The sequence below is a fragment of the Massilia sp. X63 genome (genome assembly GCF_041023745.1).
Lineage (GTDB): Bacteria > Pseudomonadota > Gammaproteobacteria > Burkholderiales > Burkholderiaceae_D > Telluria.
In genome coordinates this window covers 114,377-165,586 of record NZ_JBFTEF010000011.1, presented here as the reverse complement: position 1 = coordinate 165,586, position 51,210 = coordinate 114,377, and the positions used below count along the sequence as shown (strand labels likewise).

The window sequence follows — 51,210 nt, the reverse complement described above, 5'->3', positions numbered from 1 at the left end:
CTACAATCGACAGAGGCTGCATCAAACCTTGAGCTATCAAACACCGGTCGCCGTCGAATCAGCATTTCGTGTGCTTAATTAAGATGTCCGGGAAATCCGGACCACCTCAGGTCTGACATTCGGACACGAACTCGAGCGTTACTCATTCGTATTGCTCAGCCCGTGTCCAAATGTCAGACCTGACCCCCGGTTGGTCGGACCCCCGGCTGGTCCCCAAACGAAAAGACGCCCGGTGAGGGCGTCTTTTCCATTCAAGCCGGCAATCAGCCGTGCATCATCATCTTGCCGTGGCCGCCATGATGACGGCCGCCGCGGCGATGCTGCTGCTCATCGAACACCTTGCGCTGTTCCGGCGTGAGGGCCGCGTACAGGCTGTTCAGGGCCGACAGGCGGGCTTCCATGCGGGCGGTGCGTTGCTTCTGCATGGCGATGCGGCGTTCCAGGCGCTGCGGCGCGGTGAGGGCGGCGCGCTGCTCCTTGCTGAGGCGCTGGCCGGCGCGCTCGCCCTGTTGCGGCGGCGTCATGCTGGCCACGAAAGCCTGCCACACCGGCTGCTGGGCCGGGGTCAGCTTCAGCGATTCGGCCAGCTTGGCCTGGCGGGCGGCGCGCATTTCCGCGCGCTTGGCTTTGAACTCGGCCATCTTCGCCTGGCGTTGCTCCGGGCTCATGTTGCGGAATTCGGCGCGCTTGGCTTCGCGCTGTTCCTTGCTCATGGCGTGGGCGTGGCGGCCTTCGGCCGGCGCCTGGGTCTGGGCCTGCACGCCGAGCGAGGCGCCGGCGATGCCGATGGCGGCGAGTGCAGTGACGATGTTTTTCAGGACGGTGTTCATGGCGATTTCCTTTGGTGAGAGTCAGTAAGGTGTGCACTTTGCATCCGGACTGCTCGCTGCACGGTTCCCATCATCGCCAGTAAGTGTAACCGTGGGATTTCCCCTGTGCGGTTCTTTGTATCAATATGTTTCGTGCCTATCGGCATATACAAGCCGATACAAAACCGCTGTCCACGCTTGCTGTAGATGCGGATAATTGAGGTTATGGACAATCCCTCTACGATTTTGATCGTCGACGACGACCGCGACATCCGCAGCCTGCTCGCCGATTACCTGGAATCGAACGGCTACCGCACCCTGTCGGCCGCCGACGGCACCGGCATGTGGAAGGCGCTCGACGACGCCCGTCCCGACCTGATCGTGCTCGACCTGAACATGCCGGGCGACGACGGCCTGACCCTGTGCCGCAAGCTGCGCGCCACCTCGAGCCTGCCGGTGATCATGCTGACCGCCCGCAACGAGCCGCTCGACCGCATCCTCGGCCTCGAGATGGGCGCCGACGACTACCTGCCCAAGCCCTTCGAGCCGCGCGAACTGCTGGCCCGCATCCGCAGCGTGCTGCGCCGCTCGCATGCGATGCCGTCGAATGCCCCGTCCGAGAATGTGCAGCAGATGCGCTTCTCCGGCTGGACCCTGGACCTGACCGCGCGCCACCTGGTCAATCCGCAAGGCGTGGTGATCATGCTGTCGGGCGCCGAGTTCCGCCTGCTGCGCGTGTTCCTGGAACACCCGAACCGCGTGCTCAACCGCGACCAGCTGCTGAACCTGACTCAGGGCCGCGACGCCGACCCCTTCGACCGCTCGATCGACATCCAGATCAGCCGCCTGCGCCAGAAGCTGGGTGAAGACGCGCGCATGCCGCAGATCATCAAGACCGTGCGTAACGGCGGCTACGTGCTGGCCGGCCAGGTGACCGTGGAGCCGCCTGCGTGAAAGCCTTTCTTGGATCGATGACCGGGCGCGTGTTCGTCACGCTGCTGCTCGGTATCCTGATCTCGGCAACACTGACCCAGCTGGCGGCCGACCTCGAACGCCAGCGCGTCATCGAACAACAGCGCGACCAGCACCTGCTCGAGCGCGCCGAACAACTGGTGATGGCCACCGAGATCGTGCCCACCTCGGCACGCTCGGTCTACCTGTCGGTGGCCAACCGCCCGGGCCTGCGCCTGGAGGTCGGTCCGCCCCAGCCGCTGGCCGGCAGCCCGAGCTGGTTCGCCCGCTCGCTGGCGGCGCGCCTGGGCGACGGCTACGGCATCGCCTCGGCTTCGGTCCGGCCCGCGTCCTGCGACATGCCGCACCAGCAGACCGTGCTGTACGGCCTGATCCGCACCCAGTGGCAGGGCGCCTGCGAAACCCTGAACGTGCGCCTGCGCGACGGCGAAGAGTTGCGCCTGTCGGTGCTGCCGCCGCGCTCGGTCTTCACCGGCCCCGAGACCGACTACCGCGTCACCATCGGCCTGTTCCTGCTCAGCATCGCCGCGCTGGCCTATGTGGTGGCGCGCATGACCACCCGCCCGCTGAAGGTGCTGGCGCGCGCCGCCCAGGACCTGGGCCAGGACATCAACCGGGCGCCGCTCGAGCTCAAGGGCGCCAGCGAGATCCGCCAGGCCAGCGCGGCCTTCAACGCGATGCAGGCGCGCATCCGCCAGTACATCTTCCAGCGCACCCAGATGCTGGCGGCGATCACGCATGACCTGCAGACGCCGCTGACCCGCATGCGCCTGCGCCTGGAAAAGGTATCGGACGCCGAACTGCAGGAACGCCTGATCGGCGACCTGTCGGCCATGCAGGCCATGGTGCGCGAAGGCCTGGTGCTGGCGCGCAGCATGGACACCACCGAGAACATGCAGATGCTGGACCTCGACTCGCTGCTGGAGGCCGTGTGCGCCGACGCGGTCGATGCCGGCCAGCAGGTGGAGCTGAAGGGCCATGCCGGCATGGCGCTGCTGGGCCGGCCGCTGGACCTGCGCCGCTGCCTCGGCAACCTGATCGACAACGCCGTGAAGTACGGCCGCGAGGCGCGCGTCTGCGTCGACCGCGTGGGCGGCGCGGCGCGCGTGCGCATCCGCGACGGCGGCCCCGGCATCCCGCCGGGCGAGCTGGCCCGGGTGTTCGATCCGTTCTACCGTGTCGAGACCTCGCGCTCGCGCGAGTCGGGCGGCACCGGCCTGGGCCTGACCATCGCCCGCAACATCGCGGAACAGCATGGCGGCAGCATTGCGCTGGCCAACCATCCGGAAGGCGGCCTGGAAGTGACGCTGGTGCTGCCGGAGTACTACCCGAACAAATAAGGGACGAGCAAGCGCGACGTTGTAAAGGCAACATCGCGGATTCGCAGTCCTGAAATATGGCTGTGCGAGAATGCAGCGCCGCATATTTTTTCCTGGGAATGTGCGGCCCAGCGCGTTCGCGCCGGATAATATGAAAGAAAGAGCCGCCGGCACTGGCGGCAAGGGACGAACATGAAAAAGAAGAACGCGGGACTCATCGTGGGTGTGGTGGCGCTGGCCGTCGCCGGCGCCTGGTACCTGAACAAGGTTGACGGCGCCCACGCCGAAGGCCCGGGCAAGGGCGGCGGCGGGCCGGGCGGCAAGGGCGGGATGCCGCCGACCACCGTCAATGTGGTGAGCCCGCAACGCCAGGACGTCGGCGTCGAACTGTCGGCCAACGGCACCGTGACCCCGGTGCGCACCGTCGACCTGCACCCGCAGACCACCGCCACCATCCGCCAGGTGCACATCCGCGAAGGCCAGTTCGTCAAGGAAGGCCAGGTCATGTTCTCGCTCGACGACCGCGCCGACCGCGCCAACGTCGCCCGGGCCGAAGCGCAGGTGGCGCAGAACCGCGCCACCCTGGCCGACCTCGAACGCCAGTACAAGCGCAGCCAGGACCTGGCCTCCCAGGGCTTCCTGTCCCAGAGCGCCGTCGACTCCCTGAAGAGCCAGGTCGAGGCGGCGCGCGCGCTGGTCCAGAGTAATGCCGCGGCCGCGCGCGCCAGCCAGGTCAGCGCCAGCTACACCACCATCCGCGCCCCGATGTCGGGCCGCGTGGGCGCCATCGACATCCACCCGGGCGCGCTGGTGCAGCCGAGCACCTCGCTCACCACCGTCACCCAGCTCGATCCGATCGACGTCTCGTTCAACCTGCCGGAATCGGCGCTGGGCGCCGTGCTGGCGGCCCAGCGCGCCGGCAAGGTTGCGGTGCAAGCCTCTACCGGAGGCGAAGCCAGGCCGCTGACCGGCGAGCTGAAATTCGTCGACAACGCGGTCGACCCGTCGGCCGGCACCATCCGCGTGAAGGCCCAGTTCACCAATCCGCAGAGCATGCTGTGGCCGGGCCAGTACGTGTCCACCCGCGTCACCGTGCAGACCATCCGCGACGCGGTCGTGATCCCGCAGAACGCCATCATCACCAGCACCCAGGGCACCTTCGTCTATGTGGTGGGCGAGGGCAACGAAGCGCGCCAGGTCAAGGTGGCGCGCCTGCACGGATTCGGCGAGTATGCTGCCGTGACCGGCCTGAGTGGCAACGAGAAAGTCATCACCGAAGGCAAGCAGAACCTGCGTCCGGGCGGCAAGGTGCGCCTCGCGGGCGCCAAACCGCAAGCTCAGCCGGCACCGAACGCGGAAGGGGCGCCGCAGGCGGCGTCTGCGAAGAAGGGTGACAAGGCATGAATGTGTCCGAACTGTGTATCCGCCGTCCCGTGATGGTGGTGCTGCTGTCGCTGGCCCTGGTCCTGGTCGGCGTGCTGGCCTACATGCACATCCCGGTCGCGGCCTTGCCGAGCTATAACACGCCGGTCATCAACGTCAATGCCAACCTCGCCGGCGCCAGCCCGGAGAACATGGCCTCGTCGGTCGCGCTGCCGCTCGAGAAGCAGTTCGCGACCATCGCGGGCATCAAGACCATCAGCTCGACCAACACCCAGGGCAATACCTCGCTGACGCTCGAGTTCGACGAATCGATCGACGTCAACCAGGCTGCCGTCGACGTGCAGGCCGCGCTGCTGCAGGTGCAGCGCCAGCTGCCGCAGGAGATGACCGACCTGCCGTCCTACCGCAAGATCAACCCGGCCGACGCCCCGATCCTGTTCATGCACATGACCTCGCCGTCGATGGACCTGTCGGAGCTGAACGACTACGCGGAAAACCTGGTCTCGCCGGCGATCTCGACCCTGCCGGGCATCGCCCAGGTAACGGTCAACGGCGGGAAGCGCTTCGCGGTGCGGGTGCGTGCGAAACACGACCTCATGAGCGCTCGCAACATCTCGATGTCCGAGCTGGCCACCGCACTGCGTTCGGCCAACTCGATCACCCCGCTCGGCATCCTGGACGGCCCGACCCAGAGCCTGACCATCCAGGGCGGCGGCCAGCTGATGCGCGCCAAGGACTTTGCCGGCCTGATCGTCGCCACCCGCGACGGCCTGCCGGTGCGCCTGCGCGACATCGCGGAAGTCGAGGACAGCTACCAGTCGGTCAAGGCCACCGGCAGCCTGAACGGCGAGCGCTCGATCGTGCTGATGGTGCAGCGCCAGCCGAACGCCAACACCGTGCAGGTGGTCGACGCCGTGCGCGCACTGATGCCGCGCTTCGAGACCCAACTGCCGCAGTCGATCAAGATCCACCTGGTGAACGACCGCTCGGTGTCGATCCGCGAAGCGATCCACGACGTCAACCTGACCCTGGCCGGCACCGTGGTGCTGGTCATCCTGGTGATCTTCCTGTTCCTGCACCGCCTGACCGCGACCCTGATCCCGGCCGTCACCGTGCCGATCTCTCTGCTGGGTGCGCTCTCGCTGCTGTACGCCTTCGGCTACAGCCTCGACAACATCTCGCTGCTCGGCATCACGCTGGCGGTGGGCCTGGTGGTCGACGACGCCATCGTGGTGCTGGAAAACATCGTGCGCCACATGGAAATGGGCAAGAAGCCGATGCAGGCGGCGCTGGTCGGCTCGCGCGAGATGGGCTTCACCATCATCTCGATCTCGATCTCGCTGGTGGCGGTGTTCATCCCGATCTTCTTCATGCCGGGCGTGATCGGCCTGCTGTTCCGCGAGTTCGCCGTGATCGTCGGCCTGGCCGTGCTGGTCTCGGCGGTGGTCTCGCTGACCCTGGTGCCGATGATGTGCTCGCGCCTGATCAAGCATGGCGGCCACGTCGATCCGAAAGAAATGTCCTGGATTGGCCGCCGCTTCGAAGCCATGTTCACCAATGTGCGCGACGGCTATGCCCGTACCCTGGACATGGCGCTGCGCCACCGTTTCATCGTGCTGATGCTGGCGGTGGGCACCGTGGTGCTGACGGCCGTGCTGTACACGACCATGCCGAAGGGTTTCTTCCCCGAAGAAGACATCGGCCAGCTGCGCGTGACGGTCGAGGCCTCCGAGGACACCTCGTCGTTCAAGCTGATGCAGCTGCAGTCGCAGGTGGTGGACATCGTGCGCGCCAATCCCCACGTGCAGAACGTGACCTCGTTCAGCGGCGGCGGCAATACCGGCCGCATGTTCCTGGTGCTCAAGCCGCGCAGCGAACGTCCGGCGATGCCGCTGGTGGTCGACGAGCTGCGCAAGGCCACGCGCCAGGTTGCCGGCGTGCAGGTGTTCCTGTCGCCGGTGCAGAACCTGCAGCTGGGCGGCCGCCAGTCCAAGAGCCGTTACCAGTACACGCTGCAGAGCGTGTCGGGCGGCGAGATCGGCGGCTGGGCCGACCAGTTCCTCGAGCGCATGCGCGCCGACCAGCGCTTCCGCGACGTCACCAGCGATTCGCAGAACAAGGCGCTGCAGGCCACCATCGACATCGACCGCGACAAGGCCGCGCTGCTGGGCGTGGAAATGGCCGACATCCGCACCGTGCTGTACGCCTCGTTCGGCGAGCGCCAGGTCTCGACCATCTATTCGACCGCGGCCAGCTATTACGTGATCCTGGAGGCGGCGCCAAGCGACCGCTACTACGACGAAGCGCTGTCGCGGGTATCGGTGCGCAGCAAGAACGGCGAGCTGGTGAAACTGTCGAGCTTTGCCAGCGTCAGGCGCACGGTGGGTCCGCTGGCGGTCAACCACCAGGGCCAGCTGCAGGCGATCACGCTGTCCTTCAACCTGGCGCCGGGCGTGCCGCTGGGCGACGCCACCGCCGCCATCGAAGAGATGGGCCGCGACATGAAGCTGCCGGCCTCGATCATCACCAACTACGGCGGCGACGCGGCGGTGTTCAAGGACACCCAGTCGAGCCAGCTCATCCTGATCATCGCCGCGATCGGCGTGATCTACGTGCTGCTGGGCGTGCTGTACGAGAGCTACATCCACCCGCTCACCATCCTGGCCGGCCTGCCGTCCGCGGCGGTGGGCGCGCTGCTGACCTTGTGGATCTTCGACATGGACCTGACCCTGATCGCGATGATCGGCATCCTGATGCTGATCGGTATCGTGAAGAAGAACGCGATCATGATGATCGACTTCGCGCTCGACGCCCAGCGCACCCAGGGAATGAAGCCGCACGAAGCGATCCGCGAGGCCTGCATCCTGCGCTTCCGTCCGATCCTGATGACGACCCTGGCGGCCATGATGGGCGCGCTGCCGATCGCGCTGGGCATCGGCGCCGGCGCCGAGCTGCGCCAGCCGCTCGGCCTGGCGGTGGTGGGCGGCCTGATCTTCTCGCAGGTGATCACGCTGTACATCACCCCGGTGATTTACCTGTACCTGGACAAGTACAGCGGCACCGGCCCGATGACGGACAAGCAATTGGCCAAGCTGGAAGCCGCGCACTAAGTGGGCCGATCGACCGGCGGGCGGAAACCTTCCTGCCGGTTGATCGTGTTTTGAAACATCTTGTAACATCCATCCAGGCTGCGCAAGCGTCCCTAAGCTTGCCCTAAGCTGCGCGGCTGGCCCAAAACGGTTAGACTGCGGGCTCTCGTATCGTATTGATAGCCGCCGACCCAGGACCCGTTCGACCTTGCGTGACCATTCCCACATCTACGACGAGCACAGCGACGTGTGCACGCACTGCGGGCAGCCGCTGCCGCAAGGGCAGCGCCCGGTGCCCACGTACGGCCGCCAGGGACCGAACCGCCCGGCGCTGGTCGCGACCATCCTGCTGCACCTGCTGCTGGTCCTGATCTGGCTGTTCCATCCCGACAAGGACGCAAAGCAGGCCAAGCCGGCCTCGGGCGACGAAGGCCAGGTGGTGTACGTGGCGCCCATGAAAGAAAAAGCCACGGACGCGCCGCGCGAGCAGGCGCCGAAGCCCTTGCCGATGCCGTCGATCCCGGTGCCGCGCCAGGAGCGCATCGAGATCGCGCGCCTGCCGGACACGATCACCACGCCGCCCGAAGAGCCGGTAAAGGAAACCAAGCCGCAGCAGAAGTTTGACCAGGAAAAGCCGGTCGACATGCAGGCCTTCATCGAGGCGCGCCGACGCCAGCGCGGCGCCGCCAGCGGCAGCGAGCAGCCGTCCGAGGAAAGCGAAGCGGCCAAGGGCACGCGCAATGCGCTGGCCAACATCGCCGCCATCAACGGCCGCGGCCGCGAAGACCGCAACGAGAGCGGCGGCGTGTTCTCGGTGTCGAACAAGACCTTCCACAGCATGGACCTGAAGTTCCGCGGCTGGAACCCGAACTTCCAGCGCCGCTGGCTGACGCAGGTGACGGTGGAGCAGGGCAGCGAGCCCGACCTCGAGATCGCGGTGGTCAAGAAGATGATCGAGCTGATCCGCCGCGAAAAGACCGGCGATTTCGAGTGGGATTCGCACCGCCTGGGACGCATCGTCAAGCTGAGCGCGCGGCCCCAGGATACCGACCAGCTGATGACCTTCCTGTTCAAGGAAATGTTCCCGGATTACAAGCCGCCGGCGCAGTGGCGCTGATAAGCTTTTCCGGGCGGAACCCAGCGTTCCGCCAACTCCACGCCTTCCGGTTGCGGCGTCCGCCGCAGCCGTCCTTTCTCTTCCTGCACTTGGGCAAATCGCTCGATCCTGCGCAATAGCGCACGGATGCGCACTCTTGTGCCCGCCCATATGGCGGCCTGGGCCGAACGTTTAGGCTGGTCTCACGCCCGCCCAATCCGGATGGGCATCCTGTCTGCCCAGAGCAGCTGCTTCTGGGCATTGTTCTTCACATCGACGGAGAGCACCCATGATCGACAAGCCCCTCGCGCTGACCAACCAGACGCGCCGTACCGTCCTGAAAACGGCCGGCCTCACCCTCTGTGCCGGCGTGCTGCCTTTCGGCAGCGCCCTGGCCAACACCAAGCCGGCGCGCTACCGGCGCTACAACGCCACCGGCAGGCATGGCGCGCGCATGCTCAAGAGCTACGCCAAGGCCGTGCGCGCCATGCTGGCGCTGCCGCCCAGCGACCCGCGCAACTGGTACCGCCAGGCCATCATCCACACGCTCGACTGCCCGCACGGCAACTGGTGGTTCCTGCCCTGGCACCGCGGCTACCTCGGCTGGTTCGAACAGGTCTGCCGCGAGCTGAGCGGCGATCCGCAGTTCGCCCTGCCGTACTGGGACTGGACGGTCGACCAGCAGGTTCCCGACGGCATGTTCGACGATGTGCTCGACCCCAACCATCCGGCCTACATGGCGAGTTCGCAGGACTTCGAACGCATGCTGGGCGGCGTCATCGCCGAGGCCGGTTACTGGTCGCTGCCCGGCACCGGCTTCAATGCCCTCACCCAGCTCGGCCAGCTGCTGTCGCGCCGCATCCGCTTCGAGCAGGACCTGATGTTCGACATCACCCAGGACCCGTCCGGCCGCATGTTCTTCGACCATCCCGGCGCCCGCGGCATCCGGCGCGAGCAGCCCGGTTTCTCGCTGGCCACGGCCGACGCGGTCGCGCCCGCCACCATCCAGGCCGCGCTGGCGGCGCCGGACTTCGTCACCTTCGGCAGCCCGAAGAGCTCGAACCACAGCACCAGCGCCGGCTTCGGCGTGCTCGAAGCCCGGCCGCACAATTCGATCCACCGCTGCGTCGGCTCGCGCGACTGCAACTTCGTCGAGGCGCGCGGCTTCATGGGCGACATGTTGTCCCCGGTCGACCCGATCTTCTTCCTCCACCACGGCAACATGGACCGCCTGTGGGACGTCTGGACGCGCAAGCAGATCCAGCTCGGCCTGCCTTACCTGCCGGCCGGCTACGAGCTGCGCACCGACCTGCCGGACGATCAGAAGTCGCAGGCGGAACGCAGTTCCGACTACTACCGCTGGGCGCGCGAACCGATGCTGTTCTTCGTCGATGCCCAAGGCAAGCCGGTCAGCCAGACCCGGGCCGGCGACTATGCCTGGATGACGTCCTTCGGCTACGACTACGAGCCCGGTTCGGGAGAAGAGCAGATCCCGCGCTACGCCAGCGTCCCGCGCCCGAAGGCCATGCGCGGCCGCACCAACGGCACCGTGTTGCGGCGCGAGATTTCCAGCGCCGAGCCGGCCAGCGCGGTGGTGCGCCTGTCCGGTTCGACCATCGACGGCGCGCGCAGCGCCAGCCAGGTGCTGGTGGCCAACGTCACGCTGAACTTCCCGCTGATGGTGCACGATGCCTATGTCGTGGTGCTCAACGGCCCGGACGACGTCGCGCAGGTCGATGCGGGCAGCCCGTTCTACCTGGCGACCATCATGATGTTCGGCCACCGCGGCGCCTGCGGCGCACTGACCTACACCTTGCCGCTGACCGACAAGCTGCGCCAGGCCAGCGCCGCCCAGCCGCTGCCCTCGGACGGCACCATCCGGCTGCGCGTGCTGCCGCTGGCGGGGATGCCGGGGCACCACCATCGCATGGAGGGCGCGGAGGCGGTGGAGTTGCTGGCGGTGAACGTGGAAACGTATTGAACGGCCCTGCCGCCACAAACGACAACGGCGCCATCGGCGCCGTTGTTCATCGGAAGAGCAGGGGAATCAGCCCTGCGCCTTCAGCTTGCGCGCCACCTCCAGCGCGAAATAGGTCAGCACGCCATCGGCGCCGGCGCGCTTGAAGGCCATCATCGACTCCATTATGACCTTGTCATGGTCCAGCCAGCCATTCTGCGCCGCTGCCTTGAGCATCGCGTACTCGCCGCTGACCTGGTAGGCAAAGGTCGGTACCTTGAACTCGTCCTTCACGCGGCGCACCACGTCCAGGTAGGGCATGCCCGGCTTGACCATCACCATGTCGGCGCCTTCGGCCAGGTCGAGCGCCACTTCGCGCAGGGCCTCGTCGCTGTTGCCCGGGTCCATCTGGTAGGTGTTCTTGTCCGCCTTGCCCAGGTTGGCCGCCGAGCCGACCGCGTCGCGGAACGGGCCATAAAAGGCCGACGCATACTTGGCCGAGTAGGCCATGATGCGGGTGTGGATGTGGCCGTTCTGTTCCAGCGCATTGCGGATCGCGCCAATGCGGCCGTCCATCATGTCCGAGGGCGCCACCACGTCCACGCCGGCTTCGGCCTGGGCCAGCGACTGGCGAATCAGCATCTCGATGGTCTTTTCGTTGACGATGTAGCCGTTCTCGTCCGGCAGGCCGTCCTGGCCGTGGGTCGTATACGGATCGAGCGCCACGTCGGTCATGATGCCCAGTTCCGGGAAGTGCTGTTTCAGCGTGCGCACGGCGCGCGGCACCAGGCCTTCCGGATTGGTCGCCTCGACGCCGTCATAGGTCTTGAGCGCAGCGTCGACCACCGGGAACAGGGCCAGCATCGGGATGCCCAGCGCCACGCATTCCTCGGCCACCTTCAGCAGCAGGTCCACCGACACCCGTTCCACGCCCGGCATCGACGCCACCTGCTGGCGCTGGTTCTCGCCGTCGAGGATGAAGACCGGGTAGATCAGGTCCGCGCTGGTGACGACGTTTTCGCGCATCAGGGCGCGCGAAAACGGATCGCGGCGCATGCGGCGCATGCGGGCGGCTGGGTAGGTGGCTGGCGTGATGATGGTCATTTCAGTTCCAATGAGGTCCTAATGAAGGATTATTCCGAATCCGAATCTTCGTCGCGGTCGTCCGCTGCCGGCGCCGCCTCCTCGCGGTCCAGGCCCAGCAGCTCCTGGATCTTGGCATCCGCCTCTTCGATGCCGATGCGCTTGAGCGCCGAGAACAGCTGCACCGTGAAGGGGAAGCCTTCGCCGTCCTCGTCGACATAGCTGTCGAGGATCTGGCGCGCCTGGCGCAGGACGTTGGCCTTTTCGTTCTGGTTGAGCTTGTCCGCCTTGGTCAGGATGCAGTGGATCGGCTTGCCGGTCGGGGCGAACCATTCCAGCATCTGCACGTCCAGGTCGGTGAACGGGCGGCGCGAATCCATGATGAGGACCAGCGCGGCCAGCTGCTCGCGGCGCTGGACGTAGTCGCCCAGCAGTTTCTGCCAGTGCAGCTTGGCGGTGCCGGACACTTCGGCATAGCCGTAGCCCGGCAGGTCGACCAGCAGCGCACGGATCTCTTCGACGATGGTCGGGTCCTTGCGGTGCTGGGCCACGTGGGCGCCGCCGATCGAGAAGTAATTGATGTGCTGGGTGCGGCCCGGCGTCTTGGACGCGAAGGCCAGGCCCTTCTGGTTGGTGAGAATATTGATCGCCGTGGACTTGCCCGCATTGGAGCGCCCGGCGAAGGCGATTTCGGGAACGGTCGTGCCCGGGAGGTCGCGCAACTGATTAACGGTCGTGAAGAACCGGGCCTGCCAAAGTTTGGACATAAGGGAAGGTATAAAAGACAACGAAATGGCGATGGGGAAACAAAGCTATTGTACAATAAGGGCTTAATCCATGCTCCCCACGGGGCGCGAGTAGGGCAGCTGCACTGTTTCACTGACAATCTTTTGTTTTTGACTTTTTCAGGGTGCTTGAATGAATCGTCTGACGTTTCCGCTTTTGAAGTCCTTGTTGCTCGCAAGCCTGGCTGTGTGCGGTAGTGTTTCTGCGGCCGAAGCAGCACGCGTCGCTGCCAAAGCCGATCCCGCCAAAGGCGGAACCCTCTACGATTCGGGCGACACCGCCCGCGGCCTGCCCGCCTGCATGTCCTGCCACGGCGCCGCCGGCAATTCGACCATCGTCGCCAACCCCAAGCTGGCCGGCCAGATCGAAGCCTACACCCACAAGCAGCTGGTCGATTTCACCACCCCGAACCGCCAGCAGCCGATCATGACGACCTATGCCAAGATGCTGACCGAGGACGAGAAGCGCGACGTCGCCGCCTACCTCGCCACCCAGAAGGCCAAGCCGGGCGCCGCCAAGAACAAGGACACCGTCGAGCTGGGCCGCAAGATCTACCGCGGCGGCATCGCCGAGAAGGGCGTCGCCGCCTGCGCCAGCTGCCACGGCGCCACCGCCAACGGCATCCCGGTCCAGTACCCGCGCCTGTCGGGCCAGCACCAGGACTATACTTACGCCCAGCTGGAAGCATTCAAGAACGGCACCCGCAAGAACAGCATCCAGATGAGCGCGCTGGCTCAGCGCATGTCGCCCGAGGAAATGAAGGCGGTGTCCGACTATATCGCGGGCCTGAAGTAAGCACCGCAGGATCGAAAAAAGAAGGGCAGCGGCGCTGAGCTGGCTGCCCTTTTTGCTGTATGCTCGTCAGGTTTGCCCGGTTTCCCGGGCGCTGTAGAAGATAGAACATGCGTACCACCGGAATTGAACTGAATACCCGCCGGCGCGGGTTCGCCGAAGCGGTCGAGCTGGTGTCCTCGATGCGCTTCGCCATCAGCCTGCTTACCGTCGTCGCGATCGCGTCGATCATCGGCACCGTGCTCAAGCAGAGCGAGCCGATGCCGAACTACGTGAACCAGTTCGGACCCTTCTGGTTCGAGGTGTTCGCCAAGCTCGGGCTGTACAGCGTGTACTCGAGCTGGTGGTTCCTGCTGATCCTGGTCATCCTGATCGTGTCCACCGCCCTGTGCGTGGTGCGCAATGCGCCGAAGATGCTGCGCGACATGCGCAGCTGGCGCGAGCAGGTGCGCGAAGAATCGCTACGCAACTTCCACCATAAAACCGAATGGAGCGCGCCGCTGGCCGGCGCCACCCTGGCGGCCCAGACTGCCGACCGCCTGCGCCATGCCGGCTATGCCGTGAAACTGGTGGACAAGGACGGCGGCACGCTGGTGGCCGCCAAGAAGGGCGCCGGCAACAAGTTCGGCTATATCTTCGCGCACACGGCCATCATCGTGATCCTGCTGGGCGGCATGCTCGATTCGGAACTGCCGGTCAAGTTCCAGCAGTGGTTCCTGGGCAAGACGCCGTTCGGCGGCAGCGGCGTGATCGCCGACATCCCGGCCCAGCACCGCCTCAGCGTCTCGAACCCGACCTTCCGCGGCAATACCTTGATCGCCGAAGGCCAGACCAGCAATACCGCGCTGCTGCCGCAGGCATCGGGCGTGCTGGTGCAGGAGCTGCCGTTCTCGATCAAGCTGGAAAAATTCCACATCGATTTCTACTCGACCGGCATGCCCAAGCTGTTCGCCAGCGACGTGATCGTGCACGACCCCGAGACCGGCAAGACCTTCCCGGCCACGATCAAGGTCAACCATCCGCTGATCTACAAGGGCGTGGCGGTCTACCAGTCGAGCTTCGAGGATGGCGGCAGCAAGCTCAAGCTCACCGGTTTCCCGATGAGCGGCGCCACCGACAAGGCCTTCCAGATCGACGGCACGGTCGGCTCGGCCACCGAGCTGAAGCAGGGCGGCGAGACCTGGTCGGTCGAATGGTCGGGCTTCCGCCCGTTCAACGTCGAGAATGTCGCGGCCAACCAGGATGCGCGCGCGGTGGCGAAGAACACCTCGTTCAACGAACAGTTCGCGGCTACCCTCGGCAAGGCCTCCGGCTCGGCGGCCAGGACGGGCGACGACAAGGACCTGAAGAATGTCGGGCCGAGCGTGCAATACAAACTGCGCGACAAGACCGGCCAGGCGCGCGAATTCCTGAACTACATGCAGCCGGTGACGCTCGAGGGCGCCCAGGTCTACCTGGCCGGCGTGCGCAGCAATCCGCAGGAAAACTTCAGCTTCCTGCGCATCCCGGCCGACGACGACTACAGCGTGCGCACCTGGATGCGCCTGCGCGCGGCGCTGGCCGACCCGGCCCTGCGCGCCGAGGCCGCCAAGCGCTATGCGGAACGCGCGCTGCCGCCGGAACAGCGCAAGCAGGGCGAGCTGATGCGCCAGCTGGAAGAGTCGGCCGGCCGCACCCTGGCGATTTTCGCCGGCGAGGGCGGGCGTGGCGGCTTTGCCGGCGTGTCGCAGTTCCTCGAGAAGATCCCGCCGGCGGAACAGGAAAAGGCCGCCAACATCTTCATGAAGATGCTCAACGGCGCCCTGTGGGAGCTGTGGCAGGCCGCGAATGCGCGCGCCGGCCTGGCGCCGGTCGAGCCGACCGAAAGCCACGGCCGCTACCTGCAACTGGCCACCAACGCCCTGTCGGACAGCGTGTTCTACGGCGCGCCGGTGTACCTGCAGCTGGAAGAGTTCCAGGAAGTGAAAGCTTCCGTGCTGCAACTGACGCGCTCGCCGGGCAAGAGCATCGTCTACCTCGGCTGCCTGCTGCTGGTGGCGGGCGTGTTCGCAATGTTTTATATTCGTGAACGGCGCATGTGGGTGTGGGTGCGCGACGTGGACGGCGGCGCCCATGCGCTGATGGCCATGAGCACCCAGCGCAAGACCCTCGACTTCGAACGCGAATTCGACGATTTGAAAGTAAAACTGCCGCAGCCGGCCTGAGGCCGCGGTACTGGAGAGTACGATGGAACTGTCGCAAGCCCCAACCGGCAAACCCGGAGCCTATGTCCAGCAGCCGGGTTTTTTCCGCAGCCTGAACGCAATCGACTGGCTGTACGGCGCCGGCCTGCTGGCCGCGGCGCTGTTCGCGCTGAACCGCTACGCGCACCACATGGACATCTACGAGCAGGCGATCCTGGTGCTGAGCGCACCGACCTTCGCCCTGCTGGGCTGGCACTGGAAACCGGTGCGCTGGGTGATGCCCCTGGTGGCCGTGCTGTCGCTGTGGGCGATCTCGCTCTACGGCGGCTCGCTCGATGCGGCCAACCAGAAATTCTTCCTCAAGTACATCCTGTCGAGCCAGTCCGCCATCCTGTGGATGAGCGCGCTGTTCGTGTTCTCGACCGTGTTCTACTGGATCGGCCTGGCCGGCCGCTCGGCCTTCGGCGGCTCGGTCGGCAGCAAGCTGTGCTGGGCGGGCGTGGTGCTGGGCTGGACCGGGATGATGGTGCGCTGGTTCGAATCCTACCTGGTGGGCCCGGACGTGGGCCACATCCCGGTGTCGAACCTGTACGAAGTGTTCATCCTGTTCTCGCTGATCACCGCGATGTTCTACCTGTACTACGAACAGCGCTACGCGACCCGCCAGTTGGGCCCCTTCGTGCTCCTGATCATCTCGGCCGCGGTGGCCTTCCTGCTGTGGTACACGGTGACGCGCGACGCCGCCCAGATCCAGCCGCTGGTCCCGGCGCTGCAGAGCTGGTGGATGAAGATCCACGTGCCGGCCAACTTCATCGGCTACGGCACCTTCGCGCTGGCCGCCATGGTCGGCACCGCCTACCTGCTGAAATCGCACGGCATCCTGGCCGACCGCCTGCCTTCGCTGGAGGTGCTGGACGACGTGATGTACAAGTCGATCTCGGTCGGCTTCGCCTTCTTCACCGTCGCCACCATCCTCGGCGCGCTGTGGGCGGCCGAGGCCTGGGGCGGCTACTGGTCCTGGGACCCGAAGGAAACCTGGGCCCTGATCGTCTGGCTGAACTACGCGGCCTGGCTGCACCTGCGCCTGATGAATGGCCTGCGCGGCCGCGTGGCAGCCTGGTGGTCGGTGGTCGGCCTGTTGGTGACCACCTTCGCCTTCCTGGGCGTGAACATGTTCCTGTCGGGCCTGCACTCCTACGGCGAGCTGTAAACCTGGCTTAATTGCCCCGGTAGGTCGAATAGCCGAAGGGGCTCAGCAGCAGCGGGATGTGGTAGTGCTGCGTGGGCGCATCCACGGTGAACTCGACCGGGATGCGCGGGAAGAACGTGGCCTTTCCCTGGCGCCGGTAATGCTCGCCGGTCTTGAACACGATGCGGTAGTCGGCCGCCGCGATCGGTTTGTCTTCCGGATACAGGGCCTTGATGCGGCCCTGGGCATCGGTGACGCCGCTGGCCAGTTCCCGCCATTGCGTGCCGTTGCGCTGTTCGAGCGTCACCTCGATGCCCGCGGTCGGCTGGCCGCTCTGCAGGTCGAGTACGTGGACGCTGAGCGGGTTCGGCGCCGCTGCGGCGAGGGTGGTCGCGCCCAGGAGGGCGGTAAAGGCAAGTGCCTGGATGATTCGCATGCTGGTTCTCCGGTAAGGATTCAAGGGGTGGGTTGATCGAGTTCGGCGACGGCGCCGATGGCGGCCTGCGCGCAGGCGTGGTCGTTCATCGGACCGCCGCCGCCGGCCACGCCGATGGCGCCGACGACCTGCTTCTGCGCCAGCAGCGGCACGCCGCCGCCGAGCAGCAGCAGTTCGGGCAGGGCCGCCAGGTTGCGGGTGTCCGGGACGGCCTGGGCGTCGCGTGCCAGGGTCAGCGTCGGCCGCCGTGTCGACAGCGCGGTATAGGCCTTGCGCCGGCTGGCTTCCGCATTGTGCGGACCGACGCCGTCGTCGCGCTGCAGCACGACCAGGTTGCCGCCGCGGTCGACCACGGCGACCACGATCGCACGGCCTTCGCTGCGGCAGGTCTGGATGGCGCGCGCGGCCAGCCGGTTGGCGGCTTCCAGATCGAGTTCTGCATGCCGGGGCAGCTGGGCGCCGGCCGGCGCGGCGGCCAGCGCCGCCAGGAGAAGAGAAGACTGCCTGAACATGGGATTTCCTCCAAAACAGAATGACCGCCATGTTGTCATGCGCCCGCCAACGCCAGCCTGACCGCCGGATGACAATCCTGTCATGTTGCAGCGGGCCGCGCGGGCATAGAATGAGATTTTCGTTTGTGTGGCAGCCATGACTATCCTGGTGATCGAAGACGAGCCGAAGACCGGCGACTACCTGCAGCGCGGCCTGGCGGAATCGGGCTTTGCGGTGCGGCTCGCGCGCAATGGCCGCGACGGCCTGGCGATCGCGCGCGAGGAAGAAATCGAGCTGGTGGTGCTCGACGTCATGCTGCCGCGGATGGATGGCTGGCAGGTGCTCGAAGCCCTGCGCGCCAGCCCCGATACCGAGCAGATTCCGGTCCTGTTCCTGACCGCGCGCGACGAGGTCGAGGACCGCGTGCGCGGGCTGGAGCTGGGCGCCGACGACTACCTGGTCAAGCCCTTCGCCTTCGTGGAACTGGTGGCGCGCATCCGCACGCTGCTGCGGCGCGGCCCGGTGCGCGAGGAAGAACTGATCCGGATTGCCGACCTCGAGATCGACGTGCTGCGGCGCCGGGTGCGCCGCAGCGGCGCCACCATCGCGCTGACGGCCCAGGAATTCGCCCTGCTGCACCTTCTGGCGCGGCGTCAGGGCCAGGTGCTGTCGCGCGCCCTGATCGCGTCCCAGGTCTGGGACATGAACTTCGACAGCGACACCAACGTCATCGACGCCGCGGTGCGCCGCCTGCGCCGCAAGATCGACGACCCCTACACGCAGAAACTGATCCATACGCGGCGCGGCATGGGCTACGTCTGCGAAGCGCAGGCCCCGGCATGAAGCCCGCCCTGCGCCATTCCCTGACGCTGCGCGTGACGCTCGCCTTCGTGCTGATCGTCGCCTTGAGCGCGGCGGGCCTCGGCATCTACCTGTACCGCGCCTTCGTGGCCGAGATCGCGCGCCGCGACGACCTGCAGCTGCTGGGCAAGCTGCGCCAGGTGCAGATCGTGCTCGGCCGGCCGGGCGCGGCCGAGCTGCTGGCGGCGCAACCCGATTTTTTCCGCGACACCATGAGCGGCCAGGAGAATTCGCTGGTGCGCATCGTCGGTCCGGGCGGCGCGGTGCTGGCCGACATCAACCCGCACAACGAGCGCTATCCGGTGCCGCCCGCGGCCGGGGCGGCGCCCGGCCGCGACGCGATCGTCGGCTGGACCGCGCGCGGCGGCATTCCCGGCCAGGTGGTCGCGGGCAGCGCGCGCCTGGGCGCGACCCCGGTGACGGTGGTGGTGGCGCGCGCCTATGCCGAGCGCACCGCCATGTTCGCGCGCTACCGCGCCCATATCCTGGCGGCGTGCGCGGTCAGCGCGCTGGCTGCCGGGCTGCTGGCGGCCCTGATGCTGCGCCGTGGCCTGCGCCCCTTGCGCAGGGTCGCCGAGCATGCGGCGCTGATCAAGCCGGGGACGCTGGCGCAGCGCCTCGACATCGGCGCCGCGCCGTCCGAGCTGCGCCCCCTGATCGACGCCTTCAACGCCATGCTGCAGCGCCTGCAGGACGGCTATGCGCGCCTGTCCGGCTTCTCGGCCGACCTGGCGCACGAGTTCAGGACGCCGGTGACGAACATGATCGGGCAAAGCCAGGTTGCGCTCGGCCAGGGCCGCAGCCGTGAAGAATACGAAACCTTGCTGGTGTCGAACATCGAGGAACTCGAGCGCCTCGCGCGCATGATCGAGAGCATGCTGTTCCTGGCCCGCGCCGGCCAGGACGAGCTCGTGCTGGCGCGCCAGCCGCTGGTGGCGCTGGACGAGCTGGAACGGGTGGCGGATTTTTTCGAAGGCATGGCGGAAGAGCGCGGCCTGCAGCTGCGCTGCAGCGGGGAAGGGCGCTTTGCCGCCGACCCGGCGCTGCTGCGGCGGGCGCTGGCCAACCTGGTCTCGAACGCGCTGCGCCATGCGCAAGCCGGCAGCACCGTCACCCTGCATGCGCAGCCGCGCGAGCACGTGGTGGAGCTGAGCGTGCGCAACCGCGGCGCGGCGATCGCCCCGGAACACCTGCCCCACCTGTTCGAACGCTTCTACCGTGTCGACACCGCCCGCAGCGATGCGGACGGCTCGACCGGGCTGGGATTGTCGATCGTCAGCGCCATCATGAACTTACATGGTGGCAAAGCGAGCGTGCAGTCCGATGGGCCGGAAACCTGTTTTACGCTCGCTTTTCCCAAGGACTGACGCGCTTTTGTCCTGCGCGCCATGGCCTCTCTTGTCCAGGCTGGAGCAAGTGATAACGTGCACTTAAGCCGCCTGGTGTAATCTGAAGTTTCTCTCTGCAGCGGAGTCAACCATGATTTTCAAACGCAGTCCGAACGGCATCGACCTGCCGTATCCGTCCGAGATCACCCCGCGCGAGGTCTACGAAGGCCGGCGCTCCTTCATCGCCCGCATTGCGGCCACTGCCGCGGTCGGCTCCAGCATCTGGGAAATGGCCAACCGCGAGGCTTTCGCCCAGGGGACGGCGCAGCGCCTGGCCGCGACCCGCAACGCGGCCCTGTCCACGCAGGAGCCGCAGACTTCGTTCAAGGACGCCAGCTCCTACAACAATTTCTACGAATTCGGCCTTGATAAGGGCGACCCGGTCGAGAACGCGCACACCCTGCGCACCCGCCCGTGGACGGTGACCATCGAGGGCGAGGTGAACAAGCCCGTCACGCTCGACATCGACCGCATCCTCAAGCTGGCGCCGCTGGAAGAGCGCATCTACCGCCTGCGCTGCGTCGAAGGCTGGTCGATGGTGATTCCTTGGGTCGGCTATTCGCTGTCGAACCTGCTCAAGCAGGTCGAGCCCACCGGCAATGCCAAGTACGTCGAATTCACCACCCTGGCCGACAACCGGCAGATGCCCGGCTTGCGCAGCCCGGTGCTCGACTGGCCCTACGTGGAAGGCTTGCGCATCGACGAAGCCATGCACCCGCTCACGCTGCTCACGGTCGGCATGTACGGCCAGGTGCTGCCAAACCAGAACGGCGCGCCGGTGCGCCTGATCGTGCCCTGGAAGTACGGCTTCAAGTCGGCCAAGTCGATCGTCCGCATCCGCCTGACCAGCCGCCAGCCGCGCACCGCCTGGAACGATTCGGCGCCCAACGAATACGGCTTTTATTCGAACGTGAACCCGAACGTCGACCATCCGCGCTGGTCGCAGGCCACCGAGCGCCGCATCGGCGAGGACGGCTTCTTCAAGCCCAAGCGCAAGACCCTGATGTTCAACGGCTACGACCAGGTCGCCTCGCTGTACAGCGGCATGAACCTGAAGAAGTTCTTCTGATGGCGTTCACCCCGTCGAACAAGCAGGTCGGCTACCTCAAGGCCGCGGTCTTCGTGCTGGCGCTGCTGCCTTTCCTGCGCATGGCCTGGCTGGTGGCGCAGGGCGTGCCGGTCGAGCCGCTCGAATTCCTCACGCGCGGCACCGGCGACTGGACCCTGTACTTCCTGTGCATCACGCTGGCGGTCACGCCGCTGCGCCGCCTCAGCGGCTGGAACTGGGTGGTGAAGCTGCGCCGCATGCTGGGCCTGTTCGCCTTTTTCTATGCGCTGCTGCACTTCACCTGCTTCTTCTGGTTCGACCATTTCTTCGACGTCGCGGCGATGCTCAAGGATGTGGTGAAACGGCCCTTCATCACGGTCGGCTTCATCGCCTTCGTGCTGCTCGTTCCGCTGGCGGCGACCAGCACCAACGGCATGGTCCGCCGCCTGGGCGGCAAGCGCTGGCAGTGGCTGCACCGGCTGATCTACGTGATCGCGCCGCTGGGGATCCTGCATTATTGGTGGATGAAGGCGGGGAAGAACGATTTCCAGCAGCCGATCGTTTTTGGGCTGATCGTGGCGGCGTTGCTGGGATTGCGGGTGTACTGGAGCGCGGCCAGGAAGACACAGTCCGCGCGCGCATGATTTTGTAGGGTGGGCAGGTTTCCTGCCCACGCGTGCAACTACGGCATGCATTGCCGCAGCGCTTTCGTGATTTGAACGCGTGGGCGGAGAATCCGCCCACCCTACGGTTTATTTCAGCATCGATTCCAGCGCGAACAGGTCGGCCGGATTCTCGCGCTGGCGGATCACGTGCACCTGGTCGCCGTCCACCATCACCTCGGCGGCGCGGCCGCGGGTGTTGTAGTTCGAGGCCATGGTCATGCCGTAGGCGCCGGCCGTCATGATCGCCAGCAGGTCGCCCGGTTCGACGGCCAGGTCGCGTTCGCGCGCCAGCCAGTCGCCCGATTCGCACACCGGTCCCACCACATCGTAGGTCAGCTTGTCGCCTTCGCGCGGGCTGACTTCCTGCACGCCCATCCAGGCCTGGTACAGGGTCGGGCGCATCAGGTCGTTCATGGCCGCGTCGACGATGGCGAAGTTCTTTTCCACGCCCGGCTTCAGGAATTCGACCTTGGTCAGCAGCACGCCGGTGTCGGCCACGATCGAGCGGCCCGGCTCGAAGATCACCTTGACCGGCTTGCCGTCGTGCCGCTGCGCGCGCCAGGCGTCGATGCGGGCGAACAGGCGGCCCAGGTAGGCGCCCACCGGGACCGGCGGCTTGTCGCCCTCGGCGCCGTAGTTCACGCCCAGGCCGCCGCCGATGTCGAGGTGGTGCAGGTGGATGCCATCAAGCGCCAGGGTGTCGATCAGCTCGATCAGCTTGTCGAGCGCTTCCAGCAGCGGCGCATCGTCCAGCAACTGCGAGCCGATGTGGCAGTCGATGCCGACCACGTCCAAGTTCGGCAGCGAGGCCGCGGTGCGGTAGGTGTCCAGGGCGTCGTCGAAGGCCACGCCGAACTTGTTGGCCTTCAGGCCGGTGGCGATGTAGGGGTGGGTCTTGGCGTCCACGTTCGGGTTCACGCGCAGCGACACCGGAGCGCGCTTGCCCATGCTGCCGGCCACGTCGTTGAGGCGGTGCAGCTCGGGAATCGACTCCACGTTGAAGCACAGGATGCCTTTGTCCAGCGCCAGCTTCATCTCCTCGACGGTCTTGCCGACGCCCGAGAAGATGGTCTTGCCCGGGTCGCCGCCGGCCGCGATCACGCGCAGCAGTTCGCCGCCCGAGACGATGTCGAAGCCCGCGCCCTCGCGCGCCAGCAGGTCGAGGATGGCCAGGTTCGAGTTGGCCTTCATCGCGTAGCACACCAGTGCGTCGCGGCCCTGGCAGGCATCGGCATAGGCCCTGAAATTCTCCAGCAGCGCCGACTTGGAATAGACATAGGTCGGCGTGCCGAACTGTTCGGCGATGGCGGGCAGCGCAAGGCCGTCGGCGTGCAGGACGCCGTTCTGGTACTGGAAGTGCGACATAGGATAGAAAATGAGGTGCTTTTACTTGGTGGGGGCAGGGGTGGAGGCGTTATTCGATGGAACAGGCTGGGCAGGCTGCGGGTTGGCCGCCGCGGTGGCGCTTGGCGCCGGCTTGGCCGGCGGGTTCGGCATGTAGAGCGGGCCCGTCTGGCCACAGCCGGCCAGGGCGGCAAGCACTGCCGCGCCGGAAAGAAGTGCGATGGTGGACTTCACGATTAGAATGGTGGTTTGATTAGCAGACTTTGGAGTGTAGCATGACCGAATCCGAATTTTTGGCGCTGGCCGAAAGCACCCTGGACCGCATCGAAGCATGTCTCGACCGGCTGAACGACGAGGACGTGGTCGATGTCGAATGCAAGCGCAGCGGCAACGTGCTGGAAGTCGAGTTCCTGACGAACGCGTCGAAGATCATCATCAACAGCCAGGCCCCGCTGCAGGAAATGTGGGTGGCGGCGCGCTCGGGCGGCTTCCACTACAAGCGCGTCGGCGACGAGTGGCGCAACACGCGCGACGATACCGAGCTGTTCGCGTCGCTGTCGCAGTACGTGACGGAGCAGGGCGGGGCGCCGGTGGCGCTGGGCTGAAAAGCTGAATGCAATGAAAAATGGCAGCCTGAGGGCTGCCATTTTTTTTACCAACCGGTCAAAAATCAGAACAACTCGTTCCTGACCGCGTCGCGCTGCTTTTGCTCGGCCGGGGCCGGCGGCGGGCCGACATCCAGCGACTGCACCCCGGTGCCCGGCGGCGTCTCGGCATAGTAGTACTCGCCGTTGGCCAGGATCAGGCCCGGCGGCACTTCGCGCTCGACGTTGTCCTCGCCCTTGAGCGCCTTGCCCATGTAGCTGATCCAGATCGGCAGGGCCAGGCCGCCGCCGGTCTCGCGGTTGCCCAGGTTCTTCGGCTGGTCGTAGCCGATCCAGGCGATGCCCACCAGCTTCGGGTTGTAGCCGGCGAACCAGGCGTCGATCGAGTCGTTGGTGGTGCCGGTCTTGCCCGCCAGGTCGGTGCGCTTGAGCGCCAGCGCCTTGGTCGCGGTACCGTAGCGCACCACGTCGCGCAGCATGCTGTCGACCAGGAAGGCGTTGCGCGCGTCGATCACGCGGTTGGCCTCGACGCCGGCGCGCTCCGGACGCGCCTCCGACAGCACCTTGCCGTCGGCATCGGTCACCTTCGAGATGATGTAGGGGCTGACGCGGTAGCCGCCGTTGGCGAACACCGCGTAGGCGCCGGCCATCTGCAGCGGCGTGGTCGAGCCGGCGCCCAGCGCCAGCGTCAGGTAGGCGGGGTTGCGCTCGGCGTCGAAGCCGAAGCGGGTGGCGAATTCCTGGCCGTAGCGCGCGCCGATCTTGTTCAGGATGCGGATCGAGACCATGTTCTTCGATTGCGTCAGGCCGCGGCGCATGGTGATCGGGCCTTCGTACCTGTTGTCGTAGTTCTTCGGCTCCCAGGCCTGGCCGCCGGTCTGGCCGGCGTCGAAACTGATCGGGGCGTCGTTGATGACGGTCGCCGGCGACAGGCCGCGTTCGAGCGAAGCCGAATAGATGAAGGGCTTGAACGAGGAGCCCGGCTGGCGCCAGGCCTGGGTCACGTGGTTGAACTTGTTGCGGTTGAAGTCGAAACCGCCCACCAGCGCGCGGATCGCGCCGTCCTCGGTGCTGGCCGCCACGAAGGCCGATTCCACTTCCGGCATCTGGGTGATCACCCACTTCGACTCGTCGTCCTGCATCACGCGGATCACGGCGCCGCGGCGCAGGCGGCGGTTCGGCGCGGCCTTCTCGGACAGCCAGGCCTTGGCGAAGGCCAGGCCCGGACCGCTCATCTTGATGGTGTCGCCCGAGGCGATGGTGGCGGTCACCTCGCTCGGGGAGGCCTTCAGCACGATGGCGGCGACGATGTTGTCGCTGTCCGGGTGCTCGGCCAGCTCGGCCTCGATGGCCTCGTCGGCTTCCGCCTTGGCGCTCGGGATATCGATATAGGATTCCGGACCGCGGTAGGGGTGGCGGCGCTCGTATTCCATCACGCCGCGGCGCACCGCCAGGTAGGCCGCATCCTGGTCGGCCTTGGTGATGGTGGTGAACACGTTCAGGCCGCGGGTGTAGGTGTCTTCCTTGAACTGCTCGTACACCAGCTGGCGCGCCATCTCGGCCACGTACTCGGCGTGCACGCCGAAGGCGGTGCTGTCGGTCTTGATCTTGAGCGGCTCTTCCTTGGCCTGCGCGTACTGGGCGTCGGTGATGTAGCCGAGCGAATGCATGCGCTGCAGGATGTACTGCTGGCGGGTACGGGCGCGGGTCGGATTGACGACCGGGTTATAAGCAGATGGCGCCTTCGGCAGGCCGGCCAGCATCGCGGCTTCGGCCACGCTGATCTCGCGCAGGTCCTTGCCGAAGTAGATCTGGGCCGCCGACTGGAAGCCGAAGGCGCGCTGGCCCAGGTAGATCTGGTTCATGTAGAGCTCGAGGATCTGGTCCTTGCTCAGGTTCTTCTCGATCTTCCAGGCCAGCAGCGCCTCATAGGCCTTGCGCTTGAAGGTCTGCTCCGACGACAGGAAGAAGTTGCGCGCCACCTGCTGGGTGATGGTCGAGGCGCCCTGGCGCGCGCCGCCGGTGGCGTTCTTGAACGCCGCGCGCAGGATGCCCCAGTAGTCGATGCCGCTGTGCTCGTAGAAGCGGTCGTCCTCGATCGACAGCACGGCCTTCTTCATGACGTCCGGAATGTCCTTGAAATGCACGAGGGTGCGGCGCTCCTCGCCGAATTCGCCGATCAGGACGTTATCGGCGGTGAAGATCCGCAACGGCATCTTGGGCCGGTAGTCGGTGATGGTGTCGAGCGCGGGCAGGTTCGGATAGGCCATCGCAAGCGCGAACACGAGCACCAGCACGCCGATCACGGCCAGGCCGGTGAGGGCGGCGAACGCCATCAGGACCAGGCGCTTGGGACTGTACTTCGATGCGCCCGTTTTGGGCGATTGTTTCTCTTTCATGCTGGTTTTCACTCCCTTGAACCGTCCCATTATAAGTCACACGTTTCGAGCGAGACACACGGCTTGCTAATAGGCGACTTTAAGCAAAAGCAAGCAGAACAATAGCAACGTGGAAACGGTCGTAGCAGGGGTGATAACACTCTGCGCCAGAGTGTGGCGTACACGCCCGGATTGCAGTGTTCCTTCGTAGAAATATCTTGTCTGGGTGCATCCTTTTCGCTACGATCTGAAGAGGTGCCTCATAAATATGCACTAACTAAGTGATTTAACAGGACATATCCCCCAGCGGGCGTTCAACACAGCCTGCTTCGGCAGGAAGGGCAGCCAAGGAGTACGCTCGTGATCAATCTAGGTTCCTTGTTCGGAAAGTCCAGCCCGCCATTGGCCGGGCTCGACATCAGCACGTCGGGCGTCCGCCTGGTCGAGCTGGAGGACGCCGGCAAGGGTGAACTGCGCCTGGAGCGCTATGCCGCCGAACCGCTGCCGCGTGGCGCGGTCGTGGACGGCAACATCGAAAACATCGAGCAGGTGGCCGAGGCCGTGCGCCGGGTCTGGAAGAAAAGCGGCACCAAGGCCAGGCACGTGGCGCTGGGCATGCCGCCGGCCGCGGTCATCACCAAGAAGATCATCCTGCCGGCCGGCCTGTCGGAAGACCAGCTCGAAGTGCAGGTCGAATCCGAGGCCAGCCAGTACATCCCCTTCGCGCTCGACGAGGTCAGCCTCGACTTCGACGTGATCGGCCAGGCCCCGAACTCGGCGGAAGACATGGAAGTCATGCTGGCCGCGGCGCGCCGCGAGAAGGTCGAAGACCGCGTGGCGATCGCGGAAGCGGCCGGCCTGACGGCCACCGTGATGGACATCGAATCGTATGCCGCGCGCGCCGCGCTTGGCCGTGCGGCAGGCGCCCGGCCCGAGCAGATCGTCGCGCTGTTCCAGATCGGCGCCCAGGCCACCCACGTGTCGGTGCTGCAGAACGGCGAGACCATCTACGAGCGCGAGCAGCCTTTCGGCGGCAACCAGCTGACCCAGGATATCGTGCGCGCCTACGGCCTCGCGTTCGAGGAAGCGGAAGCGCGCAAGAAGGCCGACGACCTGCCGGAGAACTACCGCGCCGAGCTGCTCGCGCCCTTCATGGAAAGCGCCGCGCTGGAAGTCACGCGCGCGATCCAGTTCTTCTTCACGTCCACGCCCTACACCCGGATCGACCAGCTCTACCTGGCCGGCGGCTGCGCCGCGCTGCCCGGGCTGCTGGAGCTGATCGGCAGCCGCACCCGCATCCCGAGCAGCGTGGTGACGCCGTTCGCGGGCATGTCCTACGGCCCGCTGGTGCGCGAACAGCAACTGCGCCAGGACGGCGCGGCCTACCTGGTCGCCTGCGGCCTGGCCCTGCGGAGGTTCGGCTGATGATCCGCATTAACCTGTTACCCCACCGCGAAGCCAAGCGCAAGCAGAAGCAGGCGGCTTTCGTGGCCATGCTGGCGGCGGGCGGCATCGTCGGCGCCGCCGTGGTGCTGCTGGTCGGCGCCTGGAACGCCAGCCGCATCGCAGTCCAGAACGAACGCAACCTGGTGCTCAAGACCGCCAGCGCGGAGCTGGACAAGAAGATCGGCGAGATCAAGACCCTCAAGGAAGAAATCGAGGCCCTGAAAGCGCGCCAGCAGGCGGTCGAGGACCTGCAGGGCGACCGCAACCAGCCGGTCTACGTGCTCGACGAACTGGTGCGCCAGACCCCGGAGGGCGTGTACCTGAAGTCGTTCAGGCAGGAAGGCCAGAGGGTGACGCTGAACGGCTACGCCCAGTCGCAGGAGCGGGTGGCCGAACTACTGCGCAACGTGTCCGGTGCTTCGCCCTGGCTGGAACGCCCGAACCTGACCGAAGTGAAGGTGGCGCCGCTGGGCCAGAGCAAGACCGGACGCAAGGTCGTCGAGTTCCAGATGGACGTGGCGATCAAGCGCCTGCGCGAGCAGGAAGACACGGAAGGCGCGAAGGCCCCGAAGGCGGGCCTGCAGCAGTCGGGACGCAAGGGAGGCTGAGCACATGAACATCGATCTCAAGGATCTCGGCAGCCAGCTCGCGGCGCAGTTCCAGGACCTGCAGGGCCGCCAGCCCGGCCAATGGCCGCTGGCGCCGCGCCTGCTGTGCGCGTCCGGCGTGATGGCCGCCGTCGTCGGCCTCGGCTACTTCTTCTACTGGGACGGCCAGTTCGAGAAGCAGAAGAAGGGCGCCAGGGAAGAAGCCCAGCTGCGCACCGAGTACAAGAACAAGATGGCCCAGGCCATCAACCTGGAAGCCCTGCAGGCCCAGAAGGCCCAGGTCGACCAGTACGTGGCGCGCCTCGAGAAGCAGCTGCCGAGCAAGTCCGAAATGGCGGACCTGCTGTCCGACATCAACCAGGCCGGCGTCGGCCGCGGCCTGCAGTTCGAACTGTTCAAGCCGGGCCAGGAAGTGGTGCGCGACTACTACGCCGAGCTGCCGATCGCCATCAAGGTAAGCGGCAAGTACAACGACGTGGGCGCCTTCGCCGCCGACATGGCCAACCTGCCGCGCATCGTCACGCTCAACAACATGGCGCTGAGCACGCGCGAGGGCACGCTGCAGCTGGAAGCGGTCGCCAAGACCTTCCGCTACCTCGACCCGGACGAGATCAGCGAGCAGAAGAAGGCGCGCGATAGCAAGAAGGGCAAGGGCAAAGGGAAGGCCAAGGGCGCCAAGGACAAGGAAGACAAAGGAGCGGCGAAATGATGCGCCTATTGTGTGCACTCGGCGCATTCGGGGCGGCGACCCTGCTCACCGGCTGCGGGGACGGCGACGTCCAGGAAGTGCGCGACTGGATGAAGCAGGTCCAGCGCGAGACCCTGCCCAAGGTGAAGCCGCTGCCGGAACCGAAGGAATTTGTCCCTTACGCCTATAATCCGGGCGCCGCGGTCGAGCCGTTCAGCGAAGCCAAGCTGTTGAACGAAATGGCGCGGGTGGCGGCGAGCAATCCGAATCCGCTGCAGCCGAACGCCAACCGTCCGCGCGAACTGCTCGAGAACTACCCGCTCGACATCATGCGCATGGTCGGCACGCTACAGAAGGGCGGGGCAAACTATGCGCTGGTGCAGATCGACGCGCAGATCCACCAGGTCAGGGCCGGCCAGCGCATCGGACAGAATCACGGGTTGGTCACGCGCATCAGCGAAGGCGCGATCGACATCAGGGAAGTAGTGCAGGACGCCACCGGCGACTGGGTCGAGCGCAAGGCGACGATCGAGCTGGCGGACAGCAAGGAGACCGGGAAATGACCCCAGGCATGAACAATCGCAGCACCATTCGACTTACCGTGCCGGGCTGGCTGGCGCGCTGCGGCGCTACCGTCCTGATGGCGCTCGCCGCCGGCGCCGCCGCCGCACAGGGCAACGCCATCGAATCGATCACGGCCAACCAGCAGGGCCCCAACGTGGTCCTGAACATTGCCATGCGCGAGGCCCCGGCCAAGCCGCCGATCGGCTTCTCGATCACCAACCCGGCGCGCATCGCGCTCGACTTCGGCGCCACCAGTAATGCCACCGGCAAGAGCACCCAGGAGATCAACCTGGGCGACGTGCGCAGCCTGAACGTGGTGCAGGCCGGCGAGCGCACCCGCCTGGTGCTGAACATGGCGCGCGCCCTGAACTACGCCACCGCCATCGACGGAAAGTCGGTGATCGTCACCGTCGAAGGCTCGGGCGGCGTGGCGCAGGCCCTGAACGCGTCCGGCATGCCGCTCGCCGGCGCTCCGGCGGCGCCAGCGGCACGTCAGATGTTGCGTGACGTCGACTTCCGCCGCGGCAGCAATGGTGAAGGCCGTGTCGTGGTCGACCTGCCGAACGGCCAGGTCGGCGTGGACGTGCGCCAGGCCGGCAACCAGGTGATCGTCGATTTCCTGCGCACCGGCCTGCCGGCGACCCTGCGTCGCCGCCTCGACGTGACCGACTTCGGCACGCCGGTGTCGCGCGTGACCACCGCCACCCAGGGCGAGAACGTGCGCATGACCATCGACGCGCAAGGCGCCTGGGAACAGTCGGTGTACCAGAGCGACACCCAGCTGATCGTCGACGTGCGCCCGGTCAAGGAAGACCCGAACCGTCCGGGCGGCAATGCCACCGGCTACCGCGGCGAAAAACTCTCCTTCAATTTCCAGAATGTCGAAGTGCGCGCCGCGCTGCAGGCGATCGCCGACATCTCGGGCCTGAACATCATCACCAGCGACGCCGTCACCGGCAACCTGACCCTGCGCCTGCGCGACGTGCCCTGGGACCAGGCGCTGGACGTGGTCCTGCAGGCCAAGGGCCTGGACATGCGCAAGAACGGCAACGTGTTGTGGATCGCGCCCAAGGAAGAACTGCTGACCAAGGAAAAGCTCGAACTCGAGCAGCGCGCCCAGATCGCCGAGCTCGAGCCGCTGCGCTCCGAGATATTCCAGCTGAACTACCAGAAGGTCGAAGCCTTCCGCACCGTGTTCGGCCTGGACGCCAGCGGCGCTTCGGTGCCCGGCGCCGACAGCAAGAATCGCGTGCTGTCCAAGCGCGGCAGCGCCATCGTCGACCCGCGCACCAACCAGCTGTTCGTGACCGACATCGCCTCGAAGATCGAGGACATCCGCAAGCTGATCCAGAAGACCGACGTCGCCTCCAAGCAGGTGCTGATCGAGGCCCGCCTGGTCGAAGCGAACGACGGCTTCTCGCGTAACCTCGGCGCCAAGCTCGGCTTCGCCGACATGCGCGGGCTGCGCGGCGGCGATCCCGGCTACCAGGTCAGGGGCAACGAGCGCATCGCCATCGGCGGCAACCTGAACGGCGTTGGCCAGATCACCGGCCAGGTCGAAAACCAGAACAGCTTCGCCAACACCACCATGGTCAACCTGCCGGCCGCGCCGATCGGCGGCATCCAGGCGTCTTCGCTGGCCTTCAGCCTGTTCTCATCGGCCGCCAACCGCTTCCTCAACCTGGAGCTGTCGGCGCTGGAGGCCGACGGCAAGGGCAAGATCATCTCGAGCCCGCGCGTGGTCACCGAAGACAAGCAGATCGCCGTGATCGAGCAGGGCATCGAACTGCCGTACCAGGTCGCCACCAGCAGCGGCGCGACCTCGATCACCTTCAAGAAGGCCAACCTGCGCCTGGAAGTGACGCCGCAGATCACCCCGGACGGCAATGTCGTGCTCGAGGTCGACGTCAACAAGGATTCGAAGGGCGAGGAGACCCGCGCCGGTCCGGCCATCAACACCCAGCACGTGAAGACCAAGGTGATGGTCGAGAACGGCGGCACGGTGGTGCTGGGCGGTATCTACCAGCAGACCGAGCGCAACAACGTGACCAAGGTTCCGCTGCTTGGCGACGTACCGCTGGTCGGCTACCTGTTCAAGACGACCGGCCGCGAGAGCACCAAGACCGAACTGCTGGTGTTCATCACGCCGAAGATCGTGAACGATGCCGCGGCGGGACGCTGAGGACCCGGCCGGACAACGAGACATATCGACATAAAAATAGAAAGAACATCAGTCATGCACTACTCTCCAAAACAGGACGCCCTGACGTCGATCGGTCGCTGGACCGCCATTGGCCTGGCGGCCGCCATGCTGGCCGCCTGCGGCGGCGGCGGCGGCAACCCGGGTAGCACCGGCACCGGCACCGGTTCGGGCGGCACCGGCAGCGGCGGCACTGGCGGCACCGTTACCCCGGCCCCCGCCGACCCGAAAGTCAGCCTCGCGCTGACCGACGGCAGCGGCGCCAACGTGACCTCGCTGTCCGGCGGCCAGAGCGCCTCGGTAAAGGCGACCGTGCTGGACGCTGCCGGCAAGCCGGCCCCGAACGTCATCGTCAAGTTCACGGCCAGCGAAAACACCCTAATCAGTTTCACGCCGGAAAGTGCGTCGGCCCTGACCGATGCCAGCGGCGTGGCCGTGGTGTCGGTCAAGCCGGCCAGCGTCGATTCGGCCGGCGCAACCGGGATCACCGCGACCACGGTGGTGGCAAGCAAGACTGCCACGACCACCACCAATATCTCGGTCGGCGCCGCGCCAAGAACGATCGGTTCGCTGGCCTTTGTGCCGGTGCCGGCCGGCACGCTGCCTGCCTTCAGTACCGTCGCGCTGCGCATTCCGGTGTCGAGCGGCGGCCAGCCGGCCGCCGAGGCACCGGGTCTCACCATGAGTTCCGTGTGCGTCGGCGACGGCACCGCGACCCTGGTTCCCGGCAGCTTCGCCAATGGCGTCCAGACCGCTACCTATACCAACAACGGCTGCCTGCGGGGCACGGACCGCATCACGGTCTCGATCGGCAACTCGTCGCAGAGCATCGACATCCCGGTCGGCGCCGCGAACATCGGCGCCATCCAGTTCGCCGGCAGCAGCGTGGCGGGCAGTTCGATCGTGCTGAAGGGCTCCGGCGGCCAGGGCCGCACCGAGGCGGCACAGATCAACTTCCGCGTGGTCGATCAGCATGGCAACGGTCTGCAGGGTGTGGACGTGGACTTCAGCCCTACCACCAGTACCGGCGGCCTGTCGATATCGCCGACCCGCGCGACCACTGATTCCACCGGCCGCGTCATGACGATGGTGTCGTCTGGCACGATCCCGACCCCGGTGCGCGTCATCGCCGAAGCCAGCCGCAACGGCGTGAAGATCAGCGGCCTGTCGGACACCCTCACCATCTCGACCGGCCTGCCGATGCAGAAGTTCATGTCGATGAGCGCCGACAAGTACAACCTCGAGGGCCGTTACGATAACGAGATCAGCAAGATCACGGTTCTGTTGGCCGACCAGTACGGCAACCCGGTCTCCGACAACACCGCCGTCAACTTCGTTACCGAAGGCGGCGCCGTCGGCAGCTCGGCCCAGGGCGCCTGCGTCACTTCGAACGGCGGATGCACCGTCAACCTGCGCACCCAGGATTTCCGGCCGCGCGACGGCCGCGTTACCGTACTGGCTTATGTGCAGGGCATCGAGAACTTCATCGATGAAAATGGCGACGGCCAGTACACCTGCCGTGGCTACACGGGCTCCACGCCTTACCGTCCATTGGTCGACGTCTGCCCGGCTGGCACTGGCGAAAAATTCCCTGATGCGGCTACCGGTCTGGAAGGCGACATGGGCGACCCCTTCCTCGACGCCAAGCTGGACGACGGCGCCTACGATCCTAACAAGGGCGATCTGCCGTTCCCCTACAACCGGAGCAGCTACAGCGCCACTGGCGATGGCAAGTGGGGCCTGAACTACATACGCCGCTCGATCGAGATTACGTTCAGCGGTTCGGATGCCAAGCTGGCGCGCCAGGTATGCAGCGGATCGAGCTGCCGCGACTGGACCAGCGCGGACGGCGACCCGGGGGTCATCCAGGGTGTCGCAGGACCAAGCTGTTCCGAGCAGCGGCTTTCCTTCCGCCTGTTCGACGACAACAACAATCCCTTGCCTGTCGGCACTAGCGTGACGGGCGGCGATACGAACAAGCTTTCGCTCTCGGAATTCATGCCAGCCAGCGTTGCTTCGACCAACGCGGCCGGCGGTACGATCCACCATGTGACCGTCAAGCCCGATTCCACCTGCACCGCCGGCAGCGTCGTGGTTCGCGTGTCGACGCCGAAGGGTCTCGTCAGCGCCTTCACGTTCAAATCGAACTAGGTTCACCACGCATTTTTTGGTGAAATGGAAGGCGGCCAGTCTATACTGGCCGTCTTTTTTTATTTCTGCGGACCTGGCAGTGCCTCATCCCAAGAACAACAACATCTTCCTGGTCGGCCTGATGGGAGCCGGGAAGACCACCATCGGCCGCCAGCTGGCGCGCAAGCTCGGCATGCGCTTCGTCGACTCGGACCACGAGATCGAAGCACGCACCGGCGCCACGATCCCCTGGATCTTCGAGATCGAGGGCGAGGGCAGCTTTCGCCGGCGCGAAGCGGACATGATCCGCGAGCTGACGGCGCAGGACGGCCTGGTGCTGGCCACCGGCGGCGGCGCCGTGCTGAACCCCGCCAGCCGCGCGCTTCTGGCCGCGCGCGGCACCGTGATCTACCTGCGCGCCTCGATCGGCAGCATCCTGCAGCGCACCTCGCACGACAAGAACCGCCCGCTGCTGCAGACCGCCGACCCGCGCGCCAAGCTCGAGGAGCTGCTGGTCCAGCGCGACCCGCTGTACCGCGAGATTGCGGACCTCGTCATCGACACCGGCCGACCTAACGTACAATCGATGGTACAGACCATTTTGGACCAGCTCGCCGTGCAGGAGGCCGCCCATGCAGCTTACCTTGCGCGCCGGCTGGCAAGCGACCCGATGAACGCGATGAACCAACCTGCACCCACCATTCTCAACGTCGAGCTGGGCGAGCGCAGCTACCCGATCACGATCGGCCCGCAACTGCTGCACGACGCCGCGCTGCTGGCGCGCCACATCGACGGCGGCAAGGCCGCCATCGTCACCAACACCACCGTCGCGCCGCTGTACCTGGAACGGGTCGCCGGCGCCCTGCGCGCAGCCGGGCGCGAGGTGGTCGAGATCGTCCTGCCGGACGGCGAAGAACATAAAAACTGGCAGTCGCTCAACCTGGTGTACGACGCGCTGCTCCAGCACAAATGCGACCGCAAGACCACCATCGTGGCGCTGGGCGGCGGCGTGATCGGCGACCTGGCCGGCTTCGCCGCCTCCAGCTACATGCGCGGCGTGCCCTTCGTGCAGGTGCCGACCACGTTGCTGTCGCAGGTCGACTCCTCGGTGGGCGGCAAGACCGGCATCAACCACCCGCTGGGCAAGAACATGATCGGCGCGTTCTACCAGCCGCGCGCCGTGATCACCGACACCGCCACCCTGGACACGCTCCCGCCGCGTGAATTGGCGGCCGGCCTGGCAGAGGTGATCAAGCACGGCGCCATCCTGGATGCCGCCTACTTCGACTGGATCGAGGCCAACATCGCCCGCCTGGTGGCGCGCGAACCCGAAGCGATGGCCTACGCGATCGCACGCTCCTGCGAGATCAAGGCCGAGGTGGTGCGCAAGGACGAACGCGAAGGCGGCCTGCGCGCCGTGCTGAATTTCGGCCACACCTTCGGCCACGCGATCGAGGCGGGCCTGGGCTTCGGCACCTGGCTGCACGGCGAAGCCGTCGGCTGCGGCATGGTGATGGCGGCCGACCTGTCGGCGCGCCTCGGCCTGGTCGACGCGGCCACGGTGCAGCGCGTGCGCAAGCTGGTGAAGGCGGCCGGCCTGCCGACCGTGGCGCCCGACCTGGGCCTCGATCGCTGGATCGAGCTGATGGCGGTCGACAAGAAGAACGAGGGCGGAGAGATCAAGTTCATCCTGCTCAAGCCGCTCGGCAGCCCGGCGATCACGACGGTGCCGCCGGACATCCTGAAGGCCACCCTGAGCGCCTGCGTGGCCGCCGACGAGGAGTGAACACCATGGACTTCGACGCACGCCTTGCCCCTTATGCAGCCCATTCGTCGAAGTCGCGCGGCCGCACGCACATCGAGCCGCCGGCAGGATCGCGCAGCGAATACCAGCGCGACCGCGACCGCATCATCCACTCGACGGCCTTCCGCCGGCTCGAGTACAAGACCCAGGTCTTCCTCAACCACGAGGGTGACCTGTTCCGCACCCGCCTCACGCACAGCATCGAGGTGGCGCAGATCGGGCGCACGCTGGCGCGCAGCCTGCAGCTGAACGAAGACCTGGTCGAGGCCACCGCGCTGGCGCACGACCTCGGGCACACGCCTTTCGGCCACGTGGGCCAGGACGTGCTCAACGAGTGCATGAAAGACTTCGGCGGCTTCGAGCACAACCTGCAGAGCCTGCGCGTGGTGGACGAGCTGGAAGAGCACTACGGCGCCTTCAACGGCCTGAACCTCACCTTCGAGACGCGCGAGGGCATCCTCAAGCACTGCTCGCTGGCGAATGCGCGCCAGCTGGGCGAGCTCGGGCGCCGCTTCATGGAGCGCAGCCAGCCCAGCCTGGAAGCGCAGCTGACCAACCTGGCCGACGAGATCGCGTACAACAACCACGACATCGACGACGGCCTGCGTTCCGGCCTGCTCACCATGGCGCAGATGGAAGAAGTGGAACTGTTCGCGCGCCACCGCCACATGGTGGAAACCCAGTACCCGGGCTTGCCGGGGCGGCGCGCGCTGTACGAGACGATCCGCCTGATGATCACGGCGATGACGGCCGACCTGGTCGAGACCTCGCGCGCGCTGCTGCAGGAGGCGGCGCCGAAGAGCATCGACGAGGTGCGCGACGGCCCGCCGCTGATCCGCTTCTCGCCGCAGATGCGCGCCGAGACCACCGCCCTGAAGCGCTTCCTGTACGCCAACCTGTACCGCCACTTCCAGGTCAACCGCATGCGCGTCAAGGCCAGCCGCATCGTGCGCGAGCTGTTCGAAGCCTTCATGACCGACCCGGTGCTGCTGCCGAACGACTACCAGGTGGAAGGCGAAGGGGAAGAAATGCGGATGCAGCAGGCACGCAAGATCGCGGATTACATCGCGGGGATGACCGACCGCTACGCCATCCGGGAGCACCGGCGCATCTTCTCGCTCGACCATTTCTGACTCCGGAGCCGTCGGCCACCCTACGAACGGCGATTGCGCCGCGTGCTCAGCCAAACAATCCCGGCTGCGCCAGCTCCTGCAACAGCTTCTTCACCGGCGCTGGCAGCGGCGCCTCGCCGATCGCGTGCAGGTCCCACCACAGGTGCCTGCCGGTCGCCGCGCCGCGCGCCGACAGCCGCACCTGCCACGGATTGACGTGCAGCTTGTAGTGCGTGAACACGTGCACCAGCGGCCTGAGCGCCTGGACCTCGTCCACCGTCCCGAACTGCGCCGCCGCGGCGGCGACCGCGGAGGACGCCACGGCGTCGACGTCGATGCCCAGGTGGCCGTCCGCTTCCGGCAGCGACAGCAGCCCGCCCCAGATCCCGCTGTCCGGGCGCTGCTCCAGCAGCACCTGCCCGCGGTCGATCACCACCAGCAAGGCGGCCCGCTTCTCCGGCGTGGCCTTCTTCGGCTTGCGTACCGGGAGCTCGGCCGTGCGGCCGGTGGCGTAGGCCACGCAGCGCGCCTGCAGCGGGCAGCGCGGGCAATCCGGGCGGCTGCGCGTGCACAGGGTCGCGCCCAGGTCCATCAGGCCCTGGGTATAGGATTCGATGCCTTGCTCGGGCAGCAGCGCGTCGGCGCGGCGCCACAGCGCATCCTCGACCCGCTTCTCGCCCGGATACTGGTCGATGCCGAACACCCGCGCGAACACCCGCTTGACGTTCCCGTCCAGGATGGCGGCGCGGGCGCCGCTGGAAAAGGCGGCAATCGCCGCGGCGGTCGAGCGGCCGATGCCGGGCAGCTCGGCCAGCAGCGCCGGGTCGCTCGGGAACACGCCGCCGTAGTCCTGCACCACGCGCCTCGCGCAGGCGTGCAGGTTGCGCGCCCGGGTGTAGTAGCCCAGGCCGCTCCAGTGCGCCATCACGGCATCAACCGGCGCCTCGGCCAGCGCCTGCACGGTCGGGAATCGTTCCAGGAAGCGCGCATAGTAGCCGAGCACCGCCGCTACCTGGGTCTGCTGCAGCATGATCTCGGACAGCCAGATGCGGTAGGCGTCGGTGGTGTTCTGCCAGGGCAGCGTATGGCGGCCGTGGCTGCGCTGCCAGTCGATCACCGCCTGCGAAAAGGTGGGGTCGGCCAGCTGGTCGAATTCGGTCAGGCGTTTCATGCCGCCTCCATCGCCGCCACGACCCGCGCCGCGGCTTGCGCGAGCTGCGCGCGGGTGGCTTCCAGCGCCTGCTGCGTGCTCTCGAAGGCGGCGATCTTCTGCTCCAGGCTGTCGGTGGCGTCATGGATGCGCTGGATCGAGACCTGGCGGTGGCGCAGCTGGCCGCGGTGCTGGCGGATCGCCGTTTCCAGCGGCGCCATGATCACTTTCAGCCAGGTTTCGGCCTCGAGGTTGGCTTCGCGGAAACAGTGGCGCACGCGCGAGGCGATCGAATCGAAGAAGCGCTCGAGCAGGGTGGAGCGGCTGGTCATGAGCAGGGTGGCGGTGCCGAACTGCTTCAGGAACAACGCCTCGACCTCGTCCAGCTCGCGCCGGTAGCGCTCCAGCGAGAGCGCCATCGGGCTGGACAGCGACAGGCCGTGCTCGGCCGAGAACTTGCGGACCATGCTGTCCATCATGACGCTGATCTCGGCGACCTTGCCGGCCGAGGCGTCGAGCTTGGCGCGCATGGTCTCGAAATAGCTGCGCACAGGAGCGCGCATGCCGGTCGCGAAGCGCGCGGCCTGCATCGCCGCGCGCACCGCGTCGGTGTGTTCCTGCACGGTGTCCATGCCCAGGGTCGAATACAGCTCGGTCGACAGGCGCGCGAACACGGCGCGGGTGCCCTGCAGCTTGAACAGGCTGGCGTCGAATTCCTTCTTCTCGAGCTCGACGCGGCGCGCCATGTGCGCGATCACGCCCTGGTTCTTGCCGCGCAGGCTTTTCAGTTCCTGCTGCTGCTCGGCCAGGTCGCGCATGCGCGCCGTCGCCAGCACCTGCTGCCCGCCGGCGAGCAGGTCGAGGTCGGCGCGCAGCTGGCGCTCGATGATTGCGCGGCGCGCCGGAATCAGGTCGTGGAACAGCGCCGCCTCGAGCTGGCCCAGGCGGCTCTTCTCGAACAGGGCCATGTCGCCGTTGATCTTGCCGACCAGCGCCTTCTGCGCCGACACCGGGTACACGCGCGCGCTGTCCAGTCCCAGCAGCTGGGCTACATCTTGCTGCTGGCGCGCGATCTCGGCATCGTTTTCCTGCGGCGAGCGCAGCTCGTCCCACATCGCGTCGATCTTGTTCAGCACCGCCATGCGTCCCGGTCCGGCGCCGATATGGGTGCGCCAGACCTCGATGTCGCTCTTGGTGACGCCGGTTTCCGCGGCCAGGATGAACAGCACCGCGTGGGCGTTCGGAATCAGCTTGAGCGTCAGCTCGGGCTCGGTGCCGATCGCGTTCAGGCCGGGCGTGTCGAGGATCACCAGGCCTTGTTTCAGCAGCGGGTGCGGCAGGTTGATGATCGCGTGGCGCCATTGCGGGATCTCGACCGTACCGTCCGGGGCCAGGCTGGTGGCGCTGTCCGGGTCTTCCGGGTTCCACAGCCCGTAGTGCTGCGCCTCGTCAGCCGCGACGCGGCGCGTCTGGCTCACCTGGCGGAAGGCCTCGCTCATGCGCTCGGGGGCGTCGAGGTCGAGCGGCAGCACGGTCCAGCTCGCGCTGTCGTCTCCGCTGTTCTCCCCGCCGTTCATTCGATAATCGCTGGTGGACAGGTTGCTGGCGCGCGTTTCGATCGGCAGCAGGCGGATGCAGGGTGGCCGCGCGGCGTCGTACAGCAGTTCGGTCGGGCACATGGTGGTGCGTCCAGCGCTGGACGGCAGGATGCGCTGGCCGTAATCGGCGAAGAAGATCGCGTTGATCAGCTCGGTTTTCCCGCGCGAGAACTCGGCCACGAAGGCCACCGACAGGCGGTCGTCGCGCAGGCGCGCCAGGGCCCGCGCGAGCTGCTGCTCGCCGGCGCCGTCGAGCAGCGCAGCCTCGCGCAGCGCGGCGCCGTAGCCTTCCAGCGCCTCCGCGACAGCAGCGCGCCATGCGCCATACTGTTGAAAATCCTGCATCTCTGAAAACCCTACGAATTCATCGCTGGCACTGCACGCAGTAGAAAGTCGAGCGCTGGCCCTGCTTGATCTGGCGGACCGGCGTCCCACAGTTGCGGCAGGGCACTCCAGCACGATCATAGACGAAATATGTCTGCTGGAAATATCCAGATTGTCCGTTCACTGCAATAAAGTCTTTCAAGGTACTGCCGCCCTGCACGATGGCGGCGGCGAGGATGTCCTTGATGGCCTCGGCCAGCCGCTCGTAGCGCGCCCGGCTGATGCGCGCGGCCGGGGTTTTCGGGTTGATCCCGGCCCGGAACAGGCTTTCGCAGGCGTAGATGTTGCCGACGCCGACCACGATGTCGCCCGCCAGCAGCACCTGCTTGATGGGCGCGTTGCGCTTGCGCGTTTCGCGCCACAGCAGCTCGCCCGAAAAGCCCTCGCCCAGCGGCTCCACGCCGAGGCCGCGCAGCAGCAGGTGCTGTTCCAGTTCGCCTTCGTCCTTGCCGTGCCAGAGCACGGCGCCGAAGCGGCGCGGGTCGTGCAGGCGCAGCACCTGTCGTCCTTCCGGACCCGCATCCGTCCCGATCACGACCAGGTCGAAGTGGTCGTGCTTGCGCGGCTCGATCCCGGGCGGCAGCACGCGCAGGTGGCCCGACATGCCGAGGTGGACGATCAGGGTGCCGTGCTCGAATTCGATCAGCAGGTACTTGCCGCGCCGTCCTGTCGCCAGGATGCGGTGGCCGACCAGCAGCTGCGCCAGGTCGGGCGGGAAGGGCCAGCGCAGGCCTTCGCGGCGCAGCACCACCTGTTCGACGACACGGCCTTCGATGTGGGGTGCGACACCGCGCCGGGTGACTTCTACTTCAGGCAGTTCAGGCATGGGGAAGGGGAGTGATGTACATTCTTAAACCGCAATTAAGCAGCAGGGATAAAACGCGCTGCAGTGCACGCGGGCGCATGCTTGAGCGTAGAATCAGACAACATCTCAGAACCCCGGAATTGCCTTGAAAAACGCTTTCGTCATTGTAACCCTCTCCAGCATCCTGGCAGCGTGCGCTGTCGCGCCGCAACAGCAGACTGCGCAGGGCGCGTCCTCGGACACGCCCCTGGCGGCGGCCGAGGCGGCATCCGGGCAAGCCGCTGAGCCCGATGCGGAAGCGCCGAGCGAGGAAGAGCTCGACGCCAAGGCCCGGGCCGAGGCGGAAGCACGCCTGCCGAAGGTCGCGCTGACCAGCAGCCTGCTGAATCAGTTACTTAAGGCCGAGTTTGCATTTCGCAAGGGCGACTGGCAGGGGCCTTACCTGACCATGCTGTCGCTGGCCCAGCAGACCCGTGACCCGCGCCTGGCGCGCCGTGCGGCCGAGATGGCGGTCTCGGCGCGCCAGGCCGACGATACCCTGGCGGCAGTGCGCCTGTGGCGCGAGCTCGACCCGGAATCGGACGAGGCAACCCAGTATTTCGTCGGCATGGTGGTCACCTCGGACAACATCGCCGACGTGGAACCGATCTTCGTGGAACGCCTGCGCGAAGCCCCGCTTGACAAGCGCGGCCTGCTGCTGTTCCAGATCCAGCAGCTGCTGGGCCGCGCCAAGGACAAGGAAGCGGCGGCGGCCATGCTCGAGCGCGTCATTGCGCCGTATGACGCTACCTTCGAAGCCCGCATCGTGCGCGCCCAGGCGGCGCTGGCGCGCGGCGACAAGGACGCGGCCATGAATGCGGCCCAGGCTGCCCTGAAGGCCAAGCCGGACTCGGAAATCGCGGTGCTGATGATGGCCCAGGTGCTCGAGGACGACGCCAGGGTCGGCCCGATGCTGGAAGCCTTCCTCAAGACCCACCCGGAGGCGCGCGAGGTGCGCACCGCCCATGCCCGCGTGCTGGTGAACCAGAAGCAGTACCCGCAGGCGCGCGCCCAGTTCGAAGCCCTGCTCAAGGGCCGGCCGGACGATGCCGCCAACCTGTATGCGCTGGGGGTGCTGGCGACCCAGATGAACGATGTCCAGGGCGCCGAAAGCTATTTCACCCGCTTCATCGAAGCGCTCGGCCGCAATCCGGACGACGAGCGCGACCCCACCCGCGCGCTGCTGATCCTGGCCCAGATCGCCGAAGAGCGCCGCGACTACCCGGCGGCGCTGGCCTGGCTCGAGAAAATCCCGCCGGGCACCGAGCCGCAACTGCTGTTCAGCGCCCAGCTGCGCCGCGCGCAATTGCTGGGACGCCAGGGCGACCTGGCCGGCGGACGCAAGCTGCTGGCCGGCCTGAAGCCGGCCGAGCCGGCGCAGCAGGCGCAGGTGGCGGTGGCGGAATCGCAGCTGCTGCGCGACGCCGGCCGCACACTCGAGGCCTACTCGCTGATGGAGGCGGCCGCCAAGCGCTTCCCGAAGAATCCCGACCTGCTGTACGACTTCGCGCTGCTGGCCGAAAAGATCGGCCGCGTCGACGTGATGGAAAAAGCCTTGCGCGACGTGATGACGCTGGCGCCGGACAACCACCACGCCTACAACGCCCTCGGCTATTCGCTGGCCGAGCGCAACGTGCGCCTGCAGGAAGCCTACGCCCTGGTCGCCAAGGCGCTCGAGATGGCGCCGGGCGACCCCTTCATCATGGACAGCATGGGCTGGGTGCAGTACCGCATGGGCAAGCTCGACGAGGCCGAGAAGCACCTGCGCAACGCCTACGCGCTGCGGCGCGACCCCGAGATCGCGGTGCACCTGGGAGAAGTGCTGTTCCAGAAGGGCCAGCATGCCGCCGCACAGGAGCTGTGGCGCGAGGCGCGCGCCAAGGACCCCGAGAACGACACCTTGCGCAGCACGCTGGCGCGCCTGCGCCAGAGCTTGTGAAATAATCTCCCTTTGCGCGGCCGCTCAGCATGCGGCCGCGCATCGACGTCAACCCGTTCCCGCAACTACCCCATTTGCCGATGCCGATTACCCGACGCCTGACCTTGCTCGCCCTCGCTGCCGCGCTGGCCGGCTGCGCCACCACCAGCTCCAATGTCGCCACCGTGGGCGCCTACCGCGACACCATCGACCTGGCCGGCCGCCTGTCGGTGAACTACCAGAAGGACGGCAAGCAGGAGTCCATGACCGGCGCCTTCGACTGGGTGCAGCGTCCGGGCAGCGTGGACCTCACGCTGGCCAATCCGCTGGGGCAGACCATGGCGACCATCCAGGTAAGGCCGCAGTCGGCCACGCTGACCCAGGCCGGCCATGCCCCCTTGAGCGAGGCGAATATCGACACCCTGACCCAGCGCACGCTGGGCTGGCCGCTGCCGGTATCCGGCCTGCGCGACTGGCTGCAGGGCTATGCCGTGGACGCGCAGGGACAGCGTTTCGCCGCGTCGCCGGCGAAGAACGAGGTCAGCACCCAGGACGGCTGGCGCCTGCGCTTCGTCGAATGGCAAGACCCGAACGCCGCCAAGCCCTTGCCGCGCGTGATCCATGCGGAGCGCAGCGCCGTGGGAGACATCCAGGACCTGTCGATCCGCATCGTGATCGACCCGGCAGGGCAGGAATAAGAGACAGGCTTGAGATTCATGCGTTCGCTCCACCATTGCCCGGCTCCGGCCAAGCTCAATTTGTTCCTGCACGTCGTCGGCCGCCGCGCCGACGGCTACCACCTGCTGCAAAGCGTGTTCCAGCTGATCGATCGCGGCGACACCCTGCATTTCGACCTGCGCGACGACGACCGCATCGTGCGCACCAGCGAGGTGCCGGGCGTGCCGCAAGAGCAGGACCTGATCGTGCGCGCACTGCGCCTGCTGCAGGCGGAATATGCGCGCCGCCATGGCCGGCTGCCGCCGGGGATCGATGTCGCCATCGAGAAGATCCTGCCGATGGGCGGCGGGCTGGGAGGCGGTTCCTCGGACGCCGCCACCGCGCTGATGGCAGGCAACCATTTGTGGCAGGCCGGCTTCACGCAGCAGGAATTGATGGCGATCGGCCTGCCGCTCGGCGCCGATATCCCGTTTTTCCTGTTCGGCCAGACCGCCTTTGTCGAGGGCGTCGGCGAAGGACTGCAGGCCGTGGTCGGCCCGGATTGCTGGTACGTGGTGATCGAACCGGGCGTGTCCGTGCCGACCCCGGCAATTTTTTCGGCGCCCGATTTGACGAGAGATACGGCACCCGTTACAATAGCGGACTTTTCCAGTAGCCTCGCTGTTTCAGGCAAGCAGAATGGCTTCGGAAAAAATGATTTGCAGGACGTGGCTGAACGCCTGTTCCCGCCGGTAGCAGAGGCGGTGAGATGGTTGAGCGGCTACGGCGATGCCAGGATGACTGGCTCGGGGGCATGTGTGTTCTGTGCCTTCCCCGGCGAGCGTGAAGCGGACCAGGTTTTGGCGCAGGTGCCGAAACAGTGGAAAGCATGGAAAGCGCATTCGCTGGCGAGCCACCCGATGAAATCGCTCTTGCAAATCAACGAGTTGTAGAATAAAATTTTGCCTGTCGCGACGTTAGACGTTAAAATACGTAGAATGTAACGGCAAGCAGTTCAGTCGTGTAGGGGAATCGCCAAGTTGGTTAAGGCACCGGATTTTGATTCCGGCATTCCAAGGTTCGAATCCTTGTTCCCCTGCCAAAGTTTTCCCGGCTGTCGAGGCGCGATCCTCCAGCGGGACAAACCGCGGTGCAGCACAGTCTGCATCGATAAGCTAATCAGCCGGTTCATCCGGCTGATTGTTTTTCCAGTGTCAACGTTTATCTCTTGGGACTCCCTCCATGGCTTACGAAAACCTGATGGTTTTTACCGGCAACGCCAATCCGGCACTAGCAGAGGGGGTCGCTAAGAACCTCGGCATTCCACTCGGCAAAGCAGTCGTTTCGAAATTCTCGGACGGCGAAGTCATGGTCGAAATCAACGAGAACGTGCGCGGCAAGGACGTCTTCGTCCTGCAGTCCACCTGCGCACCGACCAACGACAACCTGATGGAAATCATGCTGATGGTCGACGCGCTCAAGCGCGCATCGGCCGGCCGCATCACCGCCGCCATCCCTTACTTCGGCTACGCCCGCCAGGACCGCCGCCCGCGCTCGGCGCGCGTCGCGATCTCGGCCAAGGTCGTCGCCAACATGCTGGAAGAAGCCGGCGTCGAGCGCGTCCTGATCATGGACCTGCACGCCGACCAGATCCAAGGCTTCTTCGACATCCCGGTCGACAACATCTACGCGTCGCCGATCCTGCTGGGTGACCTGCAGAAGCGCAACTACGAAGACCTGCTGGTCGTGTCGCCGGACGTCGGCGGCGTGGTGCGCGCCCGTGCGCTGGCCAAGCGCCTCGGCTGCGACCTGGCGATCATCGACAAGCGCCGCCCGAAGGCGAACGTGTCGGAAGTCATGAACATCATCGGTGAAGTCGAAGGCCGCAACTGCGTCATCATGGACGACATGGTCGACACCGCCGGCACGCTGTGCAAGGCCGCCGAAGTGCTCAAGGAGCGCGGCGCCAAGAAAGTTGTCGCCTACTGCACGCACCCGGTCCTGTCCGGTCCGGCAATCGAGCGCATCCAGAATTCCCCGCTCGACGAACTGGTCGTCACCGACACCATCCCCCTGAGCGCCGCCGGCGCCGCCTGCACCAAGATCCGCCAGCTGACCTGCGCACCGCTGCTGGCCGAGACCTTCAAGCGGATCGTGAAGGGCGACTCGGTGATGTCGCTGTTCGTCGACTAAGCAACACTTCGTCGTATTTTGCGGCGCGCCTGGCTGACTTGGCCGGCGCGCCGTTGTAACATCTACTGTTTTGCGAATGCCAGACGGCGTTCGTTGAACATTTCTGAATTCTTGAGCGCGCAACACGGCGCTTGTTCACGACTGCCCTGGTCGCGGGGCAGTCACCACTGGGTTACCGGGTTGGCGTCAAAGCCGGCATTCGGACCCGTTTATTTTTGGAGTTTCACATGAAAGTAGTCGCATTCAACCGCACTCAGCAGGGGACCGGAGCGAGCCGCCGCCTGCGCAAGGCTGGCCAGACCCCAGGCATCATCTACGGTGGCGCAGCAGCCCCGGAACTGATCGCCCTGGACGGCAACGCCCTGTTCCACGCGCTCAAGAAAGAAGCTTTCCACGGTTCGGTCCTGGACCTCGAAATCGAAGGCAAGACCCAGCAAGTCCTGCTGCGCGACTTCCAGATGCACGCATACAAGCAACTGGTCCTGCACGCTGACTTCCAGCGCGTCGACGCATCGAAGCCGATCCACACCAAGGTCACCCTGCACTTCGTCAACGCCGAGATCTCGCCAGCCGTCAAGCTGAGCGCCGCCGTCATCTCGCACGTCGCCAACGAACTGGAAGTCGCTTGCCTGCCGGGCAAACTGCCGGAGTTCATCGAAGTCGACCTGAGCAAGCTGGAAGCCGGCCAGTCGATCCACGTGAACGACCTGACCCTGCCGGAAGGCGTCACCGCGCTGACCCACGGCCAGAACCTGACCCTGGTCACCACCTCGATCCCGCGCGGCGCAGCTTCGGCTGAAGCAGCTGCTGAGTAATATCTTCCTTCGCATGCCGCGCAAGCGGCATGCCGGAAACGAAACCCGCCGTGGCTTGCCCGGCGGGTTTTTCTTTTTCGTAGGGTGTGGGCGGCTCGACTTGGGACCGCTGCACACCGATACCTTGATGCCGCCCACGCGTTCAAACCATGGCAATGCTGCCCGTGCGTCTGTTCACCCACTGCCTGAACGCGTGGGCGGCGTTGATCTGCGGGCTGAGCGCCATGCCGGGTGGAGCCGCCCACCCTACGAACGGCGCGATGCTGATCCATATGGTTTTCAGCGATAATCCTGTTTTCCCAGAATCAAAGTAGACAACGCATGTCCATCCGTCTGATCGTCGGCCTCGGCAACCCTGGCCCGGAATACGAACAAACCCGCCACAACGCCGGCTTCTGGCTGGTCGACAACCTGGCCAATTCGCTGCCGGGCTGCCGCCTGCAGCGCGAATCGCGTTTCAATGCGATGGTGGCCAAGACCCGGATCGCGGGCAGCGAAGTCTGGCTGCTGGAACCGCTGACCTACATGAACCGCTCCGGCCAGTCGGTCGGCGCGCTGGCGCGCTTCTATAAAATCAATCCGGACGAGGTGCTGGTGGTGCACGACGAGCTCGACATGCTGCCGGGCGTGGCCAAGCTGAAGAAGGGCGGTTCCTCGGGTGGGCACAACGGCTTGAAAGACATTACTTCCGCCCTCGGCACCCAGGAATACTGGCGCCTGCGCCTCGGCATCGGCCATCCGCGCAGCCTGAACCTGCAGCAGGCCGTGGCCGATTTCGTGCTGCACCGTCCGCGCCGCGAAGAGCAGACCCTGATCGAGGAATCGATCGACAAGGCCCTGCGCATCATTCCGTTGTGCTGCGAAGGCAAGATGGATGTGGCGATGATGCAGTTGCATACGGCCTGAACACAGGCCTGCGCTAGCGCCCCTGCACCACGACCTGCCCACGCAGGTCGCCCATCATGCGCTCGAGCGCCGGCCGCATTTGCCGGTAGTCTTCCGGCGTGCAGGTGGCCGCGGTATGCCGGAACTGCAGGCGGCGCCTGACCACCACCGCGTGCTTCTCGCGCACATACTGCGAGCGGTAGAAGAACCTGCCGTCATCCACCTCCACCCCCTTGGGCAGCGCCAGCACGCGGGTGCGCGGCGGCAGCGCATAGCGCAGTTCGTCCTCCGCATCGATGGCGGGACAGACGAATTCCTGGCGCCGCTCCGGCTCGCGCCCGAGATCGAATACCGCATCGCCCAGTCCGCCCCAGAAGTTGTAGGTGGTCGCCAGCGCGACCGGCCCCGGCAGGCGCACGAAGCCGTCGGTGGCGCCGGAGAAGGCCAGCGTGTAGTCGTCCGTCGGCGAGGCATTGCCCTGTGGGTCGGTCTGGCCCGGCTCGAACAGGCCGTCGCCCGTTTGCCCCAGTCCCGCCAGCATGCGCCGGACGAAGCCGTCGCGTGCGGCTTGCGGTGTGCTGCGCACGGCATGGCGGTAGGGTTCGGCGATGGCGCCGCCGTTGGTGCGCCGTACATGGAAGCGGCTGCTGCCGTCGCGGGCGATGTCGAAGCGCGTCGCGGTGCGGCTGCGCGCCGGCTGGAACGCCGGCGTGACCGCGAACTGGCCGGAATCCGCCAGCAGCACCGGCTTGCCGAGCAGGGCGGGCGGCAGGAAGCCGGCGGCGACCGTCGCAGCGGTCGGGTCGAGGAAGAGTTGCAGCTGGGGCAGGTAGACGATGACGTGGTTCAGCACGCCGAGGCTCGGTACCGCAGGGAGCCGGTAGGCATCGTCGCCATTGACCAGCGCGGCGCTGGACTGGATGCCGCTGGCCTCCAGGAGCGCCTGCAGCAGCACCGCGTGGTCCTTGCAGTCGCCGTAGCGGTTGGCCAGCACCGATGCCGCCGGGTGCGCCACGACGCCGCCCGGCCCGAGGTACACCGCGACATAGCGGATATTGCGCCGCACCCAGTCGGACAGCGCGGCCGCCTTCGCGTGCCGGTCGGCCAGCCCCTGCGTGAGCTGGGCGGCCAGCTTCGCGATGGCCGCGTCCGGCGTTGCGGCAGCCGCGGCGCGCGCATGGTAGGCGCGGGCAAAGGCCGGGTAGTCCGCAAAAGTGGATACCGCCAGCCGCCGCCCATAGTCGAGGTAGCTCACCGAACCCTGTTCGATGCGTTCGTTGTCGCCGTCCATATAGCGCCAGCTGTAACGCTTGCGTCCCGGCGCGCTGTCGGCGGCCACCGGCACGAAGCCGACGGCGTCGGCCTGCAGGCTCATCGAAGCGGGCAGGTCGTAGCTCAGCCGGAAATCGGCGTGGCGGTAGGGCCGCCCCACCGTGAAGTCTTCGAACTGGCCGGGAAACAGCGGCGTATGGCGCCGGATGGTATAGCGCAGGGTGAGCGTGTCGCCGGCCTGCACGCCGGGAAAGATGACGATTTTCAGGCGCGTGTCCTGGAACATGGGCGCGTCGGCGGAAGCGGCTTCCTGCTGTTCGCGGATCTGCTGCGGGCCGACTCCGACCCGCCGCCCGTCCGGCTTGGTGGTCCATGCTGCGATGGCGACCAGTTTGTCGAGCGACGCATTGAAGCTGATGGCTTGTTCGGCATGCTGCTCGACGGCGGCGGCCGTGGCGATCTTTTTCACCAGCTCGACATCGAGCGTGTAGGAGCCGTCTTCGTCGACCGTGAAATGCTGCCAGTGGCGCTCGACGAGCACCGAGCGGTCCGTCCCGCTGTCGGCTGCCGCCAGCCGGCCGCAGGCGAGCAGCATGATGAAGAACAGCGCGAGTCGGAAGGGCATGGCGGGCTCCGCGAAAGCGATCGGTCCATGTTACGCAGTGCCTTCCCGCCACCCTTGAGCCTGCGCAAGCCCGCTCTTCCTGCGATAATTTTGCCCCATGAAGGCACTCACATTCCACGCCGGGCCGCTGGCCCTGGTCCAGATCGGCGCGCAGGGCTTGCGCGCGCAAGACATCGCCATCGTGCCGGCCGCAGCCGGCGGTCCGAAGGGGCTGATTTTCCAGGCGCTCGACCAGTGGATGTTCGGCGAATGGCTGCCCGGCGCGCCGCGCGAGCGCGTGCTCATCGGTTCCTCGATCGGCGCCTGGCGCATGGCCGCCGCCTGCCAGCGCGACCCCGCCAAGGCCTTTGCGCGCCTGGGCGAACTGTACGCAGGCCAGCGCTACACCAGCCGCAAGCCGAGCCCGCACGAGATCGACAAGGTGGTGCAGGGCCTGCTGGGCGAGCTCGTGCGCGGCCACGAGGACGACATCCTCAGCCACCCGCACCATCGCCTGCACCTGCTGGCGGTGCGCGGCAAGGGCGGCCTGGCATCGCCGGCGCATCCGCGCGCCGAATTGCGCGGTTTCGCGACGGCGGCGCTGCACAACGCCTGCTCGCGCGCCTGGCTGGGACGCATGATGGAACGCGTCGTGATCGGCGACGCGCGTACCCAGGCGCCCTGGCTGCGCGAACGTTTCGACGCCTTCACCACGCATTTCTCTTCGCTCAGCCGCAGCAATCTCGCGGCCAGCCTGCTGGCGTCGGGAACGCTGCCGCTCATCATGAAGCCGGTAACCGGCATCGCCGACCTGCCGCCGGGCAGCTACTGGGACGGCGGCATCATCGACTACCACCTGGCCTTGCCCTATTCGAAGGCGGCAGCTGGGGGAACAGATGCGTCGAAGGGCGACCTGGTGCTGTACCCGCATTTCACCCAGCACATCGTGCCGGGCTGGCTGGACAAGGGCTTCCCGTGGCGCCGCGCGGCGCGCGCCCACCGCCATTGGCTCGACAACGTGCTGATCGTCGCGCCGTCGGATGAGTTCCTGCGCACCCTGCCGCGCGGCAAACTGCCGGACCGGGCCGACTTCAAGTTCTACGGGCTCGACCATGACGAGCGGATCCGCAACTGGCAGCGCGCGATGGGGGAGGGGCAGCGGCTGCGGGACGAGCTGGCGGAGTTCGTGGCGAAGCCGGACCTGTCGCGGATCAGGCCGATCTGAGCGGGCTCAGGGCGCGCACGCGCGGAATTCGGTATCGAACCAGCCGTCCGCCTCGCATCGCCCCGACAGCAGGGCCTGGATACGGGCTACGCGCTGCGCCAGCGCCGCCGGCTTGCGCGACGGGTGATAGTGGTTGGGCGCCTTGATCATCGCTACCAGGCGGACGAATTCGTCTTCCGAGGCTGCTTCGAGCGGCTTGCCGAGGTAGCCAAGGGCCGCCTGCGCCAGGCCCTTGAGCTGCCGCCCTTCATGCCTGCCCATGTAGATCGTGGCCGTGTAGCGCGCCAGTTGCTGGCGCTTGGACATCCGGGCGTCCAGCACCAGCGCCATGACGTCGCGTCCCAGGTCGACGCGCTTGCAGCACGCGAACACGCCGCGATAGAGGGACTGGAACATGCCCTGCGCACCGTCGAGCCGGGCGTCGCCCAGGAACAGCTCGCGCGCAAGGGCCGAAGTGATGGTAGCCACGCCCTGGCCATGGCCGATGCTGAGCCCGGCATGCTCGTAGAATGCCGGGTCTTCGACACGCAGGAGGATCGCGGCCTGGCGGTCGGAGAGCTGCACCGTTTCGATTGCCGGCGCCGCCCTCAGTGCATCGTCGAATGCCGTCCAGGCCCATGCGGCCGCCACTGCCAGGTAGGCCAGCAGGAGGATCGGCAGGATGAACCACACCTTGCGCAAGCGCCTCATGAGGGCGTCCCCCATCCGGTCAGTTGCGGATACGGTGCGCAGCCGTCGATCTCGCGCAGGAAGTCCAGCGCCAGGTAGTCCGGGATCTTGCCGAACTCGCCCAGCACGCGGGAGCGGAACTCCGCATGCTCGTGCCAGCGCTCCGCCGGCACGCCGAAATAGTTGACCGGGCAGACCGACATGCGCAAGCCGGGCCAGTGCCGCTGCAGGGTCATCAGGTAACGCCGGGTCGAACACAGCTTGCCGATGACGACGACGCTGCGGATGGCGCTCAGGTCCATGTGCTCGGCCACGCGGGCGCGGCCGAAGCGGACGTTCTCTCCGGTATTCGTCGCGTCCCGCTCGAGGATAAGTGCGGATTCGGGAACGCCGAGCCGCAGCAGCCGCTCGCCGATCACGTCCGCCTCGGCCGTCGCTTGCCCGGCGGTCGGTCCACCCGATACCAGCAGGCGCTCGAACATCCCGTCCTGCCAGAGCGCATGGGCAGCCTCGCAGAACTGGTCGACGCCATGCCGGGTGCCGAACAGGAAGCCGAGGTCGGATCGGCT

General features: G+C 66.5%; 44 protein-coding genes and 1 tRNA gene (1 of these 45 running past the window's edge). 31 read left to right on the top strand and 14 right to left on the bottom strand.

The window, feature by feature from the left end; all coding sequences use genetic code 11:
* Positions 1-263 precede the first annotated feature (263 nt).
* Positions 264-830 carry a Spy/CpxP family protein refolding chaperone gene (locus AB3347_RS20065; RefSeq protein ID WP_369093484.1) on the bottom strand — a complete coding sequence of 189 codons (567 nt, stop codon included), beginning with the start codon at positions 828-830 and terminating at the stop codon, positions 264-266.
* Positions 831-1,034: 204 nt separating this feature from the next.
* Here AB3347_RS20065 and AB3347_RS20060 point away from each other — a divergent pair, with 204 nt between their 5' ends.
* The 6 genes from AB3347_RS20060 to AB3347_RS20035 all read left to right on the top strand — a co-directional run bounded on the left by AB3347_RS20060 (position 1,035) and on the right by AB3347_RS20035 (position 10,649).
* A complete protein-coding gene (locus AB3347_RS20060; protein ID WP_369093483.1) occupies positions 1,035-1,763 on the top strand; it encodes a response regulator in 729 nt (242 codons plus the stop codon).
* Entirely contained in the window at positions 1,760-3,121 is a 1,362-nt protein-coding gene (locus tag AB3347_RS20055; RefSeq protein ID WP_369093482.1) for an ATP-binding protein, read from the top strand. The genes AB3347_RS20060 and AB3347_RS20055 overlap by 4 nt, the downstream gene beginning before the upstream one ends.
* A gap of 171 nt (positions 3,122-3,292) precedes the next feature.
* Positions 3,293-4,504, top strand: coding sequence for an efflux RND transporter periplasmic adaptor subunit (locus tag AB3347_RS20050; protein ID WP_369093481.1), 1,212 nt, complete (start codon positions 3,293-3,295; stop codon positions 4,502-4,504).
* Entirely contained in the window at positions 4,501-7,593 is a 3,093-nt protein-coding gene (locus AB3347_RS20045) for an efflux RND transporter permease subunit (RefSeq protein WP_369093480.1), read from the top strand. The genes AB3347_RS20050 and AB3347_RS20045 overlap by 4 nt, the downstream gene beginning before the upstream one ends.
* A gap of 187 nt (positions 7,594-7,780) precedes the next feature.
* A complete protein-coding gene (locus tag AB3347_RS20040) occupies positions 7,781-8,689 on the top strand; it encodes a hypothetical protein (protein WP_369093479.1) in 909 nt (302 codons plus the stop codon).
* 268 nt (positions 8,690-8,957) lie between these two features.
* Positions 8,958-10,649, top strand: a complete 1,692-nt coding sequence (locus tag AB3347_RS20035) for a tyrosinase family protein (protein WP_369093478.1) — start codon at positions 8,958-8,960, stop codon at positions 10,647-10,649.
* A gap of 66 nt (positions 10,650-10,715) precedes the next feature.
* Here the strand turns inward: AB3347_RS20035 and hemB are convergent, their stop codons facing one another.
* Together hemB and yihA are read right to left on the bottom strand one after the other, a co-directional pair.
* A complete protein-coding gene (gene hemB, locus AB3347_RS20030; protein ID WP_369093477.1) occupies positions 10,716-11,729 on the bottom strand; it encodes a porphobilinogen synthase in 1,014 nt (337 codons plus the stop codon).
* A gap of 29 nt (positions 11,730-11,758) precedes the next feature.
* Positions 11,759-12,475 carry a ribosome biogenesis GTP-binding protein YihA/YsxC gene (gene yihA, locus AB3347_RS20025; RefSeq protein ID WP_369093476.1) on the bottom strand — a complete coding sequence of 239 codons (717 nt, stop codon included), beginning with the start codon at positions 12,473-12,475 and terminating at the stop codon, positions 11,759-11,761.
* Positions 12,476-12,626: 151 nt separating this feature from the next.
* On the opposite strand from yihA, the gene AB3347_RS20020 reads away from it, so the two are divergent.
* The 3 genes from AB3347_RS20020 (at position 12,627) to ccsB (ending at position 16,679) form a co-directional block, all read left to right on the top strand.
* Positions 12,627-13,289, top strand: a complete 663-nt coding sequence (locus tag AB3347_RS20020) for a cytochrome c (RefSeq protein WP_369093475.1) — start codon at positions 12,627-12,629, stop codon at positions 13,287-13,289.
* Between the two features lie 107 nt (positions 13,290-13,396).
* Positions 13,397-15,490 carry a cytochrome c biogenesis protein ResB gene (locus AB3347_RS20015; protein ID WP_369093474.1) on the top strand — a complete coding sequence of 698 codons (2,094 nt, stop codon included), beginning with the start codon at positions 13,397-13,399 and terminating at the stop codon, positions 15,488-15,490.
* Positions 15,491-15,512: 22 nt separating this feature from the next.
* Positions 15,513-16,679, top strand: a complete 1,167-nt coding sequence (ccsB, locus tag AB3347_RS20010) for a c-type cytochrome biogenesis protein CcsB (RefSeq protein WP_369093473.1) — start codon at positions 15,513-15,515, stop codon at positions 16,677-16,679.
* A 7-nt stretch (positions 16,680-16,686) separates the two neighbouring features.
* Here ccsB and uraH read toward each other — a convergent pair whose 3' ends face one another.
* Positions 16,687-17,094, bottom strand: coding sequence for a hydroxyisourate hydrolase (gene uraH / locus AB3347_RS20005; RefSeq protein WP_369093472.1), 408 nt, complete (start codon positions 17,092-17,094; stop codon positions 16,687-16,689).
* A 20-nt stretch (positions 17,095-17,114) separates the two neighbouring features.
* Positions 17,115-17,606 carry a heme-binding protein gene (locus AB3347_RS20000; RefSeq protein WP_369093471.1) on the bottom strand — a complete coding sequence of 164 codons (492 nt, stop codon included), beginning with the start codon at positions 17,604-17,606 and terminating at the stop codon, positions 17,115-17,117.
* Positions 17,607-17,742: 136 nt separating this feature from the next.
* Here AB3347_RS20000 and AB3347_RS19995 point away from each other — a divergent pair, with 136 nt between their 5' ends.
* The 4 genes from AB3347_RS19995 to AB3347_RS19980 all read left to right on the top strand — a co-directional run bounded on the left by AB3347_RS19995 (position 17,743) and on the right by AB3347_RS19980 (position 21,527).
* Positions 17,743-18,429 carry a heavy metal response regulator transcription factor gene (locus AB3347_RS19995; RefSeq protein WP_369093489.1) on the top strand — a complete coding sequence of 229 codons (687 nt, stop codon included), beginning with the start codon at positions 17,743-17,745 and terminating at the stop codon, positions 18,427-18,429.
* On the top strand, positions 18,426-19,814 hold the full coding sequence (locus AB3347_RS19990; RefSeq protein WP_369093470.1) for a heavy metal sensor histidine kinase: 1,389 nt from the start codon (positions 18,426-18,428) through the stop codon (positions 19,812-19,814). Before AB3347_RS19995 ends, AB3347_RS19990 begins: the two co-directional genes overlap by 4 nt.
* Positions 19,815-19,926: 112 nt before the next feature.
* Complete coding sequence (gene msrP / locus AB3347_RS19985) at positions 19,927-20,904, top strand: protein-methionine-sulfoxide reductase catalytic subunit MsrP (protein ID WP_369093469.1); 978 nt, start codon at positions 19,927-19,929, stop codon at positions 20,902-20,904.
* The gene (locus AB3347_RS19980) at positions 20,904-21,527 is read left to right on the top strand and encodes a sulfite oxidase heme-binding subunit YedZ (RefSeq protein WP_369093468.1); all 624 of its coding nucleotides are present in this window, start codon (positions 20,904-20,906) and stop codon (positions 21,525-21,527) included. The genes msrP and AB3347_RS19980 overlap by 1 nt, the downstream gene beginning before the upstream one ends.
* 108 nt (positions 21,528-21,635) lie before the next feature.
* Here AB3347_RS19980 and lysA read toward each other — a convergent pair whose 3' ends face one another.
* Complete coding sequence (lysA, locus tag AB3347_RS19975) at positions 21,636-22,913, bottom strand: diaminopimelate decarboxylase (RefSeq protein ID WP_369093467.1); 1,278 nt, start codon at positions 22,911-22,913, stop codon at positions 21,636-21,638.
* Between the two features lie 21 nt (positions 22,914-22,934).
* The gene (locus AB3347_RS19970; RefSeq protein ID WP_369093466.1) at positions 22,935-23,126 is read right to left on the bottom strand and encodes a lipoprotein; all 192 of its coding nucleotides are present in this window, start codon (positions 23,124-23,126) and stop codon (positions 22,935-22,937) included.
* A 41-nt stretch (positions 23,127-23,167) separates the two neighbouring features.
* Between AB3347_RS19970 and cyaY the strand changes: the two genes are divergently transcribed.
* Positions 23,168-23,497, top strand: coding sequence for an iron donor protein CyaY (gene cyaY / locus AB3347_RS19965; protein ID WP_369093465.1), 330 nt, complete (start codon positions 23,168-23,170; stop codon positions 23,495-23,497).
* Positions 23,498-23,562: 65 nt separating this feature from the next.
* On the opposite strand, the gene AB3347_RS19960 is transcribed toward cyaY, so the two are convergent.
* Positions 23,563-25,896 carry a penicillin-binding protein 1A gene (locus tag AB3347_RS19960; RefSeq protein WP_369093464.1) on the bottom strand — a complete coding sequence of 778 codons (2,334 nt, stop codon included), beginning with the start codon at positions 25,894-25,896 and terminating at the stop codon, positions 23,563-23,565.
* 339 nt (positions 25,897-26,235) lie between these two features.
* Between AB3347_RS19960 and AB3347_RS19955 the strand changes: the two genes are divergently transcribed.
* The 8 genes from AB3347_RS19955 to AB3347_RS19920 all read left to right on the top strand — a co-directional run bounded on the left by AB3347_RS19955 (position 26,236) and on the right by AB3347_RS19920 (position 36,448).
* A complete protein-coding gene (locus tag AB3347_RS19955) occupies positions 26,236-27,300 on the top strand; it encodes a pilus assembly protein PilM (protein WP_369093463.1) in 1,065 nt (354 codons plus the stop codon).
* Positions 27,300-27,929 (top strand): PilN domain-containing protein, encoded by a 630-nt coding sequence (locus AB3347_RS19950; protein WP_369093462.1) that lies wholly within the window; start codon positions 27,300-27,302, stop codon positions 27,927-27,929. Before AB3347_RS19955 ends, AB3347_RS19950 begins: the two co-directional genes overlap by 1 nt.
* A 4-nt stretch (positions 27,930-27,933) precedes the next feature.
* Positions 27,934-28,638: a type 4a pilus biogenesis protein PilO gene (locus AB3347_RS19945; RefSeq protein WP_369093461.1), complete on the top strand. Its 705-nt coding sequence runs from the start codon at positions 27,934-27,936 to the stop codon at positions 28,636-28,638.
* Complete coding sequence (locus tag AB3347_RS19940; RefSeq protein WP_369093460.1) at positions 28,635-29,180, top strand: pilus assembly protein PilP; 546 nt, start codon at positions 28,635-28,637, stop codon at positions 29,178-29,180. Before AB3347_RS19945 ends, AB3347_RS19940 begins: the two co-directional genes overlap by 4 nt.
* Before the next feature lie 77 nt (positions 29,181-29,257).
* Positions 29,258-31,363, top strand: coding sequence for a type IV pilus secretin PilQ (gene pilQ / locus AB3347_RS19935; protein WP_369093488.1), 2,106 nt, complete (start codon positions 29,258-29,260; stop codon positions 31,361-31,363).
* 54 nt (positions 31,364-31,417) lie between these two features.
* On the top strand, positions 31,418-33,532 hold the full coding sequence (locus AB3347_RS19930; RefSeq protein WP_369093459.1) for an Ig-like domain-containing protein: 2,115 nt from the start codon (positions 31,418-31,420) through the stop codon (positions 33,530-33,532).
* A 79-nt stretch (positions 33,533-33,611) separates the two neighbouring features.
* Positions 33,612-35,297: a bifunctional shikimate kinase/3-dehydroquinate synthase AroKB gene (gene aroKB / locus AB3347_RS19925; protein ID WP_369093458.1), complete on the top strand. Its 1,686-nt coding sequence runs from the start codon at positions 33,612-33,614 to the stop codon at positions 35,295-35,297.
* A 5-nt stretch (positions 35,298-35,302) separates the two neighbouring features.
* Positions 35,303-36,448: a deoxyguanosinetriphosphate triphosphohydrolase gene (locus AB3347_RS19920; RefSeq protein ID WP_369093457.1), complete on the top strand. Its 1,146-nt coding sequence runs from the start codon at positions 35,303-35,305 to the stop codon at positions 36,446-36,448.
* Positions 36,449-36,494: 46 nt separating this feature from the next.
* Here the strand turns inward: AB3347_RS19920 and mutY are convergent, their stop codons facing one another.
* The 3 genes from mutY to mutM are packed head-to-tail and all read right to left on the bottom strand — an operon-like array spanning position 36,495 to position 40,385.
* Positions 36,495-37,598, bottom strand: coding sequence for an A/G-specific adenine glycosylase (gene mutY / locus AB3347_RS19915; RefSeq protein ID WP_369093456.1), 1,104 nt, complete (start codon positions 37,596-37,598; stop codon positions 36,495-36,497).
* Complete coding sequence (locus tag AB3347_RS19910) at positions 37,595-39,520, bottom strand: dynamin family protein (protein WP_369093455.1); 1,926 nt, start codon at positions 39,518-39,520, stop codon at positions 37,595-37,597. Before AB3347_RS19910 ends, mutY begins: the two co-directional genes overlap by 4 nt.
* Positions 39,521-39,539: 19 nt before the next feature.
* Positions 39,540-40,385 (bottom strand): bifunctional DNA-formamidopyrimidine glycosylase/DNA-(apurinic or apyrimidinic site) lyase, encoded by an 846-nt coding sequence (gene mutM / locus AB3347_RS19905; protein ID WP_369093454.1) that lies wholly within the window; start codon positions 40,383-40,385, stop codon positions 39,540-39,542.
* Between the two features lie 124 nt (positions 40,386-40,509).
* Here mutM and AB3347_RS19900 point away from each other — a divergent pair, with 124 nt between their 5' ends.
* The 8 genes from AB3347_RS19900 to pth all read left to right on the top strand — a co-directional run bounded on the left by AB3347_RS19900 (position 40,510) and on the right by pth (position 46,892).
* Positions 40,510-42,342: a tetratricopeptide repeat protein gene (locus AB3347_RS19900; protein WP_369093453.1), complete on the top strand. Its 1,833-nt coding sequence runs from the start codon at positions 40,510-40,512 to the stop codon at positions 42,340-42,342.
* Between the two features lie 80 nt (positions 42,343-42,422).
* Complete coding sequence (lolB, locus tag AB3347_RS19895) at positions 42,423-43,019, top strand: lipoprotein insertase outer membrane protein LolB (RefSeq protein WP_369093452.1); 597 nt, start codon at positions 42,423-42,425, stop codon at positions 43,017-43,019.
* An 18-nt stretch (positions 43,020-43,037) separates the two neighbouring features.
* Positions 43,038-43,931 carry a 4-(cytidine 5'-diphospho)-2-C-methyl-D-erythritol kinase gene (gene ispE / locus AB3347_RS19890; RefSeq protein WP_369093451.1) on the top strand — a complete coding sequence of 298 codons (894 nt, stop codon included), beginning with the start codon at positions 43,038-43,040 and terminating at the stop codon, positions 43,929-43,931.
* A 72-nt stretch (positions 43,932-44,003) separates the two neighbouring features.
* Positions 44,004-44,080 (top strand) — tRNA-Gln (locus tag AB3347_RS19885).
* 140 nt (positions 44,081-44,220) lie between these two features.
* A complete protein-coding gene (locus tag AB3347_RS19880; RefSeq protein WP_369093450.1) occupies positions 44,221-45,171 on the top strand; it encodes a ribose-phosphate pyrophosphokinase in 951 nt (316 codons plus the stop codon).
* Between the two features lie 227 nt (positions 45,172-45,398).
* Positions 45,399-45,986: a 50S ribosomal protein L25/general stress protein Ctc gene (locus AB3347_RS19875; RefSeq protein ID WP_369093449.1), complete on the top strand. Its 588-nt coding sequence runs from the start codon at positions 45,399-45,401 to the stop codon at positions 45,984-45,986.
* A gap of 149 nt (positions 45,987-46,135) precedes the next feature.
* A complete protein-coding gene (locus tag AB3347_RS19870) occupies positions 46,136-46,300 on the top strand; it encodes a hypothetical protein (RefSeq protein WP_369093448.1) in 165 nt (54 codons plus the stop codon).
* A 7-nt stretch (positions 46,301-46,307) separates the two neighbouring features.
* Positions 46,308-46,892 carry an aminoacyl-tRNA hydrolase gene (gene pth, locus AB3347_RS19865; protein WP_369093447.1) on the top strand — a complete coding sequence of 195 codons (585 nt, stop codon included), beginning with the start codon at positions 46,308-46,310 and terminating at the stop codon, positions 46,890-46,892.
* Between the two features lie 13 nt (positions 46,893-46,905).
* Here pth and AB3347_RS19860 read toward each other — a convergent pair whose 3' ends face one another.
* Positions 46,906-48,768 carry a DUF3857 domain-containing transglutaminase family protein gene (locus AB3347_RS19860; protein ID WP_369093446.1) on the bottom strand — a complete coding sequence of 621 codons (1,863 nt, stop codon included), beginning with the start codon at positions 48,766-48,768 and terminating at the stop codon, positions 46,906-46,908.
* A 97-nt stretch (positions 48,769-48,865) separates the two neighbouring features.
* On the opposite strand from AB3347_RS19860, the gene AB3347_RS19855 reads away from it, so the two are divergent.
* Positions 48,866-49,972 carry a patatin-like phospholipase family protein gene (locus tag AB3347_RS19855; protein ID WP_369093445.1) on the top strand — a complete coding sequence of 369 codons (1,107 nt, stop codon included), beginning with the start codon at positions 48,866-48,868 and terminating at the stop codon, positions 49,970-49,972.
* A 6-nt stretch (positions 49,973-49,978) separates the two neighbouring features.
* Here the strand turns inward: AB3347_RS19855 and AB3347_RS19850 are convergent, their stop codons facing one another.
* The gene (locus AB3347_RS19850) at positions 49,979-50,662 is read right to left on the bottom strand and encodes a transglycosylase domain-containing protein (RefSeq protein ID WP_369093444.1); all 684 of its coding nucleotides are present in this window, start codon (positions 50,660-50,662) and stop codon (positions 49,979-49,981) included.
* Positions 50,659-51,210, bottom strand: partial view of a YdcF family protein gene (locus AB3347_RS19845; RefSeq protein WP_369093443.1) — the 3' portion only. 57 nt of this gene lie beyond the right edge of the window; only the last 552 of its 609 coding nucleotides appear in the window; its start codon lies off the right edge, out of view — the gene reads right to left on this strand; it ends in the stop codon at positions 50,659-50,661. The genes AB3347_RS19850 and AB3347_RS19845 overlap by 4 nt, the downstream gene beginning before the upstream one ends.

Bases quoted from the DNA above. Each gene is read 5' to 3' on its own strand.
- ccsB (WP_369093473.1), top strand. From the start codon at position 15,513: ATGGAACTGTCGCAAGCCCCAACCGGCAAACCCGGAGCCTATGTCCAG.
- AB3347_RS19950 (WP_369093462.1), top strand. From the start codon at position 27,300: ATGATCCGCATTAACCTGTTACCCCACCGCGAAGCCAAGCGCAAGCAG.
- AB3347_RS19945 (WP_369093461.1), top strand. From the start codon at position 27,934: ATGAACATCGATCTCAAGGATCTCGGCAGCCAGCTCGCGGCGCAGTTC.
- mutM (WP_369093454.1), bottom strand. From the start codon at position 40,385: ATGCCTGAACTGCCTGAAGTAGAAGTCACCCGGCGCGGTGTCGCACCC.
- hemB (WP_369093477.1), bottom strand. From the start codon at position 11,729: ATGACCATCATCACGCCAGCCACCTACCCAGCCGCCCGCATGCGCCGC.
- cyaY (WP_369093465.1), top strand. From the start codon at position 23,168: ATGACCGAATCCGAATTTTTGGCGCTGGCCGAAAGCACCCTGGACCGC.
- AB3347_RS19850 (WP_369093444.1), bottom strand. From the start codon at position 50,662: ATGAGGCGCTTGCGCAAGGTGTGGTTCATCCTGCCGATCCTCCTGCTG.
- AB3347_RS19855 (WP_369093445.1), top strand. From the start codon at position 48,866: ATGAAGGCACTCACATTCCACGCCGGGCCGCTGGCCCTGGTCCAGATC.
- pth (WP_369093447.1), top strand. From the start codon at position 46,308: ATGTCCATCCGTCTGATCGTCGGCCTCGGCAACCCTGGCCCGGAATAC.
- AB3347_RS20060 (WP_369093483.1), top strand. From the start codon at position 1,035: ATGGACAATCCCTCTACGATTTTGATCGTCGACGACGACCGCGACATC.
- AB3347_RS20000 (WP_369093471.1), bottom strand. From the start codon at position 17,606: ATGTTCAGGCAGTCTTCTCTTCTCCTGGCGGCGCTGGCCGCCGCGCCG.
- AB3347_RS20045 (WP_369093480.1), top strand. From the start codon at position 4,501: ATGAATGTGTCCGAACTGTGTATCCGCCGTCCCGTGATGGTGGTGCTG.
- AB3347_RS19940 (WP_369093460.1), top strand. From the start codon at position 28,635: ATGATGCGCCTATTGTGTGCACTCGGCGCATTCGGGGCGGCGACCCTG.
- AB3347_RS20020 (WP_369093475.1), top strand. From the start codon at position 12,627: ATGAATCGTCTGACGTTTCCGCTTTTGAAGTCCTTGTTGCTCGCAAGC.
- ispE (WP_369093451.1), top strand. From the start codon at position 43,038: ATGCGTTCGCTCCACCATTGCCCGGCTCCGGCCAAGCTCAATTTGTTC.
- AB3347_RS19880 (WP_369093450.1), top strand. From the start codon at position 44,221: ATGGCTTACGAAAACCTGATGGTTTTTACCGGCAACGCCAATCCGGCA.
- AB3347_RS20050 (WP_369093481.1), top strand. From the start codon at position 3,293: ATGAAAAAGAAGAACGCGGGACTCATCGTGGGTGTGGTGGCGCTGGCC.
- AB3347_RS19995 (WP_369093489.1), top strand. From the start codon at position 17,743: ATGACTATCCTGGTGATCGAAGACGAGCCGAAGACCGGCGACTACCTG.
- AB3347_RS19990 (WP_369093470.1), top strand. From the start codon at position 18,426: ATGAAGCCCGCCCTGCGCCATTCCCTGACGCTGCGCGTGACGCTCGCC.
- pilQ (WP_369093488.1), top strand. From the start codon at position 29,258: ATGGCGCTCGCCGCCGGCGCCGCCGCCGCACAGGGCAACGCCATCGAA.
- AB3347_RS19910 (WP_369093455.1), bottom strand. From the start codon at position 39,520: ATGCAGGATTTTCAACAGTATGGCGCATGGCGCGCTGCTGTCGCGGAG.
- AB3347_RS19980 (WP_369093468.1), top strand. From the start codon at position 20,904: ATGGCGTTCACCCCGTCGAACAAGCAGGTCGGCTACCTCAAGGCCGCG.
- AB3347_RS19930 (WP_369093459.1), top strand. From the start codon at position 31,418: ATGCACTACTCTCCAAAACAGGACGCCCTGACGTCGATCGGTCGCTGG.
- lolB (WP_369093452.1), top strand. From the start codon at position 42,423: ATGCCGATTACCCGACGCCTGACCTTGCTCGCCCTCGCTGCCGCGCTG.
- AB3347_RS20065 (WP_369093484.1), bottom strand. From the start codon at position 830: ATGAACACCGTCCTGAAAAACATCGTCACTGCACTCGCCGCCATCGGC.
- yihA (WP_369093476.1), bottom strand. From the start codon at position 12,475: ATGTCCAAACTTTGGCAGGCCCGGTTCTTCACGACCGTTAATCAGTTG.
- AB3347_RS20035 (WP_369093478.1), top strand. From the start codon at position 8,958: ATGATCGACAAGCCCCTCGCGCTGACCAACCAGACGCGCCGTACCGTC.
- AB3347_RS19870 (WP_369093448.1), top strand. From the start codon at position 46,136: ATGGCAATGCTGCCCGTGCGTCTGTTCACCCACTGCCTGAACGCGTGG.
- AB3347_RS19960 (WP_369093464.1), bottom strand. From the start codon at position 25,896: ATGAAAGAGAAACAATCGCCCAAAACGGGCGCATCGAAGTACAGTCCC.
- msrP (WP_369093469.1), top strand. From the start codon at position 19,927: ATGATTTTCAAACGCAGTCCGAACGGCATCGACCTGCCGTATCCGTCC.
- AB3347_RS19875 (WP_369093449.1), top strand. From the start codon at position 45,399: ATGAAAGTAGTCGCATTCAACCGCACTCAGCAGGGGACCGGAGCGAGC.
- AB3347_RS20015 (WP_369093474.1), top strand. From the start codon at position 13,397: ATGCGTACCACCGGAATTGAACTGAATACCCGCCGGCGCGGGTTCGCC.
- lysA (WP_369093467.1), bottom strand. From the start codon at position 22,913: ATGTCGCACTTCCAGTACCAGAACGGCGTCCTGCACGCCGACGGCCTT.
- uraH (WP_369093472.1), bottom strand. From the start codon at position 17,094: ATGCGAATCATCCAGGCACTTGCCTTTACCGCCCTCCTGGGCGCGACC.
- mutY (WP_369093456.1), bottom strand. From the start codon at position 37,598: ATGAAACGCCTGACCGAATTCGACCAGCTGGCCGACCCCACCTTTTCG.
- AB3347_RS19860 (WP_369093446.1), bottom strand. From the start codon at position 48,768: ATGCCCTTCCGACTCGCGCTGTTCTTCATCATGCTGCTCGCCTGCGGC.
- AB3347_RS19920 (WP_369093457.1), top strand. From the start codon at position 35,303: ATGGACTTCGACGCACGCCTTGCCCCTTATGCAGCCCATTCGTCGAAG.